Below are 57671 nucleotides of genomic sequence, written 5' to 3' on the forward strand. Positions count from 1 at the left end.
CGTGCGCGAACTCCCCCGACACCTCGACGTCGCCGGGCAGTTCGGCGGGGTCGAGTCGCAGGACGGGGATTCCGTGGGCGTTCAATTCGACGACGGCCATGTCGGCTGTCACATCCTGTTCACTCGTCAGGATCAGCACGGTCATTTCCGCAGGGCCGTTCAGTCGTCGAAATGGGTTTTCGAACCCGCGGTGGAGGTGGTGGCCGCGAACTCCCGCAACACTGCGTAGTCGCGCGCCGCCACTGCGCCGTCGGCCAGCACGTTCAACTGCAGTGTTGCGTCGTACATATACGGCGCTCTGACCTCTGCCTCTCGCGTGGGGCGGGCATAGTTCAGTGCGAACGGTCGCATGAGCTCTCCTAGTTGGGGGTGCGCCAAGTCAAGCGCATGGTGACTCTCCGACGTCATACCTCCGGCCAATTTCTCGGTCTCGTTTTGGGTAAGACGCGTCACACCACTGAGGAGTTCATTCCGCCACGCAGCGTGATGACTCAACGTCAGCCAGGTAATGACCGGGCATTGCAGGGGGCTTTGTGGTCACTCCACCTATACGGCGCCTTTACAACCCTTTACATCTCTGAGCGTGGACGTACGGCGACAATCCGCCACACTGTCCGAACGCCCCCTGCGCGCACCGATCATGGGGCAGGGTGAGCCTCATGACCCGGTACAAGAAGCGGAACGAACAGCGGCACGGCAGACGCTCCGCGCTGACCCTCACCATCACCCTGGGCGCCCTGACGCTCGGCGCGACCACCGCGTCCGCCGCGCCCACCTGGACCGAGACCGGCACCTCGCACGTGAACTCGCTGACGGGCAGCCAGGGCCTGGCCTCCCGCGCGGACGGGTCGCTCGTGTACCGCGGCCTCGGCTCGGTCCCGCTGCCCCTGCGCGTCGCGGGCTGGACGCACGTCGGCGACCCGGACGTGGCGGACGGCTACACCTTCGACGCGTACCAGGGCGACGACAGCGCGACGAAGAAGATGTTCGCGGTGACCACGGCGGACGGGAAGCGCACCACCTACGAACACGCCCTCGACCCGGGCGAATTGCTCAACAACTCGTTCGCGTCCGTGTCGCCCGGCGGGCAGTGGCTGGTCTCCGGCGAATGGGGCACTCGGGAGAGCCTCCAGGTCTTCCCCACGCCGGTCCTCAACGCCGCCGCGCCCCAGCCCGGCACCAACCTCCCCCAGGCCGCCCGGATATCCCTCGACAAGCCGGTCACGAACATCCAGGGCTGCGACTTCACCGACGCCACCCATCTCCTGTGCTCGTCCGACGCCGGGGCCAAGGAGGTCCTCGACATCACGCTCGACCGCCCCCTGGACGGCAAACCGGTCACCGGTCACGTGGCCACCGCCTTCGCGATCCCCCAGCGCAGCGTCTGCAAGGGCACGTTCGAGTCCGAGGGCATCGACTACGACGCGGCGCGGGGAACCCTGCGCGTCCAGATGGTGCCGCCGGCTCCGTGCCTGGTGACGACGGCCGTGATCGCCTACAAGCGGGGGTAGGACCCGCGACGTACCGAACAGGCTCTGTTGCGCCCGATTTATAGCTCTTTGTGCGTACTCTTCCTCTGTCTTGACCTGACGGCCGCGATGAACATTCACAGGCCGTAGCAGAGGGAGGAGTCGGGCATGCGTCTGACACCGTCGGACACCGAGAAGCTGCTGCTCAGCGTGGCCGGGCTGATCGCGCGTGACCGCCGTGAGCGGGGTATCCGGCTCAACCACCCGGAGGCCGTGGCCCTGCTGTCCAGTTGGGCCCTGGAACAGGCCCGCGAGGGCCGGACGGTGGCCGAGGTCATGAACGCGGGGCGAAGCGTGCTCACGCGGGACGACCTCATGGAGGGTGTCCCTGAAATGCTGGGCGACGTCCAGGTCGAGGCCACATTCCCCGACGGGCGCAAGCTCGTCACGATCTCGGAGCCCGTCCAGTGATTCCCGGCGAGATCAGGGTCGGCGAAGGGCCGTTGCCGGAGCGGGACCGCGGCGAGCGCAGGACGTTGGTGTTCGTCAACGACGGCGACCGCCCCATCCAGGTCGGCTCGCATCTGCATCTCCCCCTGGCCAATCCCCACCTCTCGTTCGACCGCGCCGAGACCGAGGGCTTTCGGTTCGACGTTCCCGCGGGCACGTCCGTGCGCTTCGAGCCCGGCGTCAGCCTCCGCTTGACCTGCGTACGGCTGGCGGGCACGCGGTTCGGGGACCGGCCGGACCAGGAGGACCACGCATGAGCAGCACGGAACGACGGGCAGCGGCCCAGCTGTTCGGGCCCACGACGGGCGACCAGATCCGGCTCGGTGACACGGATGTGTGGATCGAGGTGGAGGAGGACCGCACGGACCGTGGCGACGCCGCGGTGTTCGGCGGCGGGAAGACCATCCGTGACGGCATGGCGCAGGGATCCACGTCCCGCGAGCAGGGTGCGCTGGACGTGGTGGTCACCAACGTGGTGGTGCTCGACCACTGGGGCATCGTGAAGGCCGACGTGGGGATCCGCGACGGCCGGATCGTCGGCGTCGGGCACGCCGGCAACCCGGCCGTCTCCGACGGCATCGGCCCCGGGATGGAGATCGGGCCCGGCACCGACGTCATCAGCGGCGAGGGCTGCGTCCTGACGGCCGGCGGCGTCGACACCCATGTCCACTTCATCTCCGAGGAGCAGGTCCGCGAGGCGCTGGCCACCGGCACCACGACACTGATCGGCGGGGGCGCGGGTCCGACCAAGGGCACCAAGGCCACCAGCGTCACACCTGGCGCCCGGGCCCTGGCCATGATCCACCGGGCGATGGACGAACTGCCCGTGAACGTGCTGCTGTTCGGCAAGGGCAGCACCGTCAGCGCCCGCGCGCTGCACGAGGACGCGCTCGCCGGCGCGGGCGGCTACAAGATCCACGAGGACTGGGGCGCCGGCCCCCAGGTGATCGACGCCGCGCTGCGGGCCGCCGAGGAGCACGGGCTGCAAGTGGCCCTGCACAGCGACAGCCTGAACGAGACCGGGTACCTGCGGCACACCGTCGAGGCCATCGGCGGGCGGGGCATCCACGCGTTCCACTCCGAGGGCGCGGGTGGCGGGCACGCCCCGGACATCATCGCGATCGCGGGCGAGCCGAACGTGCTCCCGGCGTCCACGAATCCGACCATGCCGTACACGGTGAACACCGTGGACGAGCACCTGGACATGCTGATCGTGTGCCACGCGCTCAACCCGAAGGTCCCCGAGGACCTGGCCTTCGCCGAGTCCCGGATCCGCGCGACCACCATGGCGGCCGAGGACCTGCTGCACGACATGGGCGCGGTCTCCATCATGTCCTCGGACAGTCTCGCGATGGGACGGATCGGGGAGATGATCTGCCGTACCTGGCAGACCGCGCATGTGATGAAGTCCCGCTTTGGACGCGGCAGTTCGGCGCTGCCCGCGGACAACGAACGAGCCCGCAGGTACGTGGCCAAGTACACGATCTGCCCCGCCGTCGCGCACGGCGTCGATCACGAGGTCGGCTCGGTCGAGGCGGGGAAGATCGCCGACCTGGTGCTCTGGAAGCCGGCCTTCTTCGGCATCCGCCCGGACGCCGTCATCAAGTCCGGTGCGGTGGTGGGCGCCCCGCTGGGCGATGCTAACGCGTCCATCACCACGCCCGAGCCGGTGCTGATGCGTCCCGGTCTGCCGGGCCATCGGGCGTCCGCGGCCCATCTGTCGACGACCTGGGTCGCGCCGGCCGCGCTGGAGAACGGGCTTGGCGAACGGCTGGGGCTGCGCCGCCGGATCGCTGCCGTCCGCCCCACCCGTAACACCGGCAAGCGCGACCTGCCGAACAACACCGCCCTGCCGCGGATCGAGGTGGACCCGGAGACCTTCGCCATCAGCATCGACGGTGAGCGGGTCACCCCGCAGCCGGCGACCGAGGTGCCGCTCGCACAGCGGTACTGCATGTTCTGACGGCGGATGGGGCAGCGGATTCCGATGGACCTGGCAGCACTGGTACTTGCCGACGGCCGGCTGCCCACCGGCGGGCACGCGCAGTCCGCGGGTCTCGAGCCCGCGCTCGCCGCGGGCCTGACCCCCGGGCTGATCCCCGACTTCCTGGCCGCCCGGCTCGACACGGTCGGGTCCGTGGACGCGGCCTGCACGGTCCTGTCCCGGCGGGCCGCGCTGTCCTCCGACGAGCTCGGCCCGGCGCTGGCCCGGATCACGCACGAGTACGAGGCCCGTACCCCCAGCCCTCCGATGCGGGCGGCGTCCGCGCTGCTCGGGCGCGGGATGGTGCGGCTGGCCGAGCGGCTGTGGCCGCACCACGATCCCGTACAGGCGCTGCGCGCTCTGCCCCGGCCGCCGCGGCCGGTGGCGCTGGGCGTGGTCTGCGCGCTGGCCGGCCTCGACGACATCCAGTCGGCCCGGGTCTGCCTGTACGAGGACGCGCAGACCGTGGCGTCCGCGGCGCCGAAGCTGCTGCCCGTGGATCCGCTGGAGCCCGTGCGGTGGGTGCTGGACGCGGCCGACGTCATCGAGCGGGCGGCGGTCCGGGCCGTCGCCGTGAGCAGCCCCGAGGACATCCCCGCGACCGCCGCGCCGCTGACGGAGTTGTGGTCGCTGGATCATGCAGAACGAGAGCGGAGAATCTTCCATGCCTGAACCGACGGCCGTAGCCGGACACGATCACCCCCACCCCCCACGCGCCCTGCGCCTCGGGGTGGCCGGTCCGGTCGGCACCGGCAAGAGCACGCTGATCGCGACGCTGTGCCGTCGGCTGTCCGAGGAGTTGCGGATCGCGGTGGTCACCAACGACATCTACACCGACGAGGACGCCCGGTTGCTGCGGGCCGCCGGTGTGCTGCCCGTCGACAGGATCGTGGCGGTGGAGACCGGGGCATGCCCGCACACCGCGATCCGCGACGACGTCACCGCCAATCTGCTGGCCGTGGAGGACCTCGAACGCGCGTGGGCGCCGCTGGATCTGGTGATGGTGGAGAGCGGCGGCGACAATCTCACCGCGACCTTCAGCCCGGCCCTGGTCGACGCGCAGATCTTCAGCATCGACGTGGCCGGTGGAGGCGACGTCGCGCGCAAGGGCGGTCCGGGGATCGAGCGCGCCGACCTGCTGGTGGTGAACAAGACCGACCTGGGCCCCCATGTGGACGTGGATCCGGAGCAGATGGTGCGTGACGCGTCCACGGTGCGCGGCGGACTGCCGGTGGTGGCCCTGAGCCGGCGTGACGAGGCCAGCGTCGACCGGCTCGTGCAATGGGTGCGGGACACGGTCGAGGCCCATCGCCGCGGCGTCCTGGTGCCCGCCGATCCGGGCCCGATGGCACCGCACACGCACGCGCACGACGACAGCCTCGACGACGACCGGCACTCCCTTGAGCATGCTGACGACGTCCTCCACTCCCACTGACGCGGCCGGCGCCGCCACGTCAGGTGGCACGGTGCCGACCCGGGTACGCGCCGAGCTGCGCGGTGGACGTGTCGCCCTGCCCGTTCTGGAGGCCGGGGACACGCTCGTGCCCCGGGTGCTCGAGGTCGACGGGCCCCGGGTGCGGATCGCGCTCGTCGGGCGCCGGGCGACCCTGCTCGCGGGCGACCGGGTCGAGTTGGACGTCTCGGTCGGCGCGGGGGTCCGGATGGACATCGTGGAACCGTCCGGCACGGTCGCCTACGACGCACGCGGGAGGAGTTCAGCGTGGGGTGCGCGCATCGACGTCGCGCCCGGCGCGGCCCTGGCGTGGCGCGCGGCTCCGTTCGTCGTCGCCGATGGTGCCGTTGTCCGCCGCGACCTCGACGTCCAACTGGCCGACGGCGCAGTGGCGTTACTGTCCGAGCTGCTGGTCCTCGGCCGGTCCGGACAGTCCGGCGGCGCGCTGTACGCACGTCAGCGGATCCTCCACTCGGGCCGCTCACTGCTGGCCGACGACCTCGACCTGCGCGATGCGCGGGCGCGGGCCCGGCCCGGGATCCTCGGCCCGAACCGGGTGATCGGCACCGTCACCCTCCTCGGCCACCGACCGGCCTCCGCGCCGGTGTCCCCTGCCGCCCTGCTGGCCGGCCCGGGCGCCATGGCCAGGGTGGTCGCCTACGACGCGCATCGCGCACAGCCCGAGTTGGACCGCTGGTGGCACGCTTGGCGCCGCGTGCTTCAGGCCGAGGGGACGCTCAACGGGTCCTGAGGACGGTCGCTGTCGCGTCGCCGGACGAAGACGAGGGCCACCGGTGTCACCACCGCGGCCACGAGTCCGGCCGCGAACCCGTTGCCGTACAGGTTCAGCCCTCCGGCGAACGCGCCGGTGACCTGGCCGACCGAGACGTGCAGGAAGCCCGCCAACACCCCCCACTGGGGGCCGAACCGGCCGGCGACCGGCGCCAGACACGTACCGAACAGGGCCGCCCACACCACACCGGGGTCGGTGAAGCCGAACGGCTTGGCCAGCGCACCGAGCAGCACACCGACCATCACCGGCACGATGTTCACCGCGTGCTTGCCGCACGCGCCGAACCCGATGACGCTCACGATGCCGCCGACGACCGGACCATTGAAGTCGGCGCCGACGATCAGTACGAAGGCGGTGGCGATCACCCCCACCGCCGCCATGTTCAGCAGAGTGGGCCCGGCGCCGTCCGATGCGATGAAGTCCGCGGGGGCCTGTCCGGTACGGCGGTGCAGTGCCACGTATCCGTGCCACGGTCTGCGATCCAGGACGAAGGCCGCCGCGACCACGCCCAGCAGAATCACCGCGACCAGGATCAGCAACTCGGCGTCGTGCCCCGACGTCCACACCATCGGCGGCTGCGCGGCCAGGCCGTACGACTGGAAGACGGCGACCACCACCGTGCCGAGGACACCGGCCACGAAGCCCATGTTGTACAGAGTGAACCCGTTGTGCGCGCGGAAGAGTTGACGCGCGACAGGCGGCACCACGAACCCGATCAGCACGGCCGTCGCGAAGCCGAGCGGCACCGAAATCCACCGGTCCAGGGCGGAGTTGAACGCCACCTCGGAGAAGACCGGCGCCAGCGCGGTGGCGAAGATGGCGGTGGTGAGATAGTCACGGACCGGCTCACGACGGGCAGCGGCGTAGAGGCCGACACCCATGACGATGGGCCAGACATTCAGCACGGTCTTCCCGAACAGGCCGAAGCCGAGAAGCATGTAGAGGCAGCCGACCGCGGCGCCGTCGACACGCGCCCCGGTCAAGCGGTAGCCGGCGCAGGCGACGAGGGTGAGCAGACCCGTCTGAACAAAGGCTCCCCCCAGACCCCCCAGGTCGACGAAGTCCGTGATCAGAACATCCGGAGCGATCAGAATGCGTCCGACCCCGCGCACCACCTCCGCCGGCGGATCCACGAGAAACCCGAACGCGACGCACCCGAGCGCCGTCAGACTCAGCAGCCCCAAAAGGCACCGCTCACCCCTCATGTCATGACTTGTCCGCATACCTCATCTTGACACGACGATGTGTCAACTCCGCCAAACCACTCGTGAACAGGCGCTTCTCGCGGTTAGCGTCAGGATCATGACAGAGACGATCAAGACTGCGGCGCCACCCCGGCACCCCGTCCGCCAGCTCCTCGCCGCCTCCGTCGGCAATGCCGTCGAGTGGTACGACTGGTACGCGTACACGTTCCTGGCGACGTACATCGCCGATCAGGTGTTCCCGAAGGGGGCCGACAACTCGCTCGTACCGCTGCTCGCCACCTTCGCGGTGTTCGCGGTCGGGTTCTTCATGCGGCCGGTGGGCGGGCTGCTGATGGGGGCCGTCGCCGACCGGCGCGGGCGGCGGGCCGCGCTCACGGTGACCATTCTGCTCATGGGCGGTAGCAGCCTGCTGGTCGGCATCACCCCGACGTACGCCTCGGTGGGAGTGCTCGCGCCCGTCGTCCTGGTGCTCGCCCGGCTGCTCCAAGGGCTGTCCGTGGGTGGGGAGTTCGCGGCGTCGACGACGTTCCTCGTCGAGTCGGCGGGGCCGGGGCGGCGTGGGCTGTTCTCGTCCTTCCAGTATGTGTCCACGTCCATCGGGCAGTTGATCGCGTCGGGCGTCGCCGCGGTGCTGGTCGCCACGCTCGCCGAGGGGCAGATGGACGGCTGGGGGTGGCGGGTGCCGTTCCTGGCGGGGGCGGTGCTCAGCCTGGTCGGGTTCTGGATCCGGCAGGGCGCGCAGGAGACGCGGAGCGAGACGCACGAGCGGCCGGGGCTCTTCGACGCGCTCAAGCAGTACCCGCGGCAGTCGCTGCTCGTCTGCGGGATCACGGCGGGCGGCACCCTCGCGTACTACACGTGGACCTCGTACCTGCCGACGTACGCGGAGCTGAACACGAACATCGACAAGTCACAGGCGCTGACCGCGGGCACGATCTCGCTGGCCTTCTTCGCGCTGCTGCAGCCGGTCGGCGGGATGCTCTCCGACCGCTTCGGGCGCAAGCCGCTGCTGCTGTTCTTCGGGCTCGGGTTCGCGCTGCTGAGCGTGCCGCTGCTGCACTCGCTGACCGGGTCCTTCGCCTCGCTGCTGTTCACGCAGTGCGCCGGCATGGTGCTGCTCACCGGCTTCACTTCGATCTCGGCGGCGGTCAACGCGGAGGTGTTCCCGGCGCGGGTGCGGGCGGCCGGGATCGGGTTCCCCTACTCGCTGACGGTGGCGCTGTTCGGCGGCACGGCGCCGTACATGGGCACGCTGTTCAAGGACCTGGGGCACAGCGGCTTCTTCCCCTGGTACGTCGCCGTGCTGTGCCTGGTGTCCTCGGTGGTGTACCTGCGACTCCCGGAGAGCGCGCACCGGGAGCTCGATCGCTGAGCGGGTCGGGGCTCAGCCGCCGGAGGCCTGTCCGGCGGCGGCCCCGCGCTCCCGCTCCCCCGGCACCGGCGCGGGCACCGGCTCGGGAGCCGCGCCGGGGCGCATCATCACGCAGTCGAACTCGAGCACCCGGCCGGTGCTCTTCTCGCGGGTCACCGGGTACATGCCGGTGACCTCGAAGCCGTGGCCCTCGTATTCGGCGAGGGCCTTCTCCATGCGCGGGCTGTCTTCGTAGAGCCGCAGGAGCGCGACCTCCGACTGCAGGCCCACGAAATCGCCGACGCGCTCGCCGGCTCCGGCGAAGACCTCGAGGTCGTAGCCCTGCGTGTCCATCTTGAGATAGGGGCGGGGGTCGGAGATGCCGGCGAGGGCCTGGTCCATGAGGCCGTCGAGACGGGAGACCTGGATTTCCTCCGTGCGGCCCTTCGTGAACCGCTTGTACGCCGCGTTTCCGTAGTCGCTCGGGGGAAGCAGCGAGTTCATGGTGTTCCACTCGACGTACATGGGCCGGAGTTCGTCCGAACGGCCGAGTCCGCAGGGGAAGACGTGCCAGTCCGGGTCCCCATCGGCGCGCTTCCGCAATTTCTCCAGGAAGCGGGGAACGGGTTCGAAGGATACAATGCGGCCTTTGTATCCGAACTGCCTGAGGCGCTTTCCGTACTGCCCGACGTTGGCCCCCACGTCGAATACGCAGTTCACGCCGTAGTGGTCGAGCATCTCGACGACGTGACGGCTGCAGAGACAGTCGGAAGCCGCCTTCTGGAAGTCCTGCTCCGGCATGCCCGACTTCCGCTGGTCCACGACCAGATGGACGCCGCCGCCGAGGTCGGTACTGGTCCACTTCCCATGACGCCGGTGCACAAGGACCGCTGCTCCAGGAGCCAGGTCGATGATCTGGGCCCCGGTCCGAGAGAGGCCGTTCAGCAGTGTCCGGTACAGAGAAGCCATGGCCGACACCGTCGCAGACATGAACCGAAACCCTGGTATGGCCCGGCCCGCGTCACTCGAAACAGTGACGCCCCGCTCTCCGTGCGATATTCGTATCGGCGAGTGACCATAGGAAGTGCGTTTCCCGCGAAGGACGTAAACGCCACCAGGTTACGAACCCTCTCCTCGGAACGGTCCGAGCGCACGGATTGACAGACCTACATGACCCACATAAAAGTCACGGTTATCATTCCGACCCACAACACTGGCGAAGACGTCATGGTGGGCCTCACCGCACTGCGGAAACAGACCATGCCCCGCACGGACTTCGAAGTGCTCTACGTCGACGACTGCTCCTCGGACGACACGGTCGCATTCCTGGAAAGGGAACTGGCCGGCGAGGACACCATGCGGGTCGTCCCGATGGCCACCAATTCGGGCTGGCCCGGCCGCCCCCGCAACACCGGGGTCGCCCGCGCGCGCGGCGAGTACGTGCACTTCGTCGACGACGACGACTGGCTCTCCCCGCAGGCGCTGGAGCGGCTCTACGCGCGCGCCAAGGAGACCGACGCCGACATCGTGATCGGGCGCATGGCGGGGCACGGCCGCGGCGCCCCGCGGGCCCCGTTCGCCAGGCCGCTGGAGCGGGGGTCCGTGCGCGAGAACCCCGTACTGCTGGGCAGCATGACCGTCCACAAGCTGTTCCGCCGGCAGTTCCTCCTCGACCACGAGCTGCGCTTCGAGGAGGGCCGGGTACGGCTCGAGGACCATCTGTTCACGCTGCGGGCCTATCTGCTGGCCAAGCAGGTCAGCACCGTGTCGGACTACACGACGTACCACTGGGTGCGGCACCGCGACGGCAGGCACAACATCAGCTACACCCCCATCGAGCCCGCCCCTTACATAGGCTCGGTGCGGCGCATCATCGCGCTGCTGCACGCCCCGGACACGCAGGTGGCGGACGATGAGATGCGGCACCGGTTCACCGCCAACTGGTACGGCAGCAAGGCCCTGAAGCGGCTCACCGGGAAGGGGTTCCTCGGGCAGGAAGAGGAGCGTCGCGCGGCCTGGCGACAGCAGGTCATCGACCTCGCCGCCGACCTGCCCACCGCCGTCGACCGCCATCTGCCGGAGCGTCTTCGCGTGCTCTCCCGCCTGTGCCGCTCCGGCGACCACGAGGGCATCCAGGCCTACACCCGGTACGAGAGCGAGGTGCGGCACCTGCCGAAGGTCGAGGAGACGGTCCGGCAGGGCGAGGTGCTGCACGTCCGTACGCGCACGTCACTGGTGCGGACCGACCCGGAGACGGGCGAGAGCACCCCGCTCCTGTTCCGCCGCACCGTGCACGAGACGCCGTCCGGCAAGAAGCGGGTGCGCTGGATCTGGCAGCCGCCCGCTCCCCTGGACGAGCTTCCCGGGCTCGCCCCCGCGCTCGACTTCACCCAGCCGCTCAAGAAGGCCAAGGCGCAGGGCCTCGTGCACCACAAGGCGGGCGGCACCCAGCTCGTGGTGGCCACCGGGACGTCCACGCTGCGGCCCACCGCGCACGAGGCGGACCCCGACCTGTGGGAGATGCACTGGACGACGGAGTGCACCATCGATCCCGCCGGCGTCGACGAGATCTCCGGGCCGCTGGAGAGCGGCACCTGGCACGTGTGCCTGCGCCTGAACGTGGGCGGCTGGCTCAGCTCGCCGCGTCTGTCCGGGGTGACACTCTCCGTGCCGGGCGCCGCGAAGCCGGTGGTGGCCGACCGGCAGCGGCCCGCGCCCCAGCGCCACCCCCTGCACGGCGTCGCGAAGGTGGCGGTGCCCGTGCTGCGCCGGGTGTTCCCCGCCGCCGCGTATCTGGCGCTGCGCGACCGGTACCGGCGGCTCCCCGCGTTCGGCGGGAGACCCGCTCCGGTCTCGGTGGCCCTGCAGGAGCTGCAACGCGCCAAGCAGGCGCAGGCGCTCAGTGTTTCCAGTACCCGCAGAACATGATGCGGTCCTTCGGTACCCCCTGAGCCACCCAGTGCCGGCGCAGCCCGGTGGCGAGCCCCGACTCCCCTACCGCCCAGCCGTACAACGGGCCGCCGGAGAGCGGCAGTTCGCGGGCCCGTGCGAGGGCGGCCGCGCCGGGTACGGACGTGGGCGTGTCACCCCGGTCGACCCAGACGACCTCGACGCCGGGCGGCGCCGTGAGTTTCTGGCGGTCCTCGGGGGCCGGTACTTCCGCGACGGCCCAGCCCGTGGTGTCGGCGGGCAGCGAGGCGAGCACTCCGGCGAGCGCGGGCAGGCCCGACTCGTCGGCGGCGAGGGCGACTTGGCGGATTCCATCGGGCATGTTGAAGCCGGTGCCCTCGTCGACGAGGACGACCGCGTCACCCGGCCCACAGGTGCGCGCCCAGGTCGCGGCGGGGCCGGCCGTGGCCTCGGCGTCGCGTCCGTGGAGCACGAAGTCGACGTCCAGCTCCGGGCCTTGGGGCCCTTCGGCGCGGTGGGCGCGGACCGTGTAGTTGCGCAGGACGGGGCGGGTTCCCTTGGGGCCGCCGAGGATCTTCAGGTAGCTGACGGTGGTCAACCGGTCCGGGATCCGGCCGAGCGAGGCGTCCGCGTCGGGGCCCGCCGGGAGGAAGAGGCGAAACCACTGGTCGTATCCCATCGGCCGGAAGTGCGCGATGTCGCCGCCTCCGAGGGTGACGCGGACGAAGTGCGGCGAGAGGTGTTCGCTGCGCAGGACGTGCAGGCGCAGGGGCCGCGCCGACTCGGGCTTGACGCGGGTGGCGGTGATGTTGCCGCGCTGCATGTGCGCCTCCGTTCAGCGGTGCGCGCGGGCAGCCGCGGCGTCGAGGAGTTCCTGGATGCGGTGGCCCACTTCGTGGGGGCCGATCGCGTGCCGGGGGAAGGCGATGCGGATGTCCTCGCACTCCTCGGCGGCGCGTTCGAGGCGCAGGACGAGGCCCCTGCGGTCGAGGCGTACGGGGCGGATGTCCGCCACGTCGGACAGGTCCAACTCGCCTACGGTCTCGGCAAGTTGGATGAGGAGGTCCGCGTGGCCCGTGTCCAGGTGCGAGAGCAGTTCCGCCTCGACCCCGGCCAGCGGGTCGGGCGCCGCCGCGGCGAGTTCCGTCACGTCCAGGACGCGCACCGAGTCGTCCTCGGCGAAGGCGGCCCGCGCCGGGCGGAACACCAGGGTGTCGGGGCCCGCACCCCCGAGGCGTCCGCTGAAGGCGAGGCGGGCCCGCACCCGGTCACGGACGACGACGGGGGCCACGTCCGTGAACTCCGCGTACGCGGCGAGGCCCGAGTGCGGCGCCGTGGCGAGCGCCGCGGTCAGCCGCGGATCCTCGGGGTCGAGCAGGATGAGCCGGGACGCGGCGTCCACGGCGTAGAGCCCCACGCAGTCGAGCCGCAGCCGGGCCTCGGTCGTGGTGGTCAGGGTCAGGGTCAAGGTGTCGGCCGCGGCGAGGATCGTCCGCGCCCGCTCGGCGGGGGTGAGCTCCTGGTGCGCCACTGGGTTGACCATCTCCACTCCAAACTTAGGTAAGGCTCACCTTACTCACGCGTGAGGTCCAGTGTCACCCCCACCCCCAGGGCGTCATGCACCGGTGCCCTGGGGAACGAATGTGATGCGGGCCAGGCGGACACCACCGCCCAGCCGCACGCGCAGATCACGCACTCCGTTGGCGACGAAGGGGGCCTCGACCGTGACGTAGTCGTACGGTCCGCCGGTCGCGGGCGCTTTGACGGGGCCACCACCGACCACGTCCACGAACCCCTCGCCCGCGACGTCGAGGCGTACGGCCGAGATGCCGTGCGTTCCGAAGTCGCAGTCGGCGTAGAGGAGTTCGCCTTCTCCGGTGATGGCGTCGCCGTCCGTCCTCGTGCGGTCGACGATCTCGATGCCGCCGCGCATCTCGTCGTACGTCGCCACGTCCAGGCCGTCGGTGAGGACGGGGCGCGGCGCCGGTTCTTCGCCGGCCACGCGGAGGGTCTCGGTGAGGCGGATGTCCGTGCTGGAGGCGCCGACGAGCAGTTCGTACGGTCCGGCGGCGACGCTCCAGCGGCCGCGTGCGACGTCCCAGTGGCCGAACTCCGCGAGCGGAACGCGGAAGGTGGCCCGCTCCGACTCCCCAGCGCCCAGGGTGATGCGGCGGTGTCCGACGAGCTGGCGGCGTGGGCGCGGCACGGCGGCGTCCACCGCCCGCAGGTACAGCTGAGGCACCTCGTCCGCCGTGCGCGGGCCCGTGTTCGTGACGGTGAAGGTGACTTCCACCGTCGCCTCGTCCGGGCAGGACACGAACAGCGCGGCGTAGGTGAACGGCGCGTAGGACAGGCCGTGTCCGAAGGAGTAGAGGGGGGTGCCCTCGAAGTAGAGGTACGTCTGGCGCGAGCCGATGATGTCGTAGTCCAGGAGGCCGGGCAGGTCGGTGTCGGCCGCGTACCAGGTCTGCGGGAGCCGGCCCGCCGGGCTGATGTCACCGGCGAGGACGCGGGCGAGCGCGCGGCCCGCGGCCTGGCCGCCGTGCGCGGTCCACAGCAGGGCGGGCAGTTCGGTGTGCGCGTCGGGGACGGCGTACGGGTACGAGGAGACCAGGGCGAGGGCCGTGCGTGGGTTGGCGGTGCGGGCCGCGCTCCACAACTCGGCCTGATGCGGCGGGAGTTCGAGGGTTGTGCGGTCCTCGGTCTCGCGGCCGTTGATGTGCGGGTCGTTGCCTGCGAAGACGAGGACCACGTCCGCTTCGGCGGCCGCGGCGGCCACGGCGTCGGCGCCGCGCTCCATGACATCGAGTTCGAAAACCGTGCCCTGGTCGGCAACCTTCAGGCCGTCGGCGGCGACCGACACGTACCGACCCGTCCCGGCGTGCTTGAGGAGGTGCCCGTCCTCGTGCGGTTCGAGCGTGAACGTCTCCTGGACGACCCAGCCGCCCGGCTGCTCGGCGGAGGCCCGGACGTATCCGTCGTCGGCGACCGAGAGGTAGCGGCCGTCTGGCGCGCGGAGCGTGAGGACGCCGGATCCCCAGTCGGCCAGGGCGAGTTCGGTGCCGTCGGCGGACGGCGAGACGTGCAGCGGGGCGAGGTCGGTCCGGCCTGCGATCAGCGCGGGGTCGAGGGCGGCGGCGGAGGCGTCGGGCGCCGCCTCCTCCGGCGCGTCGGGGACACACACCCCTCCCTCGGCGCACCGCAGCCGTACCCGGTCCACGCCCTCCGCGTACGTGACCCGGTCCACGCCGAACCGCTCCCGCAGCCCGTCGAGGGGTGTCGAGCGGCGGATGAGAGTGCCGCTGTACCAGTCCGTCTTGCACTCGTCGGCGAGCAGGCCGACGGCCGCGATCCGGGTGTGCGCGTCGAGCGGCAGCAGGCCGTCGTTCTTGAGCAGCACGATCGCCTGCTCGGCGGCCTCCTGGGCGAGCGCGCGATGCGCCTCGGTGTCAAAGTCCCGTACGTCCGCGAAGGGGTCGGTGTCGGCGAACTCGCCCAGTCGGGCCCGCACTTCCAGCTGTCTGCGCACGGCCGCGTCGATGTCGGCCTCGGAGATCAGACCCTGGTCGTAGGCGCGCCGCAGCCGCCCGACGATCGTCGAGGAGTCGGTGCCGTGGTCGGTGAAGCTGTCGACTCCGGCGCGCAGGGCGGCGGCGACGGCCCCCTCGTGGGTGGCGAAGTAGTGCTCGGAGTCGACGAGGTTGCTGGGCGCGCCCGCGTCGGAGCAGACGAGGAGTTCCTGGTCGGTCCAGGTCCGCAACTGTTCGCGCAGGTACGGCGATACGTGGTTGGGGCGGCCGTTGACGAGGTTGTAGGCGGGCATGACACCGGCCACCGCCCCCGCCTCGACGGGCCGCTTGAACGCCCGGAGGTCGTACTCGTGCAGCACGCGTGGGCGCACGGAGGCGTTGGAGGTGTCGCGGTCGGTCTCGTTGTTGTGGGCGAGCCAGTGCTTGAGGACGGGGGCCGTGCGCCAGTACTCGGGGTGGTCGCCGCGCAGGCCCCGCGTGTACGCCGTGGCGATCGCGGCGGTGAGGTGCGGGTCCTCGGCGTAGCCCTCCTCGTTCCTGCCCCACAGCGGGTTGCGCAGCAGATTCACCACGGGCGCCCATACGTTGGGGCCGACCCGGTCGTCGCGCCGCCGCATGGCGCGGGCCTCTTTCGACACCACGGCGCCGATCCGGTGCAGCAGCTCGTCGTTCCAGGTGGCGCCGAGGCCGACCGCCTGCGGGAAGACGGTGGCCTCGCCCATCCACGCGACGCCGTGCAGCGCCTCCTGCCCGGTGCGGAACGCGGCGAGGCCGAGGCGCGGGACGCCGGGCGTGAACTGGTGCAGGAGCGCGAGGCGTTCGTCGAGGGAGAGCCGGGCGAGCAGCCCGTCGACGCGCTTGCTGTCGGGAGCTGCGGGTTCCGGGCGGGGCGCGGTTCTGTCGATCACGTGGAGGTCCCTTGGCGAAGGAGATCGGGATGGATTCGAAGCGCTTCGATGCTCGGTAACCCCCTCATCGTGTGTCAAGTGGACGGCAGCTGTGGGTCGTTGAGGAATTCCACGCACCTGTCTTGTCGCCGTGGGAGCGCTCCCTTAACCTCACTGCAACATCGAAGCGCTTCGACATTTGCGCCGAGTCGTCATCCCCGAAGGGTTGCTCCCATGACGCCGAACTCCCCCTCCACCGGCCCCGGTCGGAGAAGCTTCCTCGCCTCCACCGCGGTCGCCGCCGCGGCCGTGGCCGGCGGCGTGCCCCTGCTCTCCGCGTGCGGGAGCACGGCCGAAACGGGCGAGGGGACGACCTCGGGGAAGTCGGCGAAGAAGCTGCTGCCGACGTATGCGGCGCGCCCCATCGTCACCCCCGACATCGCGTCGAAGAACGGCTCGTGCGCCGGTTTCACCGGCAAGGTGGACCTGGCGAAGCTGGAGACGTCCGTACCGAAGAAGCTCGGCACCGGAGCCCAGGTGAAGGTCATGGCCCCGTTCTGGGGACCACCGCCGAAGGCCGACTGCGAGTACTACACCGCGCTCAACGAGGCCTCTGGTGTACAGGTCGACTGGCAGAACCAGGACGGCAACACCTACGGCGAGAAGATCGGCGCGGTGCTCGCCTCCAGCTCGCTGCCCGACGTGCTGATCGTGCCCGGCTGGGAGCTTTCGGGGAAGATCCCAGCCGCGCTCGTCGCGAAGATGATGGACCTCGGCCCGTATCTGGCCGGCAGCAAGGTGCGCGACTATCCGAACCTGGCCGCCATCCCGGAGGACGCCTGGCGGCGCGGCATCTTCGGCGGCAAACTGCGCGGCATCCCGTACCCGTACTCGCGCCTCCCGAACATCGCGCCCTTCTACCGCAAGGACCTCTTCGGCAAGAACGGCTGGGAGCCGCCGAAGTCGGCGCAGGAGTTCTTCGACCTCGCCAAGGAGATGACCAGCAAGAAGGCGGGGGTGTACGGCTGCGACGACATGAAGTGGTCGGCCTTCAACTTCTTCGGTTCGCTCGGCGGCAGCGAGAAGGCGCTCGGCTGGAAGATGCAGGGCAAGAAGCTCGTCAAGCGCCTGGAGAGCGACGAGTATCTGGAGGCGCTGTCCTGGACGCGCAAGCTGTACGCCGCCGGGGTCGTGCACCCCGAGGCGAAGGCGCAGACCGGTGACGGCCTGCTCCGCTTCACCAGCGGCAAGGTCATGATGTGCAACGCCGACATCGCCTACTGGTACGGCAAGAGCGCGGAGATGCAGGGCAGCAAGGCGTTCCCGGACTTCGAGATGGCCGCGATGGACATCTTCGGGCACGACGGCGGCGACCCGACGCTCTATGCGGGCACGCCCGCCAACGTATGGGCCTTCGTCCGCAAGAACGCGTCCAAGGAGATCGTCAAGAACGTCCTGGCCGCCGCCAACTACACGGCCGCGCCCGTCGGCACAAAGGAGCACATGCTCGCCTACTACGGCGAGGAGGGCACCCACTTCACGGTCGAGGACGGCGTCCCGACGAAGACGAAGAAGGGCAACGCGCAGGTGGTCAGCTCCTGGCAGATGCTCTCCGGGCCCGCCCCGTTCTTCGCGTACCCCGACTTCCCGGACATCACCAGGGCGATGTGCGAGTGGCAGCAGCGCATGGGCGCGTTCGTGAAGAAGTCGCCGTTCTACGGCATGACGATCGTCGAGCCCACGCGGTACGCCACCCTGGAGGACAAGTTCGAGCAGTTGGAGGACGACTACGTCCGCGGCAACAAATCGCTCGGCGACGTGCAACAGGCGATCAGTGACTGGAAGTCGCGGGGCGGCGACAAGCTGCGCGACTGGTACAAGAAGCTTCTCGACGAGAACGGCGCGAACGGCGACGCGTCCTGATGGCGCTGGAGACCCAACGCCCGCCCCGGTCCGCCGCCACCTCCGTCAAGAACAAAGCCAAAGCCAAAGCCGACGCGGGCGGGGACGGCGGCATCACCTGGCGGACCAGGCTGCGCCGCGACCGCACACTGATCCTGATGACCGTGCCCGTCATCGTCCTGCTGCTCGTCTTCAACTACCTTCCGCTGCTCGGCAACGTCATCGCGTTCCAGGACTACAACCCGTACGTCTCCACCAACGGCGTCACGGCGATCCTGCACTCGCCGATGGTGGGCCTCGAACAGTTCCAGAAGATGCTCGAGGACTCCGACTTCTGGAACGCGCTCCAGAACACCCTCGTCCTCTTCCTCATCCAACTGCTGCTGTTCTTCCCCGTGCCGATCGCGCTCGCGCTGCTCATCAACAGTGTGATCAGGCCGCGGGTGCGGGCCCTGTCGCAGGCGATCCTCTACCTGCCGCACTTCTTCTCGTGGGTGCTCGTCGTCACCGTCTTCCAGCAGATGTTCGGCGGCGCCGGGCTGATCGCGCAGCTGCTCCAGGACCACGGCGTCGACGGCTTCGACCTGATGACGGACGCCCGGATCTTCAAGTACCTGCTCACCGCGCAGATGGTCTGGAAGGACGCCGGCTGGGGCATCATCGTCTTCCTCGCGGCCCTCGCCTCCGTCAGCCCCGAGCTGTACGAGGCGGCGGCGATGGACGGCGCGAACCGCTGGCGACGCATGTGGCACGTCACGCTGCCCGCGCTGCGCCCGGTGATCGCGCTGCTGCTCGTCCTGCGCGTCGGCGACGCGCTCACCGTCGGCTTCGAGCAGATCCTGCTGCAACGCAGGGCGGTGGGCGCGGGCGCCTCCGAAGTGCTCGACACGTACGTGTGGAGCACCGGCATCCAGAACGGCGACTTCAGCTACGCGGCGGCGGTCGGCCTGGTGAAGGGCGTGGTCGGGATCTGTCTGGTGCTCGCGGCCAACAAGTTCGCCCATCTGCTCGGCGAGCAAGGTGTGTACAAGAAGTGAGGGTGGACAAGAAATGAGCGTCACCGTCGAACGCCCCCGCCCACGCGGGCAGTGGCAGGCGCCCGAGCGCCCGGTGTGGGAGGAGCCGCCGACCCGGGCGGGCCTCGGCGCCAAGGGTCTGATCCTCGCGGTGTGCTGCATCGCCGTGCTCGGACCGCTGTGGGTGGTGGTCGTCACGAGCCTCTCGCCGCGGCACGTCATCGACTCGGCGGGCGGCCTGGTGCTGTGGCCCGAGGCCATCACCTTCGTCAACTACCAGGAGCTGCTCGGCGGCGGCCAGGTCAGCCGGGCCATGCTGGTCTCCATCGGGGTGACCGGTGTCGGCACGGTGTTCTCGATGGGGGTGTCGGTCCTCGCCGCGTACGGGCTCTCGCGGCCGGGCTCGTTCGCGCACCGGGCGCTTCTGATGGCGCTGCTGACGACGATGTTCTTCAGCGCCGGGCTCATCCCGACGTACCTTCTTGTCCAGACGCTCGGCCTGACCGACAGCTATCTGGCGCTGATCCTGCCGAGCGCGGTGAGCGTGTTCAACATCCTGGTCCTGCGCGGGTTCTTCATGAACATCTCGCAGGAGCTGACGGACAGTGCCCGCATCGACGGGGCCGGCGACCTCAGGATCCTGTGGACGATCGTGCTGCCGCTGTCCCGCGCGGTGGTCGCCGTCATCTCGCTGTTCTACGCGGTGGCGTACTGGAGCGCCTGGTTCAACGCGATGATCTACATCGACGACCCGACGAAACTGCCGCTCCAGAACGTGCTGATGCAGCTCGTGCAGAAGAACTCGGCGCTGCCGACGGGCCTGAGCCAGGCGGTCAACGCGGGTGAACTCTCCGCGCTGGGGCTCCAGATGGCGATGATGGTGCTGGCTCTCGCGCCGGTCGCGGTCGCCTCCCCGTTCGTCCAGCGGCACTTCAAGAAGGGGATGCTCATCGGGGCGGTGAAGGGGTGAGCGCCGTGCGGGAGATCGCCGAGGGCGGGCGCCTGTTGTTCGGCGGTGACTACAACCCCGAGCAGTGGCCCGAGGAGGTGTGGGCCGAGGATGTCCGGCTGATGAAGGAGGCCGGGGTCAACTCGGTCACCGTGGGCGTGTTCGCGTGGGCGCGGCTCGAACCCCGGCCGGGAGCCAGGGAGTTCGGCTGGCTCGACCGCCTACTGGATCTGCTGCACGCGCACGGCATCGGCGTCGTCCTCGCCACCCCGACCGCGTCCCCGCCGCCGTGGCTGGGGCGCCTGTACCCGGGGACGCTGCCGCGCGACGAGCACGGGCACACCGTGTGGTGGGGCTCGCGCCAGCACTTCTCCCACTCCTCCGCCGCGTACCGCCGGCATGCCGGCGCGGTCACCGAGGACCTCGCCCGGCGCTACGGCCACCATCCGGCGCTGCGCATGTGGCACATCAACAACGAGTACTGCACGTTCGACTACGGCGACGAGTCCGCGCGCGCCTTCCGCGACTGGCTGCGCGCGCGGTACGAGACCCTCGACGCGCTCAACACGGCCTGGGGCACGCCCTCTTGGGGCCAGCACATCGAGACGTGGGCGGATGTGATCCCGCCGCGCCGCGCCCAGTACCTGCGCGGCCCGACGCAGCTCCTCGACTTCCGCCGCTTCACCTCCGACGCCCTCCTCGCGTGCTACGTCGCCGAACGCGATCTCGTACGCCGCCACACGCCCGACCACATCCCGGTGACGACCAACTTCATGCCGCTGTGGACCGGGCAGGACGCGTGGGAGTGGGTGCGGCACGAGGACGTCGTGTCCGTCGACGTGTACCCGGATCCGCGCGACCCGGGGGCCGGTCAGTACAACGCGATGCTCGCCGACATGACGCGCAGTCAGTCCGCTGGCGGGCCGTGGATGTTGATGGAGCAGGCGGCGGGTGCGGTGAACTTCCGCCCGGTCAACTCGCCCAAGCCGCGCGGCCTGAACCGCCTCCTCTCCCTCCAGTCCGTGGCGCGCGGCGCCGACGCCGTCTGCTACTTCCAGTGGCGCCAGTCCCGGCAGGGCGCGGAGAAGTTCCACTCGGCGATGCTCGGGCACGCGGGCGCGGCGGGTCGGTCGTTCGCGGAGGTCAAGCGGATCGGGGTGGATCTCGCACGGTTGGGGTCGGCGGTCGCCGGGACGCGCCTCACCGCCGACATCGCCGTGCTGCACGACTGGCACTCGTGGTGGGCCGGCGGCCAGGACGGCAGGCCGTCGGCGCACGTCGCATACGAGGAGGTGGTGCGGGCCTGGCACCGAGCACTGTGGGAGGCGCACCTCACGGTCGACTTCGCACACCCCGAACACGAGCTGTCCGCCTACCAGTTGGTGGTCGTTCCGCAGCTGTACCTCCTGACGGACGCGGCGATCGACAACCTGGTGGCGTACGTGCGCGGGGGCGGGGCGCTGGTGTGCGGGTTCTTCACGGGGGTCGCCGACGTGGACGACCGGGTGCGGCCCGGCGGCATGGACGCGCGGCTGCGCGAGTTGCTCGGTATCCGCACTCTGCACGAGTGGTGGCCACTGGAGCCAGCGGAAACCGTTGACTGCGGCGAATTCACCGGCACGCTGTGGTCGGAGGAGCTGACGGCGGCGGCCGACGCCGAGGTCACGGCGGCGTACCGCGGCGGCGAGCTCGACGGCCTGCCGGCCGCCCTGCGCCGCGGCCGCGCCCGCTACCTGTCCACGCTCCCGCGACCCGGGGCCCTACGGGCGCTGCTCGCGGACGCGGCCCTCGAAGCGGGCGTACGGCCTCCACTGGCCGGCCTCCCCGCAGGGGTGGAGGCCGTACGTCGCGGGGAACTGCTGTTCCTGCTGAACCACGGGCGGGACGAGGTGACGGTCGCGCTCGCGGAGGGCGGGCGGGACCTGTTGACGGGGGCACGGGTCGAGGGGACGGTGACGCTCGGCCGGTTCGGCGTCGCCGTACTGGAGCCGGTGGCGCCGGCTGCGGGGGCCCGGTGATCCCCGAGCACCCCCACGGCACCTGGGAGACCGCGCCCGCCGACCGTTGGGAGGACGCCTACCTCGGTGGGAACGGGCGCCACGGCGTCCTGGTCTTCGGTGATCCGCGCGACGACCGGGTCGTCGTCACGCATCACCGTCTGGTCCGGCCGGACGGTGGCCCGCAGCCGGGGCCGCCCGCGCTCGCGCATGAACTGCCGCAGCTCCAGGACCAGTTGCTCGCCGGTGACGCCACCGCGGCCGAGCGGTTCACGGACGGGCGGCCGCTGCGGTGGGTGCGCGCGTTCCATCCGGCGTTCCAGGTCCGCTTCGTGCGGGACGAGGACGGGGCGGCGCGCGGCTACCGGCGCGCGGTCGACTTCGCGACGGGGGTGGTCGAGGCGCGGTGCGGCGGCTGGCGTTCGCGGGTGTTCGTGCCGCGGGCGGACGACGTGGTCGTGCAGCACGTGAGCGGGCCCGGCCTCGACGGGGACCTGGCGCTCGACCCGCACCTCAGCGGTGTCCCCGGCGGGCTCGGTATCGGCCGTGGCGCGGTGCTCACCCCGTACGGCGCCCGGCTCACGCTGCGCTGCCGCTACCCGGACAGCGACCTCGGCTTCACCGGCGTGACCCTTGCGGTGGTGCGGGACGGGCGCGCCTCGGTGGGCGGCACGGGGCTGCGCGTCGAGGGCGCGGGTGAGCTGCTTCTCCTGACCCGGGTCCGCAGACACGCCGGGGAGCTGGACACGGCGGGCGAGGCGAGCGCGCTCGCGGACCTGATCGACGCGAGCGGCTCCCCCGACGCGACGTACGACGCTCTCCTCGCCCGCCACGAGGCCCTGCACCGGCCCGCCTACGAACGCGTCACGTTCGACCTCGACGCCCCGCGCCACCAACGTGGCCTGCCCGGAAGCGAGTTACTGGCCCGCGCGTCGAGCCCGGCCCTCCTTGAGCGGCTGTTCGCGGCGGGCCGTTACCACCTGCTCAGCTCCTCGGGCGCCCTGCCGCCCCGGCTGACCGGGCTGTGGACCGGCGAGTGGGACACGGCGTGGTCGGGCGCGTTCACCACGGACGCGAACCTGAACCTCCAGACGGCGTCGGCGGTCGCCTGCGACCTGCCAGAGACGGTCGAATCCCAAGGGGCTTTCATCCAGGGCCAGTTGGCGCACTGGCGGGACAACGCGCGGCTGATCTTCGGCGCCCGCGGCATCGTCGCGCCCGCGCACAGCGACGGCGAGTCGGGACACGCGTACCACTACCAGCACGCGTACCCGATGCACCTGTGGACGGCGGGCGCCGACTGGCTGCTCGAACCGCTCATCGAACAGGCCGAGGCCACCGGCGAGCGACTCACATGGCTCGCGGCCGCCGTCACCGAACTCGCCGTGTTCTACGAGGACTTCCTCACGCGGACTGGCCCCGACGGGCGGATCGCGATCGTGCCCTCCTACTCACCGGAGAACCGGCCCGCGAACGCGAGCTGGGGCACCGTCAACGCCACCATGGACATCGCGGCGGCCCGGCACGCGCTGCGCACCGCCGCCGCCTGGCACCCGGGCCCGGACGGCGACCGCTGGGCCGCACTCGCCGACCGGCTCCCCGACTACCGGGTCAACGAGGACGGGGCGCTGGCCGAGTGGGCGTGGCCGGGCCTCGACGACGCTTACGACCACCGGCACCTCAGCCACCTGTACCCGGTGTGGCCGCACCACGACATCAACCCGTACGACACCCCGGACTTGGCGAAGGCGGCGCGCCGGGCGCTCGAACTGCGCGGCGCCGAGAACGACTCCGCGCACGGGCATCTGCACCACGCCCTGATCGCGGCCCGGCTGCGCGACGCGCCCCGCGTCACCGACTGCCTGCGGCGCGTCCTGACCAGCGACTATTTCCACACATCACTGATGAGTGCGCACTACCCGCGCCGCGACGTCTACAACGCGGACGCCGCGCACACCCTGCCCGCGCTGATCACGGAGGCCCTCCTCCAGTCCACGCCCGAGCGCCTGGTGCTGCTGCCCGCACTCCCCGCCGACTGGCGGCGGGGAGCACTACGGGGCCTGCGCACGCGGTTCGGCGCGCGGGTGGATCTGCGGTGGGGCAGCGGCACCTGCACGGCCCTCGTCCGGCCGCACCGGGACGCGGACGTGGAGCTCAAGACCCCTGCGGGCGACGCGGGGCGGATCCGTCTGGACGCGGGTGTGGAGCGCGAACTCAGCCTGCCCACGCGGTAGTTACAGCAGCGCGGCGAGCTCGCCCAGCACCCGCGCCGCCGGCGCCGGGTCGACCAGCCACTTCAGGTGGCTGCTGTCGATGGTGCGGACGCGGAAGGGGTTGTCCGGGGTCAGTGCGTCGCCCTCGCGGATCAGCCGGTCCTGGAGGGCGGGCGGCAGGCTGGTGTCACGCGAGAGACGGACGTACGTCTTCGGGATGCGGCCCCACGTCTCGGCCTGCGCGCGGTCGTCTCCGGTGCCGACGTCGAGGTTCTCGTCGGGCTGGAAGGTGTTGAGGAACGTACGGAACTCGTCGTCGGTTCCGTCGGCGAAGAAGGCCGACCTGAATGCGTCGAGCGCCTTCTCGTCGGCGGTGCGGAAGTTGACGCGCAGCAGGCCGAGTTCGGCCGGGTCGCCCGCCATGGCGAGGCCGAGCGCGGCGACGTCGACCGAGGCCATCTCCGGTTCGGCGTGGTAGTCGCCCACGCTGAGGTCGACCGGGCACCAGGAGGCGACGTAGACGATGTGATCGATGAGGTCGGGGCGCCGGTTGGCGGCGGCCGTGGCGGTGACGCCGCCGCGGCTGTGCGAGACGAGGATGACCGGGCCGTTCTCCTTGGCCCGTTCCAGGACGCGGATCACGTGCTCGGCGTTGTCGGCGAGGGTGACTCCCTTGATGGAACCGGGAATTGACGCGAGACCCGCCGGGTCCTGCGGGGACTGGTACGCGGCCGGGTAGGTCGCGGCGAAGCCGTGTCCCGGCAGGTCGACGGCGACCGAGCGGTGTCCGAGCAGGCCGAGTTCCGCCTGGAGCGGCGCGAAGGAGAAGGAGTTGGCGAATGCTCCATGGACGAGGACGTACGTCGGCTGCACAGGCACGCTCACTTTCTGAGGCTTTCCTGACGCTTCAGGACCGGATGTGCCGATCCTAACCGGCGGGCGGCGCCTGTGCCGCGCTTTCCCTGACCGTCAACTCGGGCGCCAGCAGCACGACTTCCTCCGCCGAGCCGCGGCCCTCGATCTGCGCGACGACCTGCTCCACCGCGCGCCGCCCCATCTCCTGCGCGGGCACGGCGACCGAGGTGAGCGGCACCGACGCATGCCGCGCGACCTGCTCGGGGCAGACGGCGACGACCGACACGTCCTCGGGGACCGCGCGCCCGGACTGCCGCAGCAGGGCGAGCAGCGGGTCGGTGGCGGCCTCGTTCTGGACGACGAACGCGCTGGTGCCGGGGCGCTCGTCGAAGATCCGCGACAACGTTGCCGACACCGAGGCGTAACTGCCCTCGCAGGGGCGGTGCAGGAGCCGCAGGCCGAGTTCGGCGCTGCGCCCGCGCAGGCCCGTCAGGGTGCGCTCGGCGAAGCCGGTGCGGCGCTCGTAGACGGCGGCGGCCTCGCCGATGACAGCGATCTCGCGGTGCCCGAGGCCCGCCAGGTGTTCGGCGCACACCGCGCCCGCGGCGGCGAAGTCCAGGTCCACGCAGTTGAGTCCTGTGGTGTCGGCGGGCAGGCCGATGAGGACGGCGGGACGGCTCGCGGTGCGCAGGAGCGGCAGCCGCTCGTCGTCCAGCTCGATGTCCATGACGATCACGGCGTCCGCCAGCGCGCTGCCCTCGATGCGGCGCACGGCCTGGGCGCCCTCCTCGCCGGTGAGCAGCAGGATGTCGAAGCCGTGGGTGCGGGCGGCGGTGGCGACCGCCGTCGCGATCTCCATGATCACGGGTACGTACATGTCGGTGCGCAGCGGCACCATCAGCGCGATGATGTTGGACTTGCTGCTGGCGAGGGCGCGGGCCCCCGCGTTGGGGTGGTAGCCGAGCTTGCGCACGCTCGTCTCGACGCGCTCGCGGGTGGCCGCCGAGATGGACCGCTTGCCGCTGAGGACGTAGCTCACGGTGCTCGCCGAGACTCCGGCATGCCTGGCGACCTCTGCGAGGGTGACCATGTCGTTCTCCTGAAGCCGGGTCCGAGGGGGGTGGGCGGGAGCCGCCCGTCGTTCGGCATGCCGACCCTATGATTTGCGCAGGGTGCCTGTCCAGAAGGGTCGTCGAAGCGCTTCGACGACCTGTCGGGCACCAGGTGAGCCACTAGGGAGGACACGCATGACCGACGCCACCCCCACCGCGCCGATACGCACCTCATCGGGCCCGGTCCGCGGGCTCGCGCAGGGAGCGCTGAGCGTCTTCCGCGGCATCCCCTACGCCCAACCACCGGTCGGGCCAATACACTTGGCGGCCCCGGAACCGGCGCTGCCGTGGGACGGTGTGCGGGACGCGTTCGACTTCGGCCCGCCGCCCCCGCAGTCCCTCGCGGGTGGACTCGCGGGCGGCCCGGTCCCCGAGGGCGAGGACTGGCTGACCGTCAACGTGTGGTCGCCCGAGCTCGGCGCCGCGGGCCTGCCCGTGCTGGTCTATGTGTACGGAGGGGCGTACGTCACCGGCTCCACCGACGGGCCGCACTACGACGGCTCCGCGCTCGCCGGCCGCGGCGCGGTCGTCGTGACCCTCAACTACCGTGTCGGCGCCGAGGGTTTCGGCGTCTTCGACGGGGCGCCCGCCAACCGGGGCCTGCTCGACCAGGTGGCGGCGCTGCGCTGGGTGCGGGAGAACATCGCGGCGTTCGGCGGCGACCCGGCCCAGGTCACCGTCTTCGGGGAGTCGGCGGGCGCGGGCTCGGTGGCGTCGCTGCTCGCAATGCCTTCGGCGGCGGGCCTGTTCCGGCGTGCGGTGGCGCAGAGCGTGCCGGGCACGTTCTTCACGCTCGACCTCGCGCGTGACATCGGCGCGCGGATCGCGGAGCGGCTCGGGGTGCCGGGCGCGGGGGCCGCCGAACTCGCCGCGTGCGCGCCGAAGGCGTTGCGCGACGCCACGGACGACCTGATCCGCGTGCTGCCCGAGTACGCGGACCGCTGGGGCCGCGTCGCCCACACCTCCACCCCGTTCTCGCCGGTGGTCGACGGCGAGGTGCTGCCCACCACGCCGTGGGAGGCGCTCGCGGGCGGCGCCGCGCGCGACGTCGAGCTGCTCGTCGGGCACAACCGGGACGAGTTCCGGCTGTTCACCATCATGGCGGGCCGGTACGGGAAGACGACCGGGGAGGAGGCGGTCGAGGCGCTGCTGCGGTTCGGTCCGGGACCCGGCGCCGAGGCAGGCTACCGGGCGGCGTACCCGTCCGCGGACCCGGTCCGGCTGCACGAACTCGTCATGTCCGACTGGCTGTTCCGGATGCCGTCGCTGCGCCTGGCCGAGGCCCACGCGGCGGGCGGCGGGACCGCGTACGCGTACGAGCTGTGCTGGGAGGCTCCCGGCGCGGGCGGCGCGATGGGCGCCTGTCACGCGCTGGACGTGCCGCTCGTCTTCGGCACGCTCGACTCCGCCTTCGCCGGCCTCTTCCTCGGCGGTCAACTCCCGGACAGGGCCGTGGAGTTGTCGCGAGAGATGGGCGCCGCGTGGACCGCGTTCGCGAAGGACGGGGCCCCGGGGTGGGCGCCGTTCACCGCCGGCGAGCGGGCGACCCGCGTCTTCGACGCACCCTCGCGCACGGCCCCGTACCCGGAGGAGGCCTCCCGGCTGCTGTGGGAGGGCTTCGACTTCGTGCCGCTGGACCTGGAGCCCGGCGCGAGCGCGACCGCGCGACGCGCCGACGGCTGAGCGTTTCGAAACGGTTTCCGCGCCTACCGTCTCAGGCATGAACAAACGCGCCCAAATGTCCCTGGTTCTGCTCGCCGGTGCCTCCGGGTCCGTGGACGCGCTCGCGTTCACGGCCCTCGGCACCGTGTTCGCGGGCGTGATGACCGGGAACCTCGTGCTGCTCGGCATCTCGGCGGGCCCGGGTTCGGGGCACGACGTGGCCGCGCCGCTGTACGCGCTCGGCGGGTACGCGGTGGGGGCCGCGGCGACCGCCCTCGCGTGCCGGGGCGTTCGCGAGGCGCGGGCGACAGGGTGGCCGGGCCGCGTCGTCGCCTGCCTCGCCGCGCAGTGCGTGTTGCTCGGCTTCGTCGCGGTGGTGGGCGGTGTGCTCGACGGGGACCCGGTCGGGGTGTGGCGGACCGCGCTGCTCGTCGTGGCCGCGCTCGCGATGGGCGGGCAGTCGGCCGCGATGGTTGCGGCGGGGGGCGGGGCCGCGCCCACGACCTATTTCACGGGGACGCTGACGACGCTCGTGACCGGGGTGGCGGACGGGTCGGGGCGCGGCCGGGAGCAACTGTGGGTGACCGGCCGGTTGTTGGCCGTGGTCGGCGGCGCGGCCTGCGCCGTAGCGGTGCGGGAGGCTTTCCCGCCGTGGGGGTTCGCGCCGCCGGCCGTCCTGACCGCCGCCGCGGTCGCGTGCCAGAAACCTGCACACCGAATGCGCAGGGCAGTCACGGAGCTTCGCAAATAAATATTGGCCCATACAACCACCGCACGCCATTAGTGCCCGCCTGTCCCCCTTTGCTGTTCTGCGACACCGGGCGTTCACAATCCTCTCCGTGAAGAATGTGAAGGACATGCCAGTCGGCTGTGAACACCCCGGCACACGAAGGTAATTGGCCTCGCCGATCCCCCCGGAATGGACCCGATCGGATTAGCTGTGCGACGCGTCAACATGCTTTGATCCTCCGCATCGCATGATGGCCGCAGGGATTCGCAGCCACCGATTTCCAGCGCGCCCCGCGTATTTGAAATACCAGGACATCCCCCCATGAGAAGGGCGGCTCACCATGAGCAACCACATTGAGACCGTTGAGATCTCGGACGCCGACCTCGACAACGTCTCCGGCGGTCTCGTCGGCGGCCTCGTCGGCCAGGTCACCGGCACGGTCGAGGGCATCGCCCCGGTCGCCGGCACCGTCTCCTCCGTGACCAACACGGTCGAGGGCCTCACCGGCGTCAACGCCGGCGCCGTCACCGGTCTGGCCGGCGGCCTGACCTCCGGCCTCTGAGTCGGATTCGATCCCTCGGGATCCCCGCGCCACCTCCTGACGGGTGGCGCACCCCAAGCCTCGGGACCCACCGGTCCCGGGGCTTTCGGGGCGTCCGGGCACCGGCCCCTCTGGGCCCTTTCGGTTCGGCCCGGCAAGGAAGCTAGGTAAGGGAAAGACCCCGTGCAGTTCCGCCAACAGGCCCTGTCCAAACTGCAGTCGCCGGAGGAGCTCGATCTGCCGGTGCGCCTCGCGCGGCCGCAGGGACTGCTCGTACTCGCCGTCACCGTCGTCGTGATGGTCGCCGCCTGCGTCTGGGCCGTCACCGGCTCGGTGTCATCGACGCTCAAGGCGGACGGCATCCTCACGTACGCGCAGGGCAGCTACGTCCTGCAGACCCCCGTCACCGGGCAGGTCACCGGCCTGTACGTGAAGGAGGGCCAGCGGGTGCGCGCGGGCGCGCCGATCCTCAAGGTGCGGACCGCGCAGGGCAACCGGGCCGTGCGGGCCATCGACGCCGGCCGGGTCACGGCGCTCGTCGCGCGGATCGGCTCGGTCGTCACGACCGGCTCCGACGTGGCGACGGTGGAGAAGACCGGTTCGACGCGCGATCCGCTGCTCGCGATGCTGTACGTGCCCGCCACCGGCGCCGGCACCGTGGACGCGGGCGCCGACGTCGACCTGAACGTGCCGCAGGCGCAGCAGTACGGCGTGCTGCGCGGGACCGTGAAGGCGGTCGGCCGCGCCGCCCAGACGAAGCGGCAGGTCACCGACTTCATCGGGGACAGCTCGCTGGCCGGCGGGTTCACGAAGGGCGGGGCCCGGGTCCCGGTCCTGGTGGAACTCAAGAAGGCGGACACGAAGTCCGGGTACGCCTGGTCGTCCGAGGGCGGCCCGCCCTATCCGCTCGCTTCCATGACTCTCGCGTCCGGCTCCGTACACCTCGCCGATCAGCGCCCGATGGATTGGCTGAAGCCGTGACCACGACCTCCCTGCCGCCCGCGGGCCACCGCCCGGACCGCCGCCGCTCGCGCCCCGCTCCTCCGCCGAAGAAGCCCGGCAAGAAAGTGCGCACGCCCACCGTGCTCCAGATGGAGGCCGTCGAGTGCGGCGCCGCGGCGCTCGCGATGATCCTCGCGTACCACGGCCGGCACGTCCCGCTGGAGGAGCTGCGCATCGCGTGCGGCGTCTCGCGGGACGGCTCGCGCGCCTCGAACCTCCTCAAGGCGGCCCGCAGTTACGGCATGACCGCCAAGGGCATGCAGATGGAACCGGCCGCGCTCGCCGAGGTGCAGGGCCCGGCGATCCTGTTCTGGGAGTTCAACCACTACGTCGTCTACGACGGCATGGGCCGCCGCTTCGGCCGCCGCGGCGTGCACATCAACGACCCCGACAAGGGCCGCCGCTTCGTGCCGATGGAGGACTTCGACACGAGCTTCACGGGTGTCGTCCTCGTCCTGGAGCCGGGCGACGGCTTCCGTACGGGCGGGCGCAAGCCGGGCATCATGACGGCGCTGCCCGCACGGCTGCGCGGCACCACCGGCACGATGCTCCTCGCGCTGCTCGCGAGCCTGCTGCTGGTCGGCGTGGGCGCGGCGGTGCCCGCGCTCAGCAAGACGTACATCGACCTGTTCCTCATCGGCGACCAGACGTCGCTGCTCGGCGCGCTGTTCGCGTCGATGGGCGCGATGGTGGCGCTGACCGCCGTACTCACGTGGTTGCAGCAGACGAACCTGCTGCACGGCCGCATCATCTCCTCGACGCTGAGCAGCGCCCGCTTCTTCGGGCATCTGCTGCGCCTGCCCGTCACGTTCTTCTCGCAGCGCAGTCCGGCCGACCTGGTGCAGCGCCTCCAGTCGAACGACGCGGTCGCCGAGACCCTGGCCCGCGACCTGACGGCGGCGGGCGTCGACGGGATCGTGGTGCTGCTGTACGCGGCGCTGCTGTACTCCTACGATCCGCAGCTCACGGCGGTCGGCGTCGGGATCGCGCTGCTGAACGTGGTGGCGATGCGGGTGGTCGTACGACTGCGGGCGACGGGCACGCAGAAGCTGCGCGCGGACACGGCGCGGCTCACCAACACCTCGTACACGGGCCTTCAGCTCATCGAGACGATGAAGGCGACCGGCGGCGAGAACGGCTACTTCCGGCGGTGGGCGGGCCAGCACGCGACCACGCTCGAGGAGCAGCAGAAGCTCGGGGTGCCGAGCGCGTGGCTCGGCATCGTCGCGCCGGCCCTCGCGACCCTCAACAGCGCGCTGATCCTTTGGATCGGCGGCATGCGGGCGGTCGAGGGCCATTTGTCGGTGGGTCTCCTTGTCGCCTTTCAGACACTCATGACCCGCTTCACCACGCCGCTGACCCGGCTGAACAGTGTCGCGGGCCGCATCCAGGACTTCGCGGCCGACGTGGCGCGCCTGAAGGACGTGGAGAACTTCCCCGTCGACCAGCTGTACGCGCGCCCCGAGCAGGTGCAGAGCACGCGCCGACTGCGCGGCCACATCGAGCTGGATGGCATCACGTTCGGCTACAGCCCGCTCGACAAGCCCCTCCTGTCCGGCTTCTCCCTGACGGTGGGGCCCGGACAGCAAGTCGCTCTGGTGGGCGGTTCGGGCAGCGGCAAGTCGACGGTCTCGCGCCTGATCTCCGGCCTGTACGCGCCGTGGGAGGGCGTCATCCGGATCGACGACCGGCGCCTGGACGACATCCCGCGCGGCGCGCTCGCGGCCTCCGTCTCCTTCGTCGACCAGGACGTGTTCCTCTTCGAGGGCACGGTCCGCGACAACGTCGCGCTGTGGGACCCGTCGATCTCCGACGAGGCCGTGGAGGAGGCGCTGCGCGACGCGTGCCTGTACGACGTGGTGGCGCGCCGCCCCGGGGGTGTGCGCGGCCGGGTCGAGCAGGACGGCCGGAACTTCTCCGGCGGTCAGCGGCAACGGCTCGAAATCGCGCGAGCCCTTGTGCGGCGGCCCTCGATCCTCGTGCTCGACGAGGTGACCAGCGCGCTCGACGCGGAGACCGAGCAGACCGTCATGGACAACATCCGGCGGCGCGGCTGCGCCTGCGTCGTCATCGCGCACCGCCTCAGCACGGTCCGCGACAGCGACGAGATCGTGGTCCTCGACCACGGGCAGGTCGTCGAGCGGGGCCGCCACGAGCATCTGGTGCGGGCCGGCGGGCCGTACGCCGAGCTGGTCAAGGAGCACTGAGATGACCGACGCGCAAACGGAGTTCACGTCCTCCGACCAAGTGGTGGCGGCCTTCGGCGGCCTCGGCGCCCCCGTCGACTGCACCGATCTGCGCAACCTGCCGCTCGAGGGCCCGCACGTGCTGTGGCTCGTGGCGGGCGGCGCGCTCGACCTGTTCGCGGTCGACGCGCACAGCCAGGGGCACTGGCACTTCCTGGGCCGCCTGGAGCCGGGCACGCTGCTGCTCGGCCCGGTCGAGGGCACGCAGCACACGCTCGTGGGGCGGCCGCTGTCCGGCTGCCAGGTGCGCCGCATACCGCTGCGCGAACTGCCGTACGCGCCGCCCGCCTACGACGGTTCGTACGGGTGGAGTCTGCTGGAGGAGGCCTTCGCGCTCGGTGTGGGCCGCGGGCAGCAGGTCCTCTTCGAGGCGCCGTTGGAGAGCCGTACGGTCGAGGACTCCCTCGTCGGCGACGACGACGTGCTGTGGCCCCAACTCGCTCCCGGCAGCGTGCAGTACGGGTCCGCCTACGCGGCGGACGCGGCGTCCGATCTGCTGGTCGACACCGGCCTGTGGCAGAGCATGGTCAACCAGCAGTGGCGGCTGCTCTCCACGCTCGACCGCTGGATCGAGCGCCTGGAGAGCGCGCACGAGGACCGCGCGGCGGCGGGCATCCGCGCGGGCGAGGCCGTCCGCGAGCAGGCCGACCGCACGCTGCTCGCGTCCATGGGCACCAAGCGCGGCCGCCGGGGCTCCCACGACGCGGGCGCCGACGCCACGTACGCGGCCTGCAAGGTCGTCGCGGACGCGGCCGGGATCCGGCTCGTCGACCCCGACCACGTGGGCGCGGTCAGCGACCGCCTCGACCCGGTCGAACAACTCGCCACGGCCTCCCGTCTTCGCACCCGTCCCGTACGCCTCGCCGGGGACTGGTGGCGCCGCGACGCGGGCCCGCTGGTCGGCTACCGGGCCTCGTCCGGCGCCCCGGTCGCACTGCTGTGGCGGCGCGGCGGCTACGAGACCGTGAACCCGGCGGGCGACCGGCGTATCCGCGTCGACGAGGACAACGCGGAGGACTTCGAAGAGCGGGCGATCATGCTCTACCGCCCGCTCCCCGACGGCGATCTGACCCCACTCAGGCTGGTGCGCTTCAGCATGCAGTCGATGACGAAGGACATCCGCAGGCTGCTGCTCGCGGGCCTGGTCACGGTGGTCCTCGGCGCGCTCGTCCCCGTCGCGACCGGCCAGGTCCTCGGCACGTACGTCCCGAACGCGCAGACCAGCCTGATCGCGCAGGTCTCGCTCGCGGTCGTGGTCACCAGTGTCGTGACGGCGGCGTTCATGCTGCTCCAGAACCTCACGGTGCTGCGCATCGAGGGAAGAGTGGAGAGCGTCCTCCAACCGGCCGTCTGGGACCGGCTGTTGAGGCTGCCGACCCGCTTCTTCGCCTCCCGCTCGACGGGTGAGCTGGCGAGCGCGGCGATGGGCATCAGCTCGATCAGGCGCTTGCTGTCCGGCGTGGGCCCGATCGTCGTCCAGTCGACGACGGTCGGCGCGATGAACTTCGTCATGCTCCTCCTTTACAGCGTCCCGCTGGCGATGGCGGCCCTCGGCATGCTGGTCCTCGTCGCGGCCGTCTTCCTCACCCTCGGGCTGCTCGAACTGCGCTGGCAGCGCCGCCTGGTGAAGCTCGGCAACAAGCTCAACAACCAGGCGTTCCAGACGCTGCGCGGGCTGCCGAAGCTGCGGGTCGCGGGCGCGGAGAGCTTCGCGTACGCGGCGTGGGCGAAGGAGTTCGCGCGCACCCGCGAGCTGCAACGCAGGGCCGGCCGCATCAAGAACGCGACGACGGTCCTCAACTCGGTCTACCTCCCGCTGTGCTCCCTCGTGATGTTCATGCTGCTCGCGGGGCCGGCCCGCGGCTCCATGTCGGCGGCGTCCTTCCTCACGTTCAACACGTCGGTGACGATGCTCCTGACGTCGGTGACGCAGCTGACCGGCGCGCTGATCTCGGCGGCCGCGGTCCTGCCGATGTTCGAGCAGATCAAGCCGGTGCTCGACGAGAAGCCCGAGGTCCGCGAGGCGGCGACGCAGCCGGGCGAGCTGACCGGCGCGCTCGACGCGCGGGGCGTCTCCTTCCGCTACACCGACGACGGCCCGCTGGTCCTCGACGACGTGAACGTGTCCATCCGGCCGGGCGAGTTCGTGGCGGTGGTCGGCGAGAGCGGCTGCGGCAAGTCCACGCTGCTGCGCCTGCTGATCGGCTTCGACGCCCCGGCCTCCGGCAGCGTCCTGTACGACGGCCAGGACCTCTCGGCGCTCGACCAGGCGGCGGTGCGGCGCCAGTGCGGCGTCGTCCTGCAGAACGCCCAGCCACTGAGCGGGTCGATCCTCGACTGCATCTGCGGCGCCGAGGCCTTCACGCAGGAGGAGGCGATGGCGGCGGCCGAGATGGCGGGCCTCGCCGAGGACATCAAACGGATGCCGATGGGCCTGCACACGATGATCTCGGGCGGCGGCGCGGTCTCCGGCGGCCAGCGCCAGCGCCTGATGATCGCGCAGGCGCTGATCCGCCGCCCGCGCATTCTCTTCTTCGACGAGGCGACGAGCGCGCTCGACAACGAGACGCAGCGCATCGTCATCGACAGCACGAAGGCCCTCCGGGCGTCGCGGGTCGTCATCGCACACCGTCTGTCGACGGTCATGGACGCGGACCGGGTGATCGTGATGTCGGCGGGCCGGGTCGTGCAACAGGGCTCCCCGGAGGAGCTGTTGAGGGACACGGGTGGGCGGCTGCACGAGTTGGTGCGGCGACAGATGGCGTAACACCTCGGAGCGCTTCGGCCCTTCGTAAGGTCAGCGCACGTCCCCGTACTCGCTCAACACACCAGGCGGTGCAAGCGCGTTGACGTAGTGCGCCGGGCCGTGATCGTCGAAGGAGTACTTGAACGGGAGCGTCCGCGTCAGGGCGAGGCGGGCCGCGAAGAAGGCGAGGGGGGCCACGACCGCGAGGCCCGCGAGGCTGTCCATCTGGGCGTAGGGCAGGGCGGGTTCGAGCCGCTCGACCCAGCCCTCCTCGCGGGCGCGGCCGGGGATCGCCGTCATGCGGCGCAGCCGTCGCAGCGGGTTCGTGCCGGTGAGGAGGTCGCCTGGGAAGGATGCCGCCTCGGCCGCCGCGTCGGCCGCGGCCGTGAACGCCGCGTCGACCGCGCTGCGCGGCCTGCGGAAGTGGAACTCGCGGCCGAACGGGGCGTAGGGGCCGACGGGGCGCGGCGGCAGCGCGGGCACCACATCGCGGTCGTAGATGTAGCGCAGGAGCCGGTCACGCAGGAGGTGGGTGCCGTTGCTGTCGACGGTGTCCGCGCAGGCGCGCGCCAGGTCCGGGCCGCCGATCATGGGCTGCCCGAAGGTGTATACGGCGCGCAGCAGGCGGGCGATGTGCGCGTAGCGGGGCTCGTGGACGAGGGTGACCGCCATCAGGGCCGCCATGGCCGCGCCGAGGCTGTGCCCGGTGATGTAGAGCGCTTCGAGGCCGGGGCCGCGGGTGCCCGGCTCGTCGGGGTCGATGGACTCGCCGCGCACAGCGCGCTCCAGGGACTGGAGGATGAGGTAGCGGGTGGCGCGCATGTTGCGGTAGAAGCCGGCGTGCACCGCGTATTCGCGGCCGTCGAGGTCGACGGCGAGGGTCTCCGGGCGGACGTCGGCGTCCGTGAGGATGCTGATGATGTCCTCGGGTTGGGTGCCCCGGTAGCAGAGGATCGCGATCCGGCGGTCCTCGTCCTGGATCAGGTAGGCGGCGGAGGCGATGTAGAGCGCGTCGACGCGCTGCTCGAAGACGCGGACGCGGTTGCGTTCCAGGCCGAGCCGCGTCGCCATCATCGCGACGGTCTCCGCGTCGCCACCCTGCTCGTAACCGGCGTACGCGTACGCCGCAAGGGTCGCCATGGTGTGCGGAAGCACGCCCGCCGGATCGGGGTGCTCCTTGTCGTCGCTGAGCAGGCGGGGCAGTTCCGGGTGGACGGGAAAGGTGGTTCTGCCCGGCTCGACGAACGTGGCCTCCTTGAGGGGGCGCAGGTCCGCGAAGGCGGGTCCTTGCACGATCGCGTGCCGCATGACACCTCCCGTAGCGGGGGCTGTGCAGCACACCATCGGCGCACGACCGCGTCAAGGCGTCGTGAAACGGCCATGTGCGGGACCTGCGGGTGAGGCGGGTGTGGGGCGGGCGGCGCGCGGTGCTGACCCACCTGGTACCGACCGGTCGCTGACAGGCGCAAATCCCCCTGGCCGTACGGGAGTTCGCGCGCGCGTACATGGCGGGATCGGTCGCTGTGGCAGGTCCGAGGGCGCCGATAGCGTCGCTGCCCCTCCCCCTGAACGTACCTTCCCCACGCACCTTCGACAGGGACGGCAATGATGGCCGAGAACGAACGTCAGCCACAGTACGAGCGGTACGAGGGCGGCAGTCCCGAGGCCGAACGCCTCGTGTTCGAACGCCTCGCGCGCGAGATCATGAAGGTTCAGGTCGCGAACCGGCGGGCCAGTGGCGCCCAGGGCTTCGAGCGCGCCTTCCACGCCAAGGCCGCGCTCGGCGTGGAGAACGCCCGCCTGCGGTTCAACGACGACCTTCCGGCCGCGCTGCGCGGCGGCCTCGCCCAGCCCGGCGCCGAGTATCCGGCGACCGTGCGGCTCTCCAACGCGAGCGGCATGCGCGGCCCCGACGGGGCGCCAGACCTGCACGGCATCGCCGTGCGCGTAAAAGTGTCGGCCGAGCAGAGCCACGATCTGCTCGCGACCGGTTTCCCGGTGTCGCACGCCCGCGACGCCCGCGAGTTCGTGGCGTTCGCCAAGGCGCTGGCCGGGGCCCGCAATCCGCTGCAGAAGGCGTTCGGCCTCCTCGTGAAGCTGCCGGTCGCGGTCGGCCTCGGCACCGCGAACCGGATGCGCCGCAACGTCCAGGCCGCAACCCGGCACACCGTCAACAGCCTTGCCCGCGAGACCTATTGGAGCCGCGGCGCGATGCTGTGGAGCGAGGCGGGCCCGGTCCGCTTCCTGCTGCGGCCCGCCGTGGGCGGCGGCCCCGAACCCCGCCCCGACCGCCGCGATCCGAACTTCCTGCACCGGGAGCTCGCGCGTCGGCTCGCCCGCGGCGACGTCGCCTTCGACCTGTGCGTGCAGCGCTACGTCGACGAGCGGCGCACCCCCGTCGAGGACTGCTCCGTGGAGTGGAAGGAGGCGATCACCCCGCCGATCCCCGTGGCCCGCCTGACCATACCGAGCCAGGACATCACGACGGCCGAGGCCCGTTCGGCGGCCCGGCGGATCGAGGAGCTCTCCTTCAACCCGTGGTACACCACGGACGACTTCCGCCCGCTGGGCAACCTCAACCGGGCCCGCAAGGCGGCATACAAGGCGAGCAGCGCGCAGCGCCACGGCACTCGCTTCACCCCGCACGAGCCGCTCAGGAACCGGATCCTCGGCGCTCCCGTAGGCCTCGCCTTCCGTGCCCTGAACCGGTACGTGCCGTGGCACCGGCTGCCGGTCGACCTGAGCCTGCTCAACCTGGTGTTCCTGCGGAAGGTGCTGCGCAAGCTGAACCTGATCGACACCGATGTGCAGGAGGCCCCGCCGAAGGCCGAGCCGGTACCCGTTCCGGTCGACGAGCGGCTGCGCACCGAGCGCTCCTACGACGGCACGTACAACGACCTGTCGGAGCCTCAGATGGGCGCGGTGGGCGCCGCGTTCGGCCGCAACCTCAAGCCGGTGCTCCGGCCCGACCTCTTCGACACCCCGAACCCGGTGACGGTCAGCCGCAGTCTGCTGGCGCGCGACAGCTTCGTCCCGGCGACGTCGCTGAACATCCTGGCGGCGGCCTGGATCCAGTTCCAGGTGCACGACTGGGTCAACCACCGCCGCTACAAGCCGGGCGACAAGGCGGTCGAGGTGCCGCTGCCGCCGGGCGGCGGGACGTGGGTCAACACGCCTGGCGGGCCCCAGGAGAGCGTGATGCGGTTCGCCGAGAACGAGGGAATCGTGCTGCCCGGCGACGAGCCGCCGATCCTCTTCGGGAACACCGCATCGCACTGGTGGGACGGCTCCGAGGTGTACGGCGGCGACGAGCAGACCGCGAAGCAGCTGCGCGAACCCGAGGGCGGGGCGCGACTGTTGCTGGACGGCGGGCACATCCCGATCGACCGGACCGGCATCCCGATCACCGGGTTCAAGGACAACTGGTGGATGGGGCTCAGCTCCATGCACACCCTGTTCGCCCGCGAGCACAACGCGGTGTGCGACGCGCTGCGCGCCGAGTACCCGTCGATGAGCGAGGAGCGGATCTACCACACGGCGCGGCTCGTCGTCTCCGCGCTCATCGCGAAGATTCACACGGTGGAGTGGACGCCGGCGATCCTCGCGACGAAGGCCATCGACATCGGCCTGCGCACCAACTGGGAGGGCCCACCCAGGAATTGGCTGAACCAGCTGGGCCTGTGGCTCCTCGAATCGCACTCCCTGACCGGCATCCCGAAGACGATGCCGGACCACCACGGCGCCCCGTACTCGCTGACCGAGGACTTCGTCACGGTCTACCGGATGCACCCGTTGATCCCCGACGACTACGAGCTGCGCGAGCACCGCTTCGGGCAGCGCCTCGAAACGCTCGGCTTCAACGACATCCAGGGCGCCGCCGCCGAGAGCCAGATACGCAAGACGGGTCTGGCGGACACCCTCTACTCGTTCGGCATCGCGCACCCCGGCGCGATCACGCTGCACAACTACCCGACGTCCCTTACACAGTTCCAGCGCGAGGGCGAGATCATCGACCTGTCGGTCGTCGACCTGGTGCGTACCCGCAGGCGCGGTGTGCCCCGCTACAACGACTTCCGCGCGGGCCTGCACAAGGAGCGCATCCGCCGCTTCGAGGACCTCACGCAGGAGCCGGAGACCCTCGCGCGCCTCAAGGAGGTGTACCGGGACGTCGACGAGATCGACACGGTCGTCGGCCTGTTCGCGGAGAACCCGCCCACCGGCTTCGGCTTCTCCGACACCGCGTTCCGCATCTTCATCCTGATGGCGACGCGGCGGCTGCAGAGCGACCGCTTCCTCACCGTCGACTACCGCCCGGAGGTCTACACGCCGCTCGGCATGGACTGGGTGGAGAAGGGCGGCATGAAGTCCGTGATCCTGCGGCACTGCCCGGACCTCGCGAGCCTGCTGCCGCGCGACGCGAGCGCGTTCGCGCCGTGGCGTCCGGTGGCGCCTGCGGAGAACGGTGGCGAGCATGGCTGACACCAACTCGGGTCACCAGAGCCCCTCTTCGGGCAACCAGGGCCTTTCCTCGGGTCACCAGGGCCTCGACGACCTGCTCGCGCGCCCGCTTCTGAAGACCATCTGGCGCCGCCGCACCCACCGGGTCTCCCGCGGCGCCTCGGTTCCGGCCGGATCCATGAGTTACAGCTCGAAACACGAGCCGCAGCCGCTGAGCGAGCTGGAGGAGGCACTGCTCATCGCCGTCACCGGCTCGACGGGCCTGACGATGCCGGACCGCCCCTTCGAGGACCCGCGCGACGGCAAGCCCATCATGTCCAAGCCGAACCTGACCATGACGGGCCGCACCGCCGGCAGCCCCGACAACGCGCAGGGCACGTACTTCTTCCTGATCAACGACAGCGGTACGTACTTCCTGCGCAAGCTGCCGCCCGCACCTCAAGAGCCCTTCGACGCGCCGACGTTGGTGGAGCGGGCCCGGCAGGCGAAGGTGAAGGTCCTCGACCACCGCCTGGACGTCGCCGAGGGCCTGCGCGACTTCCCGGCCTATCTGGACTCGAACCGCTTCCTGTCCAACCAGCCGGGAACGACCGTCCTGTTCCCGGTCGTCGACCTCTCGCACCAGTACATCAACGCCCTGATGTACCTGCTCACCCAGCCGGACGGGGCGCGCCCGACGCTCGTCGACGACCGGAACCTCTACCGTCCGGCGGGCGTCAAGAAGTGGCTCGACAACGGGTTCCTCAACAAGGACCTGAAGCTGCCGCTGGGCGCGCTGGGCCCGATGCGCACCCAGATCGAGGCGGATCTGCTGCTCCAGACGGTGATGCTGACGGCGGAGGCGATGGGCCTCGGCGCCTGGATCCACGCGTCGATCAATCCGGCGATCGCGCTGGGCGACCCCAAGTTCACGAAGACGTACGGGAGGATGCTCGGCTTCACCTTCGTCACGCCGCGCTGGCGCCTCGCCGACCTGTGGCGCTGGCACGTCCCGCTGCCCAAGTACGCCAACCTGCGCTCGCACCCGGTGCGCTTGGCCGATCCGGCGACCGGCGAACCGCTGATCGCCGCCGCCTGCCCGCCCGCGCACGCCTCCATGTCGGACGCCGTCGACGCGATCGTCGACGCCAAGTTCGGCACCGGCGGCACGTACGGCGACAAGGACGTCTTCGCCCGTGTCTACAAGGAGGACTACGGCCAGCGGTATCTCGCCGAGGCCAGCGAGTACGACGAGCGCGTCATCGAGTGCGCCCGCGACATCTGTACGTACATCCTGGCCACGCACCGCCGATTCCCCGCGCACACGGACGCCATCCATGTGCCGGGGGTCTGGCTGCAGGCGCACCATGTGGAGGGCGAGTACTACGAGCGCTTCTTCACAAACGGACTCACCGACGCGCACCGGACGCACGACACGCTCTGGGACGGGGAGCCGATGAGTTGAGCCGGTCCGGACGGTCCACCTCTGTACGCTCACGCGGAAACCACCGCATCGCACACGCACTGGAGGACCGCCCGATGACCGAGACCACCGGCCTGACCGACGTTCTGACCCCGCACGTGTCGAAGGGACCCGTACCGGGGGCCGTGGGCCTCGTGGCCCGCGGCGACCGGGTCGAGGTGGCGGCCATCGGCCACACCGACATCGAGGGCGGGACGCCGATGGCCCGCGACTCGATCTTCCGGATCGCGTCGATCACCAAGCCGATCGTGGCGGCGGCCCTCATGACGCTCGTCGAGGAGCGCCGCATCGCCCTGGACTCGCCGATCTCGCACTGGCTCCCCGAACTGGCGGCGCCGAACGTGGTGCGCGATCCGGCGGGCCCGATCGAGGACGTGGTCCCGGCCGCCCGTCCGATCACCGTCGAGGACCTCCTCACCTTCCGGGCCGGCTGGGGCTTCCCCTCGGACTTCTCGTTCCCCGCGGTGCAGCCGCTCTTCGCCCTGATGGACCCGAACCATCCGCAGCGGGTGCCCGAGCCGGACACCTGGCTGGCCTCGCTCGCCGGGGTGCCGCTGCTGTACCAGCCCGGCGAGGTCTGGCTCTACAACGCGTGCTCGGACATCCAGGGCGTGCTCATCTCGCGGATGACGAGCAACTCGCTGCCCGACTTCCTCGCCGAGCGGATCTTCGAGCCGCTCGGCATGGTCGACACCGGCTTCGAGGTGCCCGCCGCCAAGCGCTCCCGCTTCACCAGCTGCTACGTGCCCACGCCCGACGGCGGCGCCGAGCTCGTCGACGCCCCGGACGGCGATTGGAGCCGTCTGCCCGCGTTCCCCTCCGGCGCGGGCGGACTCGCCTCCACGGCGGACGACTGGCTGGCGTTCGCCCGGATGCTGCTCGCGGGCGGCGGCCGCGTCCTCTCCGCCGAGTCGGTGCGCCTGATGACGACGGACCACCTGACCGCCGAACAGCGCGCCGCGAGCGGCCTGTTCACGGAGGGCGAGGGCTGGGGCTTCGGCGGCTCCGTCGACGTCACCCGCACCCACCCCTACAACGTGCCCGGCCGCTACGGCTGGGTGGGCGGCACCGGCACGGCCGCCCACCTCACACCGGCGACCGGCACGGTGTCGGTGCTGATGACGCAGCTCGGGATGGCCGGGCCGACGCCGCCGCAGATCATGCGGGACTTCTGGACGTACGCGGCGTCGTGAGTGCCCGGCCCTACTCCTCCCCGGAAAGGATCGGCAGCAGTGACGACGCCGACCAGCTGAAGTTCGGGGAGTTGAGCGGGGCGCCGGTCAGCGGGTCGTAGTTCTCCTGGATCGGGCGGTCGCCGGTGAGCCCCTTGCTGTTGGCGAGGAGCTTGCCGGTGAGCTCGTCCGCGTCCTTGGTGTAGCCGTAGCGGCGCAGCCCGCTCAGCGCGATGTAGGCGTGGTCGAACCAGACGGGTCCGCGCCAGTAGGCCGTCGACTCGAAGTACGGGGACGCCTTCGACACGGTCGGGAACGGCACGTGGGTGGCGAACTCGCCCGGATCGACGAGGCGTTGACGTACGCGCGCCGCCTGCGCCTTGGTGGCCGCGCCCGTCCACAGCGGGACGGCGCCCTCGATGCCGCGGCCGCGGTCGGTGAGCGGCGCGCCGCTCTTCAGGGCGATGTCGTGGAACCAGCCGTCGGCCGGGTCGTACATCGTGGAGCGCACGGCGGCGTTCGTGGCCCCGGACTTCTCGCGCCACTTCGCGGCCTCGCCGGGGCGACCGAGCGTCTCGGCGATGCGCGCCAAGTAGCCCTGGTCCTGGGCGAGATACGCGTTGAGGTCGACGGACTCCTGGTCGAGCGAGTAGCCGAGGAGTGTGCCGTCGGCGGCGTGGTTGGCGACGACGGAGGTGCCGAGTTTCGCGTCGAAGCGCGGCGCGTTGTCCAGGCCGCTCTCCCAGGCGGCGGCGAGCCGGCGCTCCTCGGTCGAGTCGTTGGCGGGGTCGACGGTGGCGCCGTACTCGGCGAGGCCGTCGTGGTCGTGGTCCCGGTTGCGGTACCACCAGGCCTGGTAGGCGGCGAGTTTCGGATACAGCTCCCGCAGGAAGGACCGGTCGCCGCTCTTGCGGAACACCTCCCACACGGACCAACTGGCCATCGGTGGCTTGGAGTTGCGTTCGTTCCAGTTGCCGCCGCCGCGCGCGGGGTCGTTGTAGAAGACGGCGTCGGGGACCATCCCGGCGTCCTGAGGTCGGTCCTTGTCGTCGGCGGTGATCTGCCAGTCGAACATGGACCGGATCTGCGACTCGGCCAACGCCGGGTCGAAGCGGGCGGTGCCGACGGCCTGCTTCCAGCTGTCCCAGGCCCACAGCCCGCCGGTGAACCACTTGTACGAGATGGAGGGCGTCACGCCGTCGTGCTTGATCTGCCCTGCCGCGGAGCGCCAGTTGGCGACGAGGGTCTCCAGGGACTTCACGGCGGTTCGGCGCCGCTCGGCGGGCACGCCGCGCGTGACCCCGGCGACGTAGCCGCGCCAGCGTGCGTCACCGGCGGTGGCGTACGCCTGCGGGGCGGCCAGGACGGCGCGCGCCCGCCGGGCCTCGCGGGTGCGCTCGGCGGCGGTGAACGTATAGGACTCGGTCCAGTCGAAGTGGTGCGCGGCGCCGGGGGCGAGGGTGACCGGCGAGGCGGCCTCGGTCCGGTACGTGTCGCCGTCGACGGTCGTGTGCACGGGGTCCTTGTGCGTGACCTCGAAGCGTTCGGTGCCGTCGGTGAGGTAGTCCCACTTCTCGCGCACCTTGGCGAAGTCGACGCCGACGCCGTGCCCGGTGGGCTTCAGGGAGGGCGCGTCGCGCATGGGTGCCTTCTTCGGCCGCAGCAGGCTGCCGCTCCAGCCGGCGCCGAGCGTGCGGGCGCTGTCCCCGTTGTTGCGCACTTCGGCGCGCACCAGGGCCGTCCGGTTCGTGGCGAACCGCAGCTCGAGGTCGAGGGTGAGCCCGCGCCCGAGGTCGTACGACTGGAGGAGCCGACCGGGCTGTGAGGTGAGGCGCGGCGTGCCCCCGGCGGCGAGATCGAGGGTGCGGCCGCCCTCGGTGAGCCGCATCCGGCTGAACGACTTGCTCAGCCACCACGGGTACTCCTGCGCGATGTGGAGCGGCCCGCTGAACCCTCCGTACGCGGCCCGGTCCCCGGTCTTGGGCAGCGCGTACGCGTGCCAGGCGCCCCGGTCCGAGAAGGTGCTGATGGGGTTGTTGTCCTCGTCGTCCCCGGGCAGTGCGGCCTTCGGTGTGCCGTGCAGGTCGAGGACGTCGGCGTAGTCGGGCCCGGGTCGCTGCGCGGCTGCCGCGGGCGGCGCGGCGAGACCGGCGCCGCCGAGGAGCAGCAGGGCGGCGAGCGCGGTGCGGGTGGGGCGGCGGGTGGACTGATGGGCGGTCACGTGGCGGCGCCTCCTGTTGACATGAACCTGCGTGAGCGGGATCTTCAACCCTGACTCTGTGCGCAATCCTGCACGCGCGCAAGGAGTTTCAAGCACAAGTAAACACCGACTGGTCGTTCTGAGCGGAGACGTACCTCATGCGAAGACTGCACCAAGAACAGCCGCACCACAGAGCCGGCCGCGGGGCCCACCGAAGAGCCCGCGCCCTGGCCGCCTGGACCACCGCCGCGCTCGCGGCCGCGCTCCTCAGCGTCCCCGCGCACGAAGCGGGCGCCGCCACGCCGGGCAGTGGCGTGCTCGACGACGGGCACAAGAGCGTCACCTGGCAGAGCCCCACCTACGCGTCCGGCACGGTCGACGATCCCAAGAAGTGTCCGTCGGCGGCCGACGACCCGGACGGCAAGACATGTGACCGCTTCGACCTCAAGGTCGCGGTCCCGGACGGGTATTGGAACGACAACCCCGAGGGCGGTGTGCCCGTCTCGGTCGAGTGGGCGAAGCAGCCCAAGGACGACTTCGACATGTACGTCTACGACGACGCCGGCAAACAGGTGGCGTCGAGCGCGGGCACCGCCGACCCGGAGGCGACCGTCATCCCGCGGGCGGACGGCACGTACCACGTGGTGGTCGTACCGTACGACGTGCACGACAACTCCTTCGTCGGCAAGGCCTACCTGCCCGAGACGACGGACGCCGGGAAACTCACCTCCTTCAAGGGTGACGACGGCAGCTACACCATCGCCGCCGGGGAGTTGAAGGCGAAGGCCGAGTTCCTGAAGGGTGGCGGGCTGCACTTGCAGGCCGACCCGTCAGGTGAGTTCAGCGATCCGGCGGCCGGGCAGATCGTGCGCAAACAGCCGGCCGTCGACCCGCACACGTCGTCCTTCGACGCGGGCGCCTACCACGGCATCCGGTCCGCCGACGCAGTCCTGCGCGTCTACAAGAAGCCGCTGCGCTTCGGCCTCTACAAGGCGGACAACAAGACGCGGATCTGGCAGGAGGACAGGCCGCTGCGCTGGTCCACCGGCGGGATGCGGCAGAGCCTGGAGCGCGGGGCCGACGAGCAGTTCTTCGGCGGCGGTGAGCAGAACGGCTCGTTCTCCCACCGGGACAAGACGGTCTACGTCGCCAACAACACCGACTGGAACGAGGGCGGCTACCCCAACTCCCAGCCGTTCTACCTCTCTTCGGCCGGTTACGGCGTCTACCGCAACACCTTCGCCCCCGGCGTCTACGACTTCGGCCCCTCGGTCCACACCGGTCAGCAGGAACGCCGCCTGGACGCCTACTACTTCGTCGGCGACGCCAAGCGGGTCATCGGCGCGTACACGGGCCTGGTCGGCAAGCCGTTCATGCCGCCGGTCTACGGCCTCGAACCCGGCGACGCCGACTGCTATCTGCACAACGCCAACCAGGGCGAGCGCCACACCCTCGACTCCCTGAAGGTCGCCGACAAGTACGTCGAGAACCAGATGCCGCTCGGCTGGATGCTGGTCAACGACGGGTACGGCTGCGGCTACGAGAACCTCGCCGAGACCGCCAAGGGGCTGAAGGACCACAACGCCGAGCTCGGCCTGTGGACGCAGGACGGCATCGACAAGCTCGCCGACCAGGTGAAGGCGGGCCAGCGCGTCGCCAAGCTGGACGTCGCCTGGGTCGGCAACGGCTACGGCATGGCGCTCGACGCCTGCGACAAGGCGAAGGCCGGCATCGAGGACAACAGCGACGCCCGCGGCCTCGTCTGGATGCCGGTGTCCTGGGCGGGCGCCCAGCGCTGCGCGGTCCTCTGGTCGGGCGACCAGAAGCTGTCGTGGGACTTCATCCGCTGGCAGATCCCGACGTACGCGGGCGCGACGATGTCCGGCATGGCGTACAACACCGGTGACATCGGCTCGATCTACTCCCACGACGCCAAGATGTACGCGCGTGATCTCCAGGCCAAGACGTTCCTGCCTGCCGTCATGACGATGGACGGCTGGGCCAGCGACATCACCACCGGCGAGAAGATCAACCAGCAGCCGTGGGTGGACGGCGAGCCGTACACCTCCATCAACCGCAAGTATCTGCAACTGCGCGAGCGCCTGATGCCGTACCTCTACACACTGGCCAAGCAGGCGTCGGACACCGGCGTCGGCGGCGTACGGCCGCTGTGGCTGGAATACCCGAAGGACGCCAACACCCTCGGCGCGCAGGCGAAGTACGAGTATCTGGCGGGCGACGACTTCCTCGTCGCACCGGTCTACAAGGACTCGGACACCCGCGACGGCATCTACCTGCCGAAGGGCACGTGGACGGACTACTGGACGGGAAAGCAGTACAAGGGCCCGACGACCATCGACGGCTACCACGCCCCGATCGACACGCTCCCGCTCTTCGTCAAGTCCGGGGCGATCGTGCCGATGTGGCCCAAGGGAACCACGTCGTACAAGAATCGCGACAAGGGCCAACTCGGTTATGACGTCTACGCGTCGGAGCCGGGCCACAACGCGTACACCCTGTACGAGGACGACGGGGTGACCCGCAAGTTCAAGGAGGGCGCGTCGGCCACGCAGCGGGTGACCGTGGACACCGGCAAGCGGGGCTCGGACATCAAGGTCGGTGCCAGCAAGGGGAGTTACGCGGGCAAGGCGAGTGAGCGCGCGTACAACTTCACCGTGCACGGCGACGGGGCTCCGAAGCGGGTGTCCGTGAACGGCCGCCCGCTGGCCGTGAGTTCATGGTCGTACGACGAGAAGACACACGTGACGAAGGTCCGTACGGCAGCACTGCCGACGGACAAGGCGTTCACGGTACGGCTGAGCGACTGAGCCGCTGACGGGGAGGGGGCCGGTCCACGTGTGTACCGGCCCCCTCTCACTCATACGATCAGTCCACCCGCTCCGACTCGTGCCACCCCGCGTGCAGCGCCCGGTACTCCTCGGTTGTCGCCTTCGGCACATAGGTGCCCGGGCCGAACATCGCCTTGGCGAGCCGCGCCCGCATGCGCTGCCGGACGGTGAACTTCCGCTCCACCCCGTTCGCGTCGGTCCGTGGGCCCAACTCGTATGCCGCGGGCTGCTCGTGCTGGTTGAGGGTGTACAACTCGGCGCGCGTGAGCGGCTCGTGGACCTCGATGAACTCGCCGTGCGGCAACCGCCTGATCTGCCCGGACTCGCGTCCGTGCAGCGTCTTCTCGCGGTCGCGGCGCTGCAGTCCGTTGCAGATCCGCTTGGTGATGCTGAACGCGAGGACGGGCGCCACGAAGACGCTGATGCGCACGAACCACGTGATGGCGTTGATCGACAGGTGCAGTTTCGTCGCGACGATGTCGTTGCCGCCACCGATCAGCAGCACCCCGTACAGCGCCAGCCAGGCCACGCCGATGCCGGTCCTGACCGGCTTGTTGCGCGGCCGGTCCGCCACGTGGTGCTCGCGCTTGTCGCCCGTGATCCACGACTCCAGGAACGGGTACACCGCCATGAACGACAGGATCAACGGGAACAGTGTGAACGGGATGAAGACGCCCAGTTGCAGCGTGTGCCCCCACGCGTTGATCTCCCACGCGGGCATCACGCGGATCAGCCCCTCGGAGAAGCCGAGGTACCAGTCGGGCTGCGCGCCCGTCGTGACGAGGTCCGTTCTGTAGGGGCCGAAGGCCCACACCGGGTTGATGGTCGCCACCGCGCCGAGGATCGCGAGCACCCCGAAGACGAGGAAGAAGAAGCCGCCGGCCTTCGCCACGTAGATGGGGAAGAAGGGCGCTCCGACGACCTTCTTCTCGTTGCGTCCCGGGCCCGCGAACTGGGTGTGCTTGTGGTAGAAGACCAGGATCAGATGGAGCGCCACCAGGCCCAGCATGATGCCCGGCAACAGCAGGATGTGGATCGGATAGAGCCGGGAGATGAAGTCGTCGCCGGGGAACTCGCCGCCGAACAGGAACATCGCCAGGTACGTGCCCACGACCGGCACCGCGAGCACGGCGCCCTGCGCGAACTTCAGGCCGGTGCCGGACAGCAGGTCGTCGGGGAGCGAGTAGCCGGTCAGGCCGGTGATGATGCCGAGGAACAACAGGGTCCAGCCGAACACCCAGTTGAGCTCGCGCGGCTTGCGGAACGCGCCGGTGAAGAAGACGCGCATCATGTGCACCGTCATGCCGGCGACGAAGACGAGCGCCGCCCAGTGGTGGATCTGACGGATCAACAGCCCGCCGCGCACATCGAAGCTGATGTGCACCGTCGACTCGTACGCCTGGGTCATCCTGATGCCCTTGAGCGGTACGTACGAACCGTTGTAGACGACTTCCTGGGTGCTGGGGTCGAAGAACAGGGTCAGGTAGACGCCGGTGAGGATGAGGATGATGAAGCTGTAGAGGCAGATCTCGCCGAGCATGAAGGACCAGTGGTCGGGAAAGACCTTGCGCATCTGCGTCTTGGCGAGTTGATAGAGCCCGAGCCGGCCGTCCGCCCAGTCGGCAAGGCGTTCACCGGAACCCGGGGGGTCGGGACGGCGTCCGTCGCCTCGGACGCGCTCGCTGTCATCGCTCATGCGACTCCCCCTCAGGGCCGTTGAGGCTCCCGTCAGGGTAGAGCGCGTGGCAGCGGCACCGACAGAGGGCGACGAGCAGTCAATTCCCCTTAGCGGGGCGGAGGTTCACCCTCCGCCGTCGGCCGCCATCCGCTCCATCGCCGCCTCCACGGTCCGCGTGTGCGCCCAGGCCGCCTCGGCCGCCGCCTCCGGGTCGCTGCGCGCGATCGCGTCGGCCAGGTCGTCGTGGGCGCTTGCGCCGGGCAGCTCCGGCGTCCAGCTCGGGCGCAGCGAGGCGATGGTGTCGCGCACCGACTCGACGATGCTCTCGTACAGCTCGGTCATCAGCGGATTGCCGCTCGCGGCGACGACGGCCCGGTGGAACTCCACGTCCTTCTCGACGTACGCGGCGGGGTCCCCGCTCTCCTCCGCGCGGTGCCGGGCGAGCAGGGCGGACAGGATGCGGGCGAGGTCGGCCTCGCCGCGGTGCGCGGCGGCGGCGGGCGCCGCCTCCCGTTCGATGGCGAGGCGCACCTGGAGGATGTGCTTCAACTCGGCGCGGCGCAGGCGGCGTTGGAGCGCGGCATTGAGGTCGCTCGCGGCGCGCACATACGTCCCGTCGCCGCGCCGCGCCTCCAGGAGGCCGGTGTGGCACAGGGCCCGGACGGCCTCCCGCACGGTGTTGCGGCCCACGCCGAACTCCTCGACGAGCCGGCCCTCCGCCGGGATCCGGTCGCCGACGGCCCACTCGCCGCGTTCAATGCGGTGCTCGATCCTCTGGGTGGTGCGCTGGACCAGGGTGGCGCCGGTCTCGGCTGGTGCGGGCACGGAGGCGACCTCTCTTGTGCGGGTGGCTGCACACTCCAAAATATCCCATGTCTGCACCGGCCCACGACCCCCCTTTTGCCTGATTACGCCCCAATATCGTGGCCGCAGCTACCGAAACATGGGATGTTACGTTGGGTCGCATGCCGCAGAGTGACCCAGCCTCCGTATCCACACCCGCACCCGGCGTGACGCCCCGGGGCGCTGCCCCGGACCCCGCTGCTCAATCGCCGCAGGGGCTTAAAAGGCCCCCGGAGCTCAAGGAATCGCAGGGGCTGAAATTCAGCGGCGCCCTCCTCGCCGCCGGCATCCTCCTCATCGCCATGAACCTGCGGCCCGGCGTCGTGTCCGTCTCGCCCGAGCTCGACACGATCCGCCGCTCCACCGGGCTCAGCGGCTCACTCGCGGGGCTGCTCACCACGCTGCCGATCCTCTGCTTCGGCCTGCTCGCCCCGTTCGCGGCGAAGCTGTCGCGGCGCATCGGCATGACACGGGCGCTCGGCGCGATGATGGCGCTGCTGACGGCGGGCATCGCGCTGCGCCTCGCGCCCGGCCTGCCCGCACTGTTCGCGGGAACCGTCCTCATCGGCGCCGCGATATCCCTCTCGAACGTCCTCGTGCCGAGCGTCATCAAGCGCAACTTCGAGCGCCGCACCGGGCTGATGATGGGCCTGTACTCGGTGGCGCTGTTCTGCGGCGCCGCGCTCGCGGCCGGGGTGACCGTGCCGCTCGGGGACGCGCTCGGGCTCGGCTGGCGCGGGGCGATCGGCGTCTGGGCGGTGCTCTCCGCGCTCGCGCTCGCGCTGTGGGTGCCCCAGCTGCGCCGCTCGGACGCGCCGCCTGCGATGGCCCCGGGCGCCGCCGACTCCCGTACGCCGCTGCGCCGTTCACCGCTGGCCTGGAAGATCACGCTCCTCATGGGCCTGCAGTCGTTGCAGTACTACGCGTGTGCCGCGTGGATCCCGGCGATGCTCACCAGCCAGGGCATGGACGGTACGCAGGCGGGGTGGATGCTGTCCGTGATGAGCCTCGCGGGCATCGCCGGATCCCTTGCCTTCACGGCGCTCGTCGGCAGGTCATCGAACCAGGTCGCCCTCTCCCTCGCCGGCTCCGTGCTCGTCCTCGGCTCCGTGCTCGGCCTGCTGGTCGCGCCGGTCGGCGGGGCTTACGCGTGGATGCTGATGCAGGGCTTCGGCTGCGGGCTGCTGATCAGTACGGCGCTCGCCGTGATCGTGCTGCGCTCCCCCGATGCGGCGCGCGCCGCGGAGATGTCCGGCATGGCGCAGAGCGTCGGCTATCTGTTCGCCGCCGCGGGCCCGTTCCTGCTCGGCGCGCTGCACGACGCGACGGGCGGGTGGACGGTGCCGCTGGTGATGCTCGCGGTGCTGTGCGTGCCGATGGGCCTCGCGGGCATCGGAGCGGGCCGGGCCCGCCAGCTGGAGGCGTGAACCGCCGGGTCGGCGGGGGCTACCCCTCCGCCACCCCCGGGTTCTTGCGCCGGCCCGCCTGGAAGCGCGCCTTCTTCTGGCGGTTCCCGCACGTGTTCATGTCGCACCACCTGCGGGTCCGGCTCTGACTGGTGTCGAAGAAGGCGGCCTGACAGGTGGGTGACGCACACAGGGCCAGCCGTCCGTCCCGCTCGCCCGCGACGATGCCGATCGCGTCGGCGGCGATCACGCTGAGCGCGTCCTCCACGCCGACATCCGGGCCGAGCCGCCACCGCCGCTCACCCTCGGGCGTCAGGACGGCCGCGGCCCGGCCCTGAACGCTGCGCTCGTTGATGACCTGGACAGCAGCCGCGGGGAGGGCGTCCTGGAGCGCGGCCGCCGTCGCGGCGGCGTGGATCGCCTCCCTCAGCTCCCGGGCGAGGTCGAACTGGGCAAGGGAGCAGGAATCCACGGCAAGACCGTTCACCGCCAGCCAGTCGACGAGCCGTTGCGGCACGGGAATCCGCTCCACAGCCTCGCCCTGACGTTCCGTCAGGGTCGCCGTGAAGCTGGTCGCCAGCACCTTGCCGAGGCGGAATTCGGGGAACCGAGCACTCATGGAACCACCTTAGGCGGTTGCCGCCTGGATCGGAGAACTGCTAGAACCGTCTTAGACGGTTCCGCGACGGCCAGGAGGTCCCATGCCCCGCCCAAGCAGTGACGTACAAGCAGACGCACGAGCGGACATGCAAGCGCACGTGGAAGCCTTTGAAGCCCACGCGAGCAACGCCGAGCTCGACGATCTGCGCGCACGACTGGCGGCGGCTCGGCTGCCGGAGGCCGAGACGGTCCAGGGCGCCGGGACCGGCCACCGCCGCTGGGAACAGGGCGTCCCGCTCGCCGACCTCGTGGACGTCGTGCACTACTGGCGAACCGGGTACGACTGGCGGGCGTTCGAGGACCGCCTCAACCGGGCCGGACAGTTCCGTACGACCATCGACGGCCTGGGCATCCACTTCCTGCACCGCCGGTCCCCGCGCGCGGACGCCACCCCGCTGCTCATGACGCACGGCTGGCCGGACAGCGTCGCCCGGTTCATCGACGTCGTGGACGAGCTGGCGGATCCGAAGGACGCGGACGCCCCGGCGTTCCACGTCGTGGTTCCCTCGCTGCCGGGCTTCGGCTACAGCGACAAGCCGGCCGCCACCGGGTGGGGCACCGAGAAGATCGCGGCCACGTGGGTGGAGCTGATGGGCAGGCTCGGCTACGGCACGTTCCTGGCCCACGGCGGCGACTGGGGCGGGAACATCACCACGGTCCTCGGCGGCAGGTTCCCGGCGCACGTGCTCGGCATCCACACCACGTTCGCGGAGGGGCCGCCCGGACTGACCACGGACGGGCTGACGGCGGTCGAGCGCGAGTGGGCCGAGGAGACCCGCGACTTCTGGCTGCACCGCGCGGCGTACGCGAAGCAGCAGGCGACCCGGCCGCAGACCATCGGCTACGCCCTCGTCGACTCACCGGTCGGGCTTCTCGCCTGGATTCTCGACAAGTTCGCCGACTGGACGGACACCGAGGACAGCCCGTTCGAGACGATTTCCATGGACCGGATCCTCGACGACGTCACCCTGTACTGGCTGACACGGACCGGCGCCTCGGCCGCCCGTATCTACTACGAAAGCCACAACTCGCTCGATCCCGAACTCCGGGTCGACGTCCCCTCGGCCATCACCGCGTACCCCCGCGACGTCGAGAAGTGCCCGCGGCCCTGGGCGCAGGAGCGGTACCGGCGGATCGTCCGGTGGAGCGAGCCCGAAGTCGGGGGACACTTCGCGGCGTTGGAGGTTCCCGAGCACTTCGTCGCGGACCTGCGGGAAGGCCTCGCGGCCGTGCTGGACGCCCATCGGTGAAGACGGCCCCCGCCTACCCGTTGACCTGCGACCAAGCCTCTGCAAGGTTAGCAAGCGCTTTCTCGCCGCTCTGCGCCCAGGGGAACCCATGTCGGATTCAGCCGCTCCACCACGCACCACCACCGAAGCCAAGGGCCGCGCGCTCTTCTCGGGGCACTACACCCACCTGTGGGGCTTTCTGCTCGCGGGTTGGCTGATCAGCTACGCGGACCGGACCGTCACCGGACCTGTCGTCGCGTGGATGATCGAGAACAAGGCGGGCTTCATCGGTGACGCCTCCAACCCGGCGACGCTGGGCGGGCTCATCGGCTCGATGTTCTTCACCGGCTACATGCTCACGCAGTACGCGGGCGGCCGGCTCGGCGACCGCTACGGCCACCGGGAGATGCTCGTCGTCTCCCTGCTCTGGGCGGGCCTGCTCACGCTCGTGTCGGGCCTGACCGGCGGGCTCATCGGCTTCGTCGTGGCGCGCGTGCTCACCGGGCTCGGCGAGGGTGTCTTCTACTCCAACGACCGTGTCCTGGTCATCAATCACACGCCCGCGGCCCGCCGCACCATCGGCCTCGGCGTCGTCCTGTCAGGACTGTCCATCGGCCTGACCGTCGGCATCGTCGCCACCCCGCACCTCATCGACTGGGGCGGCACCCTCGGCATGGGCGGCCGGGCCTGGAGCATGCCGCTGTACGTGTTCGGTGTGGTGTCGCTGCTGGTGGCTTCGGCGACGTGGGCGTTCTTCCGGGGGCGCGGCGACAAGCCGCTGCGGCTCGGCCCGCCCGCGCTGCGGCTCATCGCCTACTCGATCCCCGCGGCGGTCGCGATCCTCGGTCTGTTCCTGCTCGCCGACGAGTTCAGCTGGCCGGACTGGCTGACGGCGGTCGGCTCCGGCGTGCTGTTCGTCATCATGGTGACGATCGTGATCCGCGGCATCGTCCGCACCGGCCGCAGCACCCAACTCCTCAACCGGAACGTCTGGTTGATCTACATCGGCTTCATCGCCGTGATGTGGAACCTGTGGTTCTTCTCGTTCTGGTCGGTGCAGATCGTCGCGGAGGCCGCGCACAGCAGCCTGGGGGCCGCGGCCCTCACCGCGGCGTTCAACGCGGGCGCCGGCATCATCGGCTTCCCGGTCGGCGGCTGGATCGCGGACCGGCGGGTGCGCGCCGGCAAGGGCCGCAAGCCGCTCGCCGTGATCTGCGCGGCGGTGCACACGGTGCTCGCGGTGGCGTTCGGCGCGAGCGTCCTGAACGGCGATCCCTCGCTGCTGCTGCTCGGCCTGATCCTGTTCTGCTCGGGCCTGTTCTTCAACGCGCTCCAGCCGATCGTGCACAGCATCCTCGGCGACCTCGCCGAGGAGAAGGACCGTGGTTCGCTGTTCGGCCTGTTCAACCTGGTCGCGGAGATCGGCGCGGTGGCCAGCCCCGTCGTCAGCGGTGTGCTGCGCGACGCGACGGGCAGCTGGGCCGCGGGCGTGTTCACCGCGGCCGGGGTGATGGCCGTGGCGGTCGTCCTCTACGCGCTGGTGAAGGAGCGCATCCCGGAGGTCGCCGCCACCTGACCCGATTCGGCCCGGTCCGCCGCGGGCTCAGCAGCCCTCGCGGATCGGGTCGATGGTGACCTTCGTCCGGTCCTCGTCCCCCTGCACCCTGCCGTAGACCGTGGAGTTGACGCGGTACCAGCGGTCGTCGGCGGTGCGCTTGCCGTTGACGTCGTCGAGGCGGACGCACCAGCGCTCGGCCCGCAGGACCCGCGTGTACGTCTCCGTGCCCTTGCGCACCTTGTGGCAGTCGCGGACCTTCTTCGTCGTGTAGTACGTCTTGGTGCGGCCGTGGCTGCGCTTGGTGTGCCGCACCTTGCGGGTGTCCGTCCCGCACTTCTTCACCAGGTGCGCCCGGGTGGCGCGGGTCGTGCGGCGCTGCACGTGCCGCACCCCGTCGCGCACCCCGGTCACCGTGTCGTCCTGCTGCTTGATCGTCTGACTGTCCGCGGTTCCGCCACCGCCGTGCACCGGGGCCGCCTTCTCCGTCCCACCACCGCAGGCCGCGAGCGCGACCACCAGCACCATCGTCAGTCCGGCCAGGGTCGTGCGCGGCTTCACGGAGATCGCTCCTTTTTGGTGTACATGCCATTGAGAGCCAGCAGCGTATCGGAAGCGCCGCCGCGGCCGATCACCCACGCCCCGACGGTGGCTGTCGATTCGTTATGCAACTCCAGGGCGAAAAGTTCCCCTTGCATGTAGCTTGCCGTTCCGACGCATTCAGGTTGAATCGTCAACCCGGATCGCCTACCAAAGGGAGCGATGAGCGGACACATGCGGCAACTCGCAGCGCCCCGACTGGCACCTCCGTTGGTGTCGGGTGGTCTTGCCGACTCGGTCTACAGCGCCGCGCTCCAGGACCCGCGGCGCCTGCAGTTCTCGCTGCTCCGGGACGGCGGCCCGGCGCTGGAGGTCAGCACGTCGCGGTTCCGCGACGAAGTGACGGCCGTGGCCCGCGGTTTCCTCGCCGGCGGCGTCGGCATGGGCGACCGGGTGATCGTGATGTCCCGCACCCGCTACGAGTGGACGCTGATCGCGTACGCGCTGTGGACCGTGGGCGCCGAGGTCGTGCCGGTGTATCCGACCTCGTCGGCGGAGCAGGTGCGGTGGATCCTCTACGACACCGACGCCGTGGGCGTCGTCGTCGAGAACGAGCACAACGCGATGACGGTGGCGGCGGCCTACGGGGCGCGTACCGATCTGACCCGGCTGTGGGAGCTGGACTCGGGCGGCCTCGACCTGCTCATCGAGGCGGGCGCCTCGGTCCGGGACGAGGACGTGCACCAACTGCGCGCCTCGGTACGCCCGCACGACACCGCCGTCATCTGCTACACGTCCGGTACGACGGGCCGACCCAAGGGCTGCGTCATCACGCACAGCAACCTGGCCTCCGAGTCGGACAACCTTCTCGCCGGCTGGGGCAGCATCCTCACACCACCGGGCCAACAGCAGTCCCTGCTCGCCTTCTTGCCGCTCGCCCACTGCTACGGGCTGATGGTGGTGGTCAGTTCGGTACGCGGCGGGATCAACATCGCCCACCAGCCCGACGTCTCCCCCCACGCGCTGCTCCCAGCGCTCGCCGCGTTCCGGCCGACGCTGATGTACGCGGTCCCGTACATCTTCGAGCGGGTCTTCGCCACGGCGCGGATCAACGCCCAGGACGGCGGCCACAGCGTCCTGTTCGAGCGGGCCGTGCGCACCGCGATCCGGTACGCGGCGTCGGTGCAGCGGCACACGGCGGGCGAAGGTGCGGGCCCCGGACCGCGCATGCGGCTCATGCACAAGCTGTACGACCGCGTCGTGTACGCGAAGGTGCGGGCGGTGCTCGGCGGCCGGGTGCGCAACGCGGTGTCGGGCGGTTCGCCGCTCTCCCGCGACCTCGGCCTGTTCTACCAGGGCTGCGGCATCACCGTGTACAACGGCTACGGCCTCACGGAGACGGCGGCCGCGGTCACCGTGCAGCCGCTCGGCGCGGTGCGGCACGGCACGGTGGGCAAGCCGCTGCCGGGCAACGCCGTGTACATCGCGGACGACGGTGAGATCTGGGTGGCGGGCGACGTCGTCTTCGCGGGCTACCTCAACAACCGCAAGGCCAACGAGGCGGCGCTGCACGACGGTTGGTTCGCCACGGGTGACCTCGGCCATCTCGACCCCGACGGTTACGTCGTCATCACGGGCCGCAAGAAGGACATCATCATCACGAGCGGCGGCAAGAGCGTCTCCCCGCAGACCCTGGAGGAGGAGCTGCGCGCCCACCCGCTGATCTCCGACTGCCTGGTGATCGGCGACAACCGCCCCTACGTCACGGCCCTGATCACCCTCGATCCGGCGTCCCTGGCGAGCTGGCAGTCGCTCAAGGGGCGAGTCCCCAGCGCGCCCGAGGAGGCGGTGCTCGACGAGCAGCTGAACGGCCACATACAGCGCGCGGTGTCACGTGCCAACTCCCGTGTCTCGCGCGCCGAGTCGATCCGCGCCTTCCGCATCCTGCCGCACGAGTTCGGCGCCGTTCAGGGCCTGCTCACCCCGTCCCTGAAGGTGCGCAGGACTGCGGTCATCGACGCGTACGCGGAGGTCATCGAGGAGCTGTACGCGACGCGATGAGCGCCGCGCACAGCATCCGTCAGTCCGTCAGTCCTTCAGGAGGCCGTGGGCGTCCAGTCACCCAGCCAGTCCGCGACCTCCTGCTCCGCGGCCTGGGTGTCGCTCAGCTGTGGCCGGTCGGCGCTCGCCGAACCGGCCCGGGCGCCGCTGTTCTTGTACTCGGCGAACCGGTCGTCCTTCCACGAGAAGCCGCCCATGTCGGTCCACGGCTTCGTCTTGATCGCGGCGCCCAGCGTGGAGTTGCGGACGGTGGCCTGCGGGTCGAGGGAGGCGTCGCCGCCCGCGTGCCAGTTGCGGCCGAGGTGGAAGCTGTCGGCGGAGACGTCGCCGCTGATGGTGGTCCGGTTGACGAGCAGGCCCTTCTTGCCGCCCGCGGTGCTCGGCGCCATGACGTACCCGGCCGACGTGCCGTCCCACCGCTTCTTCAGGGTGATCACGGACTGGTCGATCACGGCGGTGGCGCCACCGAAGATGAAGTCGACGTTGCCGACGACG

The 57671-nt window shown here is 70.8% G+C and carries 43 protein-coding genes and 1 pseudogene (2 of these 44 only partly in view); 28 read left to right on the top strand and 16 right to left on the bottom strand.

Annotated elements, in window-relative coordinates:
* Together tgmB and tgmA are read right to left on the bottom strand one after the other, a co-directional pair.
* Positions 1–145, bottom strand: the 5' end (the start) of a protein-coding gene (gene tgmB, locus ACWD2L_RS19445) for an ATP-grasp ribosomal peptide maturase (protein WP_351342050.1). Its footprint begins 887 nt before the window's first position; the window shows 145 of its 1032 coding nt (coding positions 1–145); it begins with the start codon at positions 143–145; the stop codon falls past the left edge of the window.
* Positions 146–159: 14 nt separating this feature from the next.
* Complete coding sequence (gene tgmA, locus ACWD2L_RS19450) at positions 160–351, bottom strand: putative ATP-grasp-modified RiPP (RefSeq protein ID WP_266715696.1); 192 nt, start codon at positions 349–351, stop codon at positions 160–162.
* Positions 352–659: 308 nt separating this feature from the next.
* On the opposite strand from tgmA, the gene ACWD2L_RS19455 reads away from it, so the two are divergent.
* The 7 genes from ACWD2L_RS19455 to ACWD2L_RS19485 all read left to right on the top strand — a co-directional run bounded on the left by ACWD2L_RS19455 (position 660) and on the right by ACWD2L_RS19485 (position 6167).
* A complete protein-coding gene (locus tag ACWD2L_RS19455) occupies positions 660–1511 on the top strand; it encodes a hypothetical protein (RefSeq protein ID WP_351342052.1) in 852 nt (283 codons plus the stop codon).
* Positions 1512–1637: 126 nt separating this feature from the next.
* Positions 1638–1940, top strand: a complete 303-nt coding sequence (locus ACWD2L_RS19460; protein ID WP_351342053.1) for an urease subunit gamma — start codon at positions 1638–1640, stop codon at positions 1938–1940.
* Positions 1937–2236 (top strand): urease subunit beta, encoded by a 300-nt coding sequence (locus ACWD2L_RS19465; RefSeq protein ID WP_351342055.1) that lies wholly within the window; start codon positions 1937–1939, stop codon positions 2234–2236. Before ACWD2L_RS19460 ends, ACWD2L_RS19465 begins: the two co-directional genes overlap by 4 nt.
* The gene (locus ACWD2L_RS19470) at positions 2233–3942 is read left to right on the top strand and encodes an urease subunit alpha (RefSeq protein ID WP_351342056.1); all 1710 of its coding nucleotides are present in this window, start codon (positions 2233–2235) and stop codon (positions 3940–3942) included. The genes ACWD2L_RS19465 and ACWD2L_RS19470 overlap by 4 nt, the downstream gene beginning before the upstream one ends.
* 24 nt (positions 3943–3966) lie before the next feature.
* Positions 3967–4635 carry an urease accessory protein UreF gene (locus tag ACWD2L_RS19475; RefSeq protein ID WP_351342058.1) on the top strand — a complete coding sequence of 223 codons (669 nt, stop codon included), beginning with the start codon at positions 3967–3969 and terminating at the stop codon, positions 4633–4635.
* On the top strand, positions 4628–5398 hold the full coding sequence (gene ureG / locus ACWD2L_RS19480; RefSeq protein WP_351342060.1) for an urease accessory protein UreG: 771 nt from the start codon (positions 4628–4630) through the stop codon (positions 5396–5398). The genes ACWD2L_RS19475 and ureG overlap by 8 nt, the downstream gene beginning before the upstream one ends.
* Positions 5370–6167 carry an urease accessory protein UreD gene (locus tag ACWD2L_RS19485; RefSeq protein ID WP_351342062.1) on the top strand — a complete coding sequence of 266 codons (798 nt, stop codon included), beginning with the start codon at positions 5370–5372 and terminating at the stop codon, positions 6165–6167. Before ureG ends, ACWD2L_RS19485 begins: the two co-directional genes overlap by 29 nt.
* Here the strand turns inward: ACWD2L_RS19485 and ACWD2L_RS19490 are convergent.
* A complete protein-coding gene (locus ACWD2L_RS19490) occupies positions 6137–7393 on the bottom strand; it encodes a DUF1576 domain-containing protein (RefSeq protein ID WP_351342064.1) in 1257 nt (418 codons plus the stop codon). The genes ACWD2L_RS19485 and ACWD2L_RS19490 overlap by 31 nt on opposite strands.
* Positions 7394–7511: 118 nt before the next feature.
* On the opposite strand from ACWD2L_RS19490, the gene ACWD2L_RS19495 reads away from it, so the two are divergent.
* A complete protein-coding gene (locus tag ACWD2L_RS19495) occupies positions 7512–8786 on the top strand; it encodes an MFS transporter (protein WP_351342066.1) in 1275 nt (424 codons plus the stop codon).
* A 12-nt stretch (positions 8787–8798) separates the two neighbouring features.
* Here ACWD2L_RS19495 and ACWD2L_RS19500 read toward each other — a convergent pair whose 3' ends face one another.
* On the bottom strand, positions 8799–9734 hold the full coding sequence (locus ACWD2L_RS19500) for an FkbM family methyltransferase (protein ID WP_351342068.1): 936 nt from the start codon (positions 9732–9734) through the stop codon (positions 8799–8801).
* Positions 9735–9935: 201 nt separating this feature from the next.
* On the opposite strand from ACWD2L_RS19500, the gene ACWD2L_RS19505 reads away from it, so the two are divergent.
* Positions 9936–11693, top strand: coding sequence for a glycosyltransferase family 2 protein (locus tag ACWD2L_RS19505; RefSeq protein ID WP_351342070.1), 1758 nt, complete (start codon positions 9936–9938; stop codon positions 11691–11693).
* On the opposite strand, the gene ACWD2L_RS19510 is transcribed toward ACWD2L_RS19505, so the two are convergent.
* The 3 genes from ACWD2L_RS19510 to ACWD2L_RS19520 all read right to left on the bottom strand — a co-directional run bounded on the left by ACWD2L_RS19510 (position 11665) and on the right by ACWD2L_RS19520 (position 16113).
* A complete protein-coding gene (locus ACWD2L_RS19510) occupies positions 11665–12498 on the bottom strand; it encodes a siderophore-interacting protein (RefSeq protein WP_351342072.1) in 834 nt (277 codons plus the stop codon). The two genes, ACWD2L_RS19505 and ACWD2L_RS19510, sit on opposite strands and share 29 nt — an antisense overlap.
* A 12-nt stretch (positions 12499–12510) precedes the next feature.
* A complete protein-coding gene (locus tag ACWD2L_RS19515) occupies positions 12511–13218 on the bottom strand; it encodes a DUF2470 domain-containing protein (protein ID WP_351342074.1) in 708 nt (235 codons plus the stop codon).
* A gap of 72 nt (positions 13219–13290) precedes the next feature.
* Positions 13291–16113: a glycoside hydrolase family 3 C-terminal domain-containing protein gene (locus ACWD2L_RS19520; RefSeq protein ID WP_351342075.1), complete on the bottom strand. Its 2823-nt coding sequence runs from the start codon at positions 16111–16113 to the stop codon at positions 13291–13293.
* 213 nt (positions 16114–16326) lie between these two features.
* Between ACWD2L_RS19520 and ACWD2L_RS19525 the strand changes: the two genes are divergently transcribed.
* Genes ACWD2L_RS19525 through ACWD2L_RS19545 form a run of 5 tightly spaced genes read left to right on the top strand, consistent with a single transcriptional unit; the run spans position 16327 to position 24190 of the window.
* Positions 16327–18015 carry an extracellular solute-binding protein gene (locus ACWD2L_RS19525; RefSeq protein ID WP_351342077.1) on the top strand — a complete coding sequence of 563 codons (1689 nt, stop codon included), beginning with the start codon at positions 16327–16329 and terminating at the stop codon, positions 18013–18015.
* Complete coding sequence (locus ACWD2L_RS19530) at positions 18015–19031, top strand: ABC transporter permease (RefSeq protein WP_351342079.1); 1017 nt, start codon at positions 18015–18017, stop codon at positions 19029–19031. The genes ACWD2L_RS19525 and ACWD2L_RS19530 overlap by 1 nt, the downstream gene beginning before the upstream one ends.
* Positions 19032–19044: 13 nt before the next feature.
* Positions 19045–19980: a carbohydrate ABC transporter permease gene (locus tag ACWD2L_RS19535; RefSeq protein WP_351342081.1), complete on the top strand. Its 936-nt coding sequence runs from the start codon at positions 19045–19047 to the stop codon at positions 19978–19980.
* On the top strand, positions 19977–21977 hold the full coding sequence (locus ACWD2L_RS19540; protein ID WP_451190302.1) for a beta-galactosidase: 2001 nt from the start codon (positions 19977–19979) through the stop codon (positions 21975–21977). The genes ACWD2L_RS19535 and ACWD2L_RS19540 overlap by 4 nt, the downstream gene beginning before the upstream one ends.
* Complete coding sequence (locus ACWD2L_RS19545; RefSeq protein WP_351342086.1) at positions 21977–24190, top strand: glycosyl hydrolase family 95 catalytic domain-containing protein; 2214 nt, start codon at positions 21977–21979, stop codon at positions 24188–24190. The genes ACWD2L_RS19540 and ACWD2L_RS19545 overlap by 1 nt, the downstream gene beginning before the upstream one ends.
* Here the strand turns inward: ACWD2L_RS19545 and ACWD2L_RS19550 are convergent, their stop codons facing one another.
* Both ACWD2L_RS19550 and ACWD2L_RS19555 read right to left on the bottom strand, forming a co-directional pair.
* Positions 24191–25054, bottom strand: coding sequence for an alpha/beta hydrolase (locus ACWD2L_RS19550; RefSeq protein ID WP_351342082.1), 864 nt, complete (start codon positions 25052–25054; stop codon positions 24191–24193). It lies immediately after the preceding gene.
* 43 nt (positions 25055–25097) lie between these two features.
* Entirely contained in the window at positions 25098–26114 is a 1017-nt protein-coding gene (locus ACWD2L_RS19555; RefSeq protein WP_351342084.1) for a LacI family DNA-binding transcriptional regulator, read from the bottom strand.
* Positions 26115–26271: 157 nt separating this feature from the next.
* Between ACWD2L_RS19555 and ACWD2L_RS19560 the strand changes: the two genes are divergently transcribed.
* From ACWD2L_RS19560 to ACWD2L_RS19585, 6 genes are all read left to right on the top strand, one after another.
* The gene (locus tag ACWD2L_RS19560; RefSeq protein WP_351339286.1) at positions 26272–27819 is read left to right on the top strand and encodes a carboxylesterase/lipase family protein; all 1548 of its coding nucleotides are present in this window, start codon (positions 26272–26274) and stop codon (positions 27817–27819) included.
* 37 nt (positions 27820–27856) lie between these two features.
* On the top strand, positions 27857–28549 hold the full coding sequence (locus ACWD2L_RS19565; RefSeq protein ID WP_351339288.1) for a YoaK family protein: 693 nt from the start codon (positions 27857–27859) through the stop codon (positions 28547–28549).
* Between the two features lie 319 nt (positions 28550–28868).
* Complete coding sequence (locus tag ACWD2L_RS19570) at positions 28869–29090, top strand: type A2 lantipeptide (RefSeq protein WP_351339290.1); 222 nt, start codon at positions 28869–28871, stop codon at positions 29088–29090.
* 162 nt (positions 29091–29252) lie between these two features.
* On the top strand, positions 29253–30050 hold the full coding sequence (locus ACWD2L_RS19575; RefSeq protein ID WP_351339292.1) for a DUF2118 domain-containing protein: 798 nt from the start codon (positions 29253–29255) through the stop codon (positions 30048–30050).
* A gap of 110 nt (positions 30051–30160) precedes the next feature.
* The gene (locus ACWD2L_RS19580; protein WP_451190357.1) at positions 30161–32278 is read left to right on the top strand and encodes an NHLP family bacteriocin export ABC transporter peptidase/permease/ATPase subunit; all 2118 of its coding nucleotides are present in this window, start codon (positions 30161–30163) and stop codon (positions 32276–32278) included.
* Position 32279: 1 nt separating this feature from the next.
* Entirely contained in the window at positions 32280–35084 is a 2805-nt protein-coding gene (locus ACWD2L_RS19585; protein ID WP_351339294.1) for an NHLP bacteriocin export ABC transporter permease/ATPase subunit, read from the top strand.
* A 30-nt stretch (positions 35085–35114) separates the two neighbouring features.
* Here the strand turns inward: ACWD2L_RS19585 and ACWD2L_RS19590 are convergent, their stop codons facing one another.
* A complete protein-coding gene (locus ACWD2L_RS19590; RefSeq protein ID WP_351339297.1) occupies positions 35115–36371 on the bottom strand; it encodes a lipase family protein in 1257 nt (418 codons plus the stop codon).
* A 300-nt stretch (positions 36372–36671) separates the two neighbouring features.
* Between ACWD2L_RS19590 and ACWD2L_RS19595 the strand changes: the two genes are divergently transcribed.
* The 3 genes from ACWD2L_RS19595 (at position 36672) to ACWD2L_RS19605 (ending at position 42176) form a co-directional block, all read left to right on the top strand.
* On the top strand, positions 36672–39542 hold the full coding sequence (locus ACWD2L_RS19595) for a peroxidase family protein (protein WP_351339300.1): 2871 nt from the start codon (positions 36672–36674) through the stop codon (positions 39540–39542).
* On the top strand, positions 39535–40965 hold the full coding sequence (locus ACWD2L_RS19600; RefSeq protein ID WP_351339303.1) for a hypothetical protein: 1431 nt from the start codon (positions 39535–39537) through the stop codon (positions 40963–40965). Before ACWD2L_RS19595 ends, ACWD2L_RS19600 begins: the two co-directional genes overlap by 8 nt.
* Before the next feature lie 74 nt (positions 40966–41039).
* On the top strand, positions 41040–42176 hold the full coding sequence (locus ACWD2L_RS19605) for a serine hydrolase domain-containing protein (RefSeq protein ID WP_351339305.1): 1137 nt from the start codon (positions 41040–41042) through the stop codon (positions 42174–42176).
* Between the two features lie 10 nt (positions 42177–42186).
* On the opposite strand, the gene ACWD2L_RS19610 is transcribed toward ACWD2L_RS19605, so the two are convergent.
* On the bottom strand, positions 42187–44376 hold the full coding sequence (locus ACWD2L_RS19610; protein ID WP_351339308.1) for an MGH1-like glycoside hydrolase domain-containing protein: 2190 nt from the start codon (positions 44374–44376) through the stop codon (positions 42187–42189).
* Between the two features lie 137 nt (positions 44377–44513).
* Between ACWD2L_RS19610 and ACWD2L_RS19615 the strand changes: the two genes are divergently transcribed.
* The gene (locus ACWD2L_RS19615; RefSeq protein ID WP_351339311.1) at positions 44514–47183 is read left to right on the top strand and encodes a glycoside hydrolase family 31 protein; all 2670 of its coding nucleotides are present in this window, start codon (positions 44514–44516) and stop codon (positions 47181–47183) included.
* Between the two features lie 58 nt (positions 47184–47241).
* On the opposite strand, the gene qcrB is transcribed toward ACWD2L_RS19615, so the two are convergent.
* Together qcrB and ACWD2L_RS19625 are read right to left on the bottom strand one after the other, a co-directional pair.
* On the bottom strand, positions 47242–48900 hold the full coding sequence (gene qcrB / locus ACWD2L_RS19620; protein WP_351339314.1) for a cytochrome bc1 complex cytochrome b subunit: 1659 nt from the start codon (positions 48898–48900) through the stop codon (positions 47242–47244).
* 105 nt (positions 48901–49005) lie between these two features.
* Positions 49006–49707, bottom strand: a complete 702-nt coding sequence (locus tag ACWD2L_RS19625; RefSeq protein ID WP_351339317.1) for a FadR/GntR family transcriptional regulator — start codon at positions 49705–49707, stop codon at positions 49006–49008.
* A gap of 140 nt (positions 49708–49847) precedes the next feature.
* Between ACWD2L_RS19625 and ACWD2L_RS19630 the strand changes: the two genes are divergently transcribed.
* On the top strand, positions 49848–51152 hold the full coding sequence (locus tag ACWD2L_RS19630) for a CynX/NimT family MFS transporter (RefSeq protein WP_351339320.1): 1305 nt from the start codon (positions 49848–49850) through the stop codon (positions 51150–51152).
* A 19-nt stretch (positions 51153–51171) separates the two neighbouring features.
* Here the strand turns inward: ACWD2L_RS19630 and ACWD2L_RS19635 are convergent, their stop codons facing one another.
* On the bottom strand, positions 51172–51750 hold the full coding sequence (locus ACWD2L_RS19635; RefSeq protein ID WP_351339322.1) for a CGNR zinc finger domain-containing protein: 579 nt from the start codon (positions 51748–51750) through the stop codon (positions 51172–51174).
* An 82-nt stretch (positions 51751–51832) separates the two neighbouring features.
* Between ACWD2L_RS19635 and ACWD2L_RS19640 the strand changes: the two genes are divergently transcribed.
* Both ACWD2L_RS19640 and ACWD2L_RS19645 read left to right on the top strand, forming a co-directional pair.
* The gene (locus ACWD2L_RS19640) at positions 51833–53041 is read left to right on the top strand and encodes an epoxide hydrolase family protein (RefSeq protein WP_351339325.1); all 1209 of its coding nucleotides are present in this window, start codon (positions 51833–51835) and stop codon (positions 53039–53041) included.
* Between the two features lie 88 nt (positions 53042–53129).
* On the top strand, positions 53130–54596 hold the full coding sequence (locus ACWD2L_RS19645; RefSeq protein ID WP_351339328.1) for an MFS transporter: 1467 nt from the start codon (positions 53130–53132) through the stop codon (positions 54594–54596).
* 27 nt (positions 54597–54623) lie between these two features.
* Here the strand turns inward: ACWD2L_RS19645 and ACWD2L_RS19650 are convergent, their stop codons facing one another.
* Complete coding sequence (locus ACWD2L_RS19650) at positions 54624–55136, bottom strand: hypothetical protein (protein WP_351339331.1); 513 nt, start codon at positions 55134–55136, stop codon at positions 54624–54626.
* A 213-nt stretch (positions 55137–55349) separates the two neighbouring features.
* On the opposite strand from ACWD2L_RS19650, the gene ACWD2L_RS19655 reads away from it, so the two are divergent.
* Positions 55350–57176 (top strand): AMP-dependent synthetase/ligase, encoded by a 1827-nt coding sequence (locus tag ACWD2L_RS19655; RefSeq protein ID WP_451190360.1) that lies wholly within the window; start codon positions 55350–55352, stop codon positions 57174–57176.
* A 35-nt stretch (positions 57177–57211) separates the two neighbouring features.
* On the opposite strand, the pseudogene ACWD2L_RS19660 reads toward ACWD2L_RS19655, so the two are convergent.
* Positions 57212–57671 (bottom strand): annotated as a pseudogene (locus ACWD2L_RS19660) (pectinesterase family protein); its annotated part runs 839 nt beyond the window's last position; the annotation flags it as partial.

The organism is Streptomyces sp. NPDC002754, from assembly GCF_053592315.1.

Bases quoted from the DNA above. Each gene is read 5' to 3' on its own strand.
- ACWD2L_RS19640 (WP_351339325.1), top strand. From the start codon at position 51,833: ATGCCCCGCCCAAGCAGTGACGTACAAGCAGACGCACGAGCGGACATG.
- ACWD2L_RS19635 (WP_351339322.1), bottom strand. From the start codon at position 51,750: ATGAGTGCTCGGTTCCCCGAATTCCGCCTCGGCAAGGTGCTGGCGACC.
- ACWD2L_RS19655 (WP_451190360.1), top strand. From the start codon at position 55,350: ATGCGGCAACTCGCAGCGCCCCGACTGGCACCTCCGTTGGTGTCGGGT.
- ACWD2L_RS19505 (WP_351342070.1), top strand. From the start codon at position 9,936: ATGACCCACATAAAAGTCACGGTTATCATTCCGACCCACAACACTGGC.
- ACWD2L_RS19565 (WP_351339288.1), top strand. From the start codon at position 27,857: ATGAACAAACGCGCCCAAATGTCCCTGGTTCTGCTCGCCGGTGCCTCC.
- ACWD2L_RS19495 (WP_351342066.1), top strand. From the start codon at position 7,512: ATGACAGAGACGATCAAGACTGCGGCGCCACCCCGGCACCCCGTCCGC.
- ACWD2L_RS19555 (WP_351342084.1), bottom strand. From the start codon at position 26,114: ATGGTCACCCTCGCAGAGGTCGCCAGGCATGCCGGAGTCTCGGCGAGC.
- ACWD2L_RS19615 (WP_351339311.1), top strand. From the start codon at position 44,514: ATGCGAAGACTGCACCAAGAACAGCCGCACCACAGAGCCGGCCGCGGG.
- ACWD2L_RS19515 (WP_351342074.1), bottom strand. From the start codon at position 13,218: ATGGTCAACCCAGTGGCGCACCAGGAGCTCACCCCCGCCGAGCGGGCG.
- ureG (WP_351342060.1), top strand. From the start codon at position 4,628: ATGCCTGAACCGACGGCCGTAGCCGGACACGATCACCCCCACCCCCCA.
- ACWD2L_RS19530 (WP_351342079.1), top strand. From the start codon at position 18,015: ATGGCGCTGGAGACCCAACGCCCGCCCCGGTCCGCCGCCACCTCCGTC.
- ACWD2L_RS19500 (WP_351342068.1), bottom strand. From the start codon at position 9,734: ATGGCTTCTCTGTACCGGACACTGCTGAACGGCCTCTCTCGGACCGGG.
- ACWD2L_RS19560 (WP_351339286.1), top strand. From the start codon at position 26,272: ATGACCGACGCCACCCCCACCGCGCCGATACGCACCTCATCGGGCCCG.
- ACWD2L_RS19535 (WP_351342081.1), top strand. From the start codon at position 19,045: ATGAGCGTCACCGTCGAACGCCCCCGCCCACGCGGGCAGTGGCAGGCG.
- ACWD2L_RS19525 (WP_351342077.1), top strand. From the start codon at position 16,327: ATGACGCCGAACTCCCCCTCCACCGGCCCCGGTCGGAGAAGCTTCCTC.
- ACWD2L_RS19600 (WP_351339303.1), top strand. From the start codon at position 39,535: ATGGCTGACACCAACTCGGGTCACCAGAGCCCCTCTTCGGGCAACCAG.
- ACWD2L_RS19570 (WP_351339290.1), top strand. From the start codon at position 28,869: ATGAGCAACCACATTGAGACCGTTGAGATCTCGGACGCCGACCTCGAC.
- ACWD2L_RS19455 (WP_351342052.1), top strand. From the start codon at position 660: ATGACCCGGTACAAGAAGCGGAACGAACAGCGGCACGGCAGACGCTCC.
- ACWD2L_RS19585 (WP_351339294.1), top strand. From the start codon at position 32,280: ATGACCGACGCGCAAACGGAGTTCACGTCCTCCGACCAAGTGGTGGCG.
- ACWD2L_RS19590 (WP_351339297.1), bottom strand. From the start codon at position 36,371: ATGCGGCACGCGATCGTGCAAGGACCCGCCTTCGCGGACCTGCGCCCC.
- qcrB (WP_351339314.1), bottom strand. From the start codon at position 48,900: ATGAGCGATGACAGCGAGCGCGTCCGAGGCGACGGACGCCGTCCCGAC.
- ACWD2L_RS19510 (WP_351342072.1), bottom strand. From the start codon at position 12,498: ATGCAGCGCGGCAACATCACCGCCACCCGCGTCAAGCCCGAGTCGGCG.
- ACWD2L_RS19645 (WP_351339328.1), top strand. From the start codon at position 53,130: ATGTCGGATTCAGCCGCTCCACCACGCACCACCACCGAAGCCAAGGGC.
- ACWD2L_RS19460 (WP_351342053.1), top strand. From the start codon at position 1,638: ATGCGTCTGACACCGTCGGACACCGAGAAGCTGCTGCTCAGCGTGGCC.
- ACWD2L_RS19595 (WP_351339300.1), top strand. From the start codon at position 36,672: ATGGCCGAGAACGAACGTCAGCCACAGTACGAGCGGTACGAGGGCGGC.
- ACWD2L_RS19630 (WP_351339320.1), top strand. From the start codon at position 49,848: ATGCCGCAGAGTGACCCAGCCTCCGTATCCACACCCGCACCCGGCGTG.
- ACWD2L_RS19475 (WP_351342058.1), top strand. From the start codon at position 3,967: ATGGACCTGGCAGCACTGGTACTTGCCGACGGCCGGCTGCCCACCGGC.
- ACWD2L_RS19605 (WP_351339305.1), top strand. From the start codon at position 41,040: ATGACCGAGACCACCGGCCTGACCGACGTTCTGACCCCGCACGTGTCG.
- ACWD2L_RS19580 (WP_451190357.1), top strand. From the start codon at position 30,161: ATGGAGGCCGTCGAGTGCGGCGCCGCGGCGCTCGCGATGATCCTCGCG.
- ACWD2L_RS19470 (WP_351342056.1), top strand. From the start codon at position 2,233: ATGAGCAGCACGGAACGACGGGCAGCGGCCCAGCTGTTCGGGCCCACG.
- ACWD2L_RS19485 (WP_351342062.1), top strand. From the start codon at position 5,370: ATGCTGACGACGTCCTCCACTCCCACTGACGCGGCCGGCGCCGCCACG.
- tgmA (WP_266715696.1), bottom strand. From the start codon at position 351: ATGCGACCGTTCGCACTGAACTATGCCCGCCCCACGCGAGAGGCAGAG.